Genomic DNA, 57,671 nt, shown 5'->3' on the forward strand with positions numbered 1-57,671 from the left:
TGGCGTTGCCCAGCTTGCGACGCTGGGCATCACCGACATGCGCGCCTGGATGGCCCACGAGCGCGGGCGCGGCGTATCGAGCCGCTCGATGGCGCGCGCGCTGTCAGCCGTCAAAAGCTTCACCCGCTGGCTCGCCGAGCGGGAGGGCTTTGACCCCACGGCAATCCTGTCCACCCGCGCGCCGAAATTTACCCGCAAACTACCGCGTCCCCTGTCGCAAGAGGCCGCGCGCGACCTGATTTCGACCGTGGAATTGCAAGCCAGCGCGCCATGGATTGCGGCGCGCGACGTGGCGGTCGTGACCCTGCTTTACGGCTGCGGATTGCGGATTTCCGAAGCGCTGTCGCTCAGCGGCGCGCAGGCCGAGCTTGGCGAGTCGCTGCGCATCACCGGCAAGGGCGGTAAAGAGCGGCTGGTGCCTGTTCTGCCCGCCGCCGCCCGCGCTGTTGCCGCCTATGTCCGCCTATGTCCGCACCCGCTTTCCCCCGACGCGCCGCTGTTTCGCGGGGTGCGCGGCGGCGCGCTGAACCCGCGCAGCATCGCCAAAGTGACCGAAGCGGCGCGCCTGCAACTTGGCCTGCCGTCCACCGTCACCCCCCATGCCATGCGCCACAGCTTTGCCACGCATTTGTTGAATGCAGGCGGGGACTTGCGCGCCATTCAGGAACTTCTGGGCCATGCGTCCCTGTCAACCACGCAGGCCTATACCGCCGTTGATACCGCCCGCCTTCTGGATGTCTACGCTGCCGCGCATCCACGCGCGCAATCACGCGCCCAGCCACGCGTGCAGCCACGCCGCTAAGGCCGATCACCGCTTGCTCACGCAATTGGTAATACCCTGTTAACACAGGTTAAGGCATGCTGGACCGCGAGAGGGGCCATATGACCCCTCGCACAGTCCACAGGAGCCCCTCATGCACAGAGACCCGCACCTCCCGATGCCCAACCGCGCGCCTGCGCCACGCCACCCCCCTGTCGAGCAAGACGACTTCCTCGCCCAACTCGACGCCGCCCTTGCGCGCTATGACAGCGACGGGGACGGGTTGCTAAGCGAGGCGCAATGGCGCTGTGTCGAGATCGCCTTTCAAAACGGCAGGTGACAGGCGCGCCTGCCGATCGCGCGCAGACATAAACGCGCAGACACAAAAAAGGGCGCCTTTCAGCGCCCCTTTCCCGGCCTCTCGCCTTTCCCGGCCTCTCGCCTAGCGATCAGGCAAGGGCTTCATCGCAGCGCCCGCAGACGCCTGCGTGGCTGTGGCTGCCGACATCGGGCAGGATTTTCCAGCAGCGCTGGCATTTGTCCCCTTCAGCCGTTTCAAACACGACAGCGACGCCCTCGACTTCGGGCAGGCGGAAGGCTTCGGCAGGGGCCGCGTCCCCCGTCAGCGCGACCGCCGATGTGATGCACAGATCGTCAAACGGCACCGAGGCCAAGGTTGCCAGCAGCGCCGCATCGCTCACATGGACCACGGGTGCGGCCTCCAGCGAAGCCCCGATCACCTTGTCGCGGCGCTGGATTTCCAGCGCGGCTGTGACCACGCGCCGCGCGCGGCGAATGCCCGCCCATTTCGCAGCGAGTGCTTCGTTTTTCCACGCCGCAGGGGTTGCGGGGAAATCGGTGAGGTGGACAGAGGCGTCCTCGGCGGGGAAGCGTTCCAGCCAGACTTCTTCCATCGTGAAGACAAGGATCGGCGCAAGCCAGCTGGTGAGGCGGTGGAACAGCAGGTCCAGAACCGTCAACGCCGCGCGCCGTTCCAGCGTATCGCCATCGCAGTACAGCGCATCCTTGCGCACATCGAAGTAGAAGGACGACAGATCGACCGTGGCAAAGTTGAAAATCGCCGTCCAGACGGAGGAGAATTCAAAGTTGCGATAGCCCGCCTGCACGGTCTCGTCGAGCTGCGCCAAGCGGTGCAGCACCCATTGCTCAAGCTCGGGCATGTCAGCCGCATCGACCCGCATCTCTTCGGTGAAATCGCCCAAAGAGCCAAGCATGTAGCGCATGGTGTTGCGCAAGCGGCGATAGCTGTCGGCCACCCCTTTGAGGATCTCCGGCCCGATCCGCTGGTCGGCGGTGTAATCGGCCTGCGCCACCCAAAGCCGCAAGATATCGGCCCCATATTGTTTGACGATGGTTTCGGGCACGATGGTGTTGCCAAGGGATTTGGACATTTTCATGCCCTTCTCATCCAGCGTAAACCCGTGTGTCACCACGTTTTTATAGGGCGCGCGCCCTTTGGTTCCACAGGCTTGCAACAGCGAGGAATGGAACCAGCCGCGGTGCTGGTCCGTGCCCTCGAGATAGACATCCGCGATCCCGTCGGGCGCGCCGTCTTCGCGGTCGCGCAGCACGAACGCATGGGTCGAGCCGGAGTCAAACCACACGTCGAGCACGTCGAACACCTGATCGTAGGCATCCGGATCGACGATCCCGTCGAGCATCTTTTCCTTGAAGCCCGCAGTGTACCAGACATCCGCGCCTTCCGCCTCGAAGGCGGCCTTGATACGGGCGTTCAATTCGGCGTTCTTCAGCAAGAAATCCGCATCGCTCGGCAGCAGACCCTTTTTGGTAAAGCAGGTCAGCGGCACGCCCCATGCGCGTTGGCGCGACAAAACCCAATCGGGACGCGATTCGATCATCGAATACAGACGGTTGCGCCCCGTGACCGGCGTCCATTTCACCAGCTCGTCGATCGAGGTCAGCGCCCGTTTGCGGATCGTATCGCCATAGGTGGACAGATCGTCCTCCAGCGGGCGATCCACGGCCGCAAACCACTGCGGCGTGTTGCGAAAGATGATGGGCGCTTTGGAGCGCCACGAATGGGGATAGCTGTGCTTGACTTGCCCGCGCGCGATGATGCCGCCCGCTTCGACCAGCTTGGCGATGACGGCGCTGTTCGCTTTGCCTTCTTTGCCCTTGTGATCGAACACGCGCTGCCCTGCAAAGAACGGCACATGCGCGAGAAATTCGCTTTCCTCGCCCACGTTGTGGGTCATGCGGTCGATCCAGTTGCGTTTGACGAAACACTCGTAGTCGTCGGCCCCGTGGCTCGGCGCGGTATGCACAAAGCCCGTGCCCGCATCGTCGGTCACATGGTCGCCGTCGATCATCGGCACGTCGTAGTCCCAGAACCCTTCCGCACCATCCAGCCCCGCAAAGGGGTGCTTGAGCGTCAGCGCCGCCAGTTCGTCGGCGCTAACGTCGCGCAGACGGGTGAATTCGGTAACGCGCGCCTTCCCAAGCGCCTCTTCGGCCAGCGTATCGGCAAAGATGTAGGTCTCGCCCGCCGCGGTCCAGCTTTCGTCCTGCGTGGCGTCCACGCGGAAAAGACCGTAGGAAATCTTGGGGTTATAAGCCACGGCCTTGTTCGAGGGGATCGTCCACGGGGTGGTGGTCCAGATCACCACGCGGGCCTGCGCCAGATCACCTTCAGCGCCGGATTGCGCCGCAAACGGCACCCAGATCGTGTGGGATTTGTGGTCGTGGTATTCGATTTCGGCCTCGGCGAGCGCGGTCTTTTCGACCGGCGACCACATGACGGGTTTGGACCCCTGATAGAGCGCGCCGTTCATCAGGAAGGTCATGAATTCCTCGGCGATCACCGCTTCGGCGTGGTAATCCATCGTCAGATAGGGGTTTTCCCAGTTGCCCGTGATCCCGAGGCGCTTGAATTCGCCGCGCTGGATGTCGACCCAGCCTTCGGCAAATTTACGGCATTCCTGACGGAAATCGATGACCGGAACCTCGTCCTTATCCTTGCCCTTGGCGCGGTATTGTTCCTCGATCTTCCACTCGATGGGCAGACCGTGGCAATCCCAACCGGGGATGTAGCGCGCATCAAAGCCCATCATCTGATGGCTGCGCACGACCATATCCTTGATCGTTTTGTTCAACGCGTGACCGATGTGCAAATGCCCGTTTGCATATGGGGGGCCATCGTGCAGAACGAAGGGCGTGCGCGTGCCCGCAGTGCTGCGCAGCTTGTTGTAAACGCCAAGCTTTTCCCACCGCGCCAGCCATTCCGGTTCGCGTTTGGGCAGGCCCGCGCGCATCGGAAAATCGGTCTGCGGCAGGTTGAGGGTGGTTTTGTAATCGGGGGTATCGGACGGGGCGGTGGTGTCGTTGGACATGTGGTTTTCCGGTCTGGGAGGGGTCATTCAGGAACGAGGGGCGGCGCGGTCTTCCATGCGCCTTGTCCCGGCAGCTCAGTATCAGAGCGCCGGGCTGCTAATTCGAATGATAATCGCAAAAGCACGGTCCATGCGCGCCTTATAGGCGCTGCGCGAAGGGCGGTAAACCCGCCAAAATAACGCCCCTTGCCCCGCCGCCGTCCCTTGCCGCCGTTCCCCGCGCAAGGCGCAAAAAAGGGACACGCAGCGCGCATCCCTTTTTCACAGTCTGGCAAGGCGGGCGGGCTTTGGACCCGGGACCGGTCAAACGGGCCGCTATCTGGCTGGTTATCTGGCGCGCACCCAGCGGGGCTGGCGAGAGGACGGGCGAGAGAGCGCGGGCGAAACGGCACGCAGGGCTTTGGTCAAAGCCGCAGCTGGCGGGCCGGGTGGTTAGTGTTTGGTCGGCTCGTCCGAAAAGTGGCCACACCAGTCGGTGTCGCTGACAACGGGCCAAACGCCGCGCTTTTCTTCTTCGGTCAGGAAAACGGGCGGGTTGAACCGGCACAGGCCAGCGTGGTCGATTTTCGCGGCGGCGGTTTCAAAGAAGGCGCAGGATTTGCAAGCGGTGGTCATAACATCTCTCCGGTTTGGGAAGGCCGAGTGTCTCGGGCATCTAGGTCGGTGGATGGCTGGGCGCATGCGCTTGGCTGTCTGCCTTTTACCCGTCAAGACATAGCGCGGCGCAGAGCAGAGTTCAAGAAATTTATGCAATTAAATCAGATACTTGACTATTTTACTCGTTAATAAAAACACTCAGGAATTGCCATGTTGCGCCGACAAAATCACTCGGATTTGATGCCTACTGCGCGGCGCGGTCGAACAGGCCGGTCATGGAGCGGCTCAAGATGCCCGAAACGCTGGGCTTTTTGGCCGCAACAAAGGGCAACGGGCGGCAGACCTCGATCGCGGCCACGCCAACGCGCGCGGTCAGCGCCCCGTTGATGGCGCCCTCGCCAAAGCGGCGGGACACTTTGGCCAGCATCGTCCCCCCCGCAACCGAGTGGATCAGATCGTCGCCCACGGCCACAGCCCCCGTCGCCACCAGATGCGTGAGCACGGATTTCGTCACCCGCCACGAGCCCAAAGTGCCCGAGCGACCGCCGTAGATTTCCGCGATTCGCCGGATCATGCGCAGGTTGGCGGTCAGCGCGGTGAACACATCCGCCAGAGCGATGGGCACAAGCGCGGTAACGGCGGCCACCTGGCGCGCCGCGCCTTCGACCTCGCGCGTCGCGGCGGCATCGAGGGGCGACAGCATCGTGTCCTCCGCAAGGCCAAGCAACCCGTCGGCATCAAACACCTCGGCCTCGCGTTCGCCAAACCGCGCAACGCCCCATTTAAGTGCCTCACGCCCGCCGTACATCGTCGTCAGCCGTTTGGTCACGGCGCGCGCCGCAGTCAGGTCGTGGGTCTGTGCGGCGGCAAGGGCTGCGCGATGCACCCCGTCCAGCCGCTTGAGCCGCGCGAAAGCCGCCAGTTCCTTTAGCGCAACCCCCAGACAAACCGCAACGAAGGCGGCGACCAGCGCCAGCGCGCCAAAGCCAAGCCAGCGGTTCTGCGCGATCAGCCCCAGCACGAATTCATAGGCCGCAATCCCCAGCACAAAGGTGAACAGCGCAAAGAACAACCGCCAGAACCAGCGCGCCAAAGCCGACGGCTTGCGGGCGGCCAGCACCGCCACGCGCGCCATCGCGGCCCTCTGGCCCAAAGGCGCGATATCGGGCACGGGGGCCGCAGTGGCAGGGGTTTCAAGCGGGGCTTCGTCCAGTTCGAACAGGCGGGGGCCGGATTTGGGCGCTTTTGGCGTCTCGTCGCTCACAATTTGTCTCCGATCAGGAATTGCGCCGCGCGGTCAAGGCGGATGTGTGGCGGCCCCTCCCCCGGCTTCAGGGTCAGCTTTGCAGGCTCGAAGCGCATGATTTCGTAATCTCCGTCCAGCCAGTCTTGTGCGCCGGCGCGCGCGGGCGAGAGAATATGCGCCGGATCGCTTGGCAACTCGCCGGCATAAAACGCCGCCTGTTTGCCGCTGGGCAAGCGCCCCGACACACAGTCGAGGTCCCTGCCCTCATGGGGCATTTGCGTTTCCACCGTGGCGCGGATCGCCGCCAGAGACATGGCTTGGGTTTTGGCCCCCGCAAAATCCGCGCGGTCGCGCGCATCGCGCAGCAACGCCTCCATGATGGCCGTCAATTTCGGATGCTGGGTGTGGTGGATGTGGTCGGCCTTGGTGGCGGCAAAGAGAATGCGCTCGACTTTCTTGCCGCTCAAAAGCTGGCTGAGGAAGCGATTGCGACCCGGACGAAAGGCCCCCAAAATATCGGCCATCACCTGGCGCAGGTCCTCGACCGCCTTTGGTCCGGCGTGGATCGCGCCCAAAGCATCCACCAGCACGACCTGACGGTCGATCCGCGCGAAATGGTCGCGAAAGAACGGTTTGACGACTTTGGTTTTATAAGCCTCGAAACGGCGTTCGAATTCGCGCGCAAGCGACCCGCGCGGGGCTTCGCCCGGTGGAAGCGGCGCAAAGGTCAGCGCGGGCGATCCGGCCATTTCGCCGGGCAAGAGGAACCGCCCCGGCGTGCAGTCGGAATACCCCGCTTCGCGCGCCCCGACCAGCGAGGCCGCGAAACTGTCGGCAAGGGATCTGGCCCGCGGCTCGTCGTGGCGCTCGGTGCCGTCGACGGTTTCGAGCGCCGACAAAAATTCCTGCGCATGGCCGCGCGATTTGGCCCGCGCGAGGGCATCTTGCGACCAGTCGGCGTAGGATTTATCCATCAGCGCCAGATCCAGCAGCCATTCCCCGGGATAATCCACGATATCCAGATGCACCCTGCGCGGACCGCTCACCGCCCCCAACAGCCCCGTGGGCTGGACGCGAAACGACAGGCGCAACTGGCTGACGGCGCGGGTGCTGTCGGGCCAATGCGGATCGGGGGCGCTCAAGGCCGCAAGGTGGGTTTCGAATTCGAAACGGGGCACCGTGTCGTCGGGTTGGGGTTGCAGATAGGCGGCCGTAATCGCTGCCGAAGGGCCGAATTGCGGCATGCGCCCGCGATCCAGCAGATTGGCGACAAGCGAGGTGATGAACACCGTCTTGCCCGCACGGCTCAGCCCTGTGACCCCGATGCGGATCACCGGTTCAAACAGCGCCTCGCGGGTGGTGTCCCCCACGGCTTCGACGCTGCGGGTAAGACGCTGTGCAATATCGTTGAGGATCAAAACCCTGTCCCTTTTTACCTGTTGCCTCCAACATAAGCAGCGCCGCGTGCGGTTGAAAGGGTGCTCCCCACTGGACGCGGCGCGCTGCTGTGGGCTATCTGCTGCCCATGCCCAGATATGCCCTCCTCATCGACTACAACGGCGCGCCGTTTTCCGGCTGGCAGCGCCAGAAATCCCACCCCTCCGTGCAGCAAGCCGTCGAGGAGGCCTTGCGCAGGCTTGACCCCGCGCTTGATCACATCGGCGCGGCGGGGCGCACCGATGCGGGCGTCCATGCGACAGGCCAGGTCGCGCATTGCGACCTGACGCGCGATTGGGACCCGTTTCGCCTGTCCGAGGCGCTGAATTACCACCTCAAGCCCGCGCCGGTAGCTATTCTGAAGGCCGCGCGCGTCGCCGACACATGGCACGCCCGCCATTCCGCCCATGAGCGGCGCTATCTGTTTCGCCTGATCGCGCGGCGCGCGCCTCTGGTGCATGATGCGGGGCTGGCGTGGCAGGTCACCCATCCGCTGGACGTGGCGGCGATGCAGGCAGGGGCGGATCGACTGTTGGGCTTGCATGATTTTACCACCTTCCGCTCGACCATGTGTCAGGCGGCCAGCCCCGTCAAAACGCTGGATGAATTTCGTGTAGAGGCGCATGACATCCCTTTTGGCACCGAAATCCGCTTTCACCTGCGCGCGCGCTCTTTCCTGCACAACCAGGTGCGCAGCTTTGTGGGCACGCTGGAACGGGTGGGATCGGGGGCATGGACGCCTGCGGATGTGACCACCGCGCTTCAGGCGCGCGACCGCGCCGCCTGCGGGCCCGTCTGCCCCCCCCAAGGGCTGTACCTTGCGGGCGTGGGATATGCCGACGACCCTTTCCTCTAAGGGCCGCGCAGCTTTGGCACAGCCGCAAAGGCTGTGTTGCCGCCCCGGGATCAATCAGGCGTCTTTTCCAAGTTTTTTGCATTTAATCCGACCGTGCCCGCAACGCGCCACGATGTTGCCCGATTTGCTGGCAACAACAGGATCAATCAAACACACGGAGAGACGACCATGACCTTTCATTCCATCAGCTTCGATCAGGTTGCCCTCGCTCTCATGACCTGCCTTGCAGTGCGCGAAGTGCTTTTGTACCTGCGCGAGCGGCGCGCCGAGCGCCTGCCCGCCGCGCCGACAAAAGCCCCGCAGACCAGCGCGCAACGCAGCCGCAAATAACGTGCCGCGCGGCGCGGTCGCGCTTTGCAAAAAACGCTTCGAAATCGAAAGAGCGTCATCTGTCTGTCACGCAGCGCCGCTATAGCTGCCTCAGGACATTTTAGACGGCTATTTCAGAACGCAGGGCGGCCCTCGGGTCGTCCTTTTTCTGTGCACGGCAGAGGGGGGCTTTCTCTGTGCACGGCAGAGGGGCTTCGGCCCTAGCCTTGAAAGCGTGCAGAGGTTTCCATTTCGGCGGCCAAAATCGTGCCCGTCAGGGTGATATGGGTGCGTAGCAACGACATCGCCCGCGTTTTGTCGCGATCCACCGCCGCCTGGCATATTTCGGTGTGCTCGCGTGCAGCCCCTTCGGCCCGCTGCGACGAGGTGTCCAGAATCCGGCGGTAGCGTTCGTTGAGATTGTGCAGCACTTCGCACATATGCAGCAAATGCGGCATGGCACAGCCCGCACCGAGCGCGATGTGGAACTTTGTATGTGCCTCTTCCCAGATGCGGATCGACTGGCGATCGCTTGCATCACGTTTCAACCGCGTCACACGGTGCAGCGCGGCCAAAGCCTCGCCTTCCCAATCGACGCCGGCGCGCTCGATCGAATGCCCCAAGGCCGCCGTTTCCAGATCGGCACGCAGCAGGGTCACCTCGCGCAGGTCATCTACAGAAATCGGGGTGATCGTGTAACCGCGCTGGTCCTCGAACTTCACCAAACCGTCCGGCACCAGACGGCTCACCGCCTCACGCATCGGTGACAGCGACACATCATACTGGCGGCGAAGCTGGTCAAGATTCACCTTCGATCCCGGCTTGAGATCCCCATCCAGAATCGCCTCGCGCAGCTCTGCGGCAAGGCGACTAGACAGGGTGGGCTTGCGGCCCTCCGAGGCAGGCTCTTGCATCACGCGCGGGGTCTCCATTGGGATCGGGTCCTGTTCGGTAAAATCTGCGCCCTTCTTGGCGGCACCTCGGCCATAAATCAAGCGGCGGCGGTGGCCTGCCCAAAAACCGCGCACCGCCCGCGTAAAAAACTGGCAACGGCCTGCGCGGCCTTAGCGCACACCAGCGCGCAAACAGTCGTGAATATGGATCGCCCCCGCAAGCACGCCCGCCGCATCCACCACCGGCAGCACGCTGACCTTGCGCGCATTCATCTGCGCCACCGCTTCTTCGATCAGCGCATCCGGCGCAATGGTGCGCGGAGAGGTCGATGCGATATCGCCCGCCGTTTTATCCATCAAGCCGCTGAGATTGCGCCGCAAATCCCCGTCGGTGACAATCCCCGTCAGGTGGTGATCTCCGTCCACGACCAGCGCAATGCCAAGCCCTTTGGCGGTCATTTCCACCAGAACCTCGCCCATGTTGTCCCCCTCGCGGACCACCGGAAGCGCCGCACCGCGGTGCATCAACGTGTCCACCGGCATCAATTGCACGCCCAGCGAGCCGCCCGGATGGTATTTGAAAAACGACCGTTCGTCGAATTTGCGCAGCTTCATCACGGCCACGGCCAACGCATCCCCCAAGACCAGCGTCAGGGTCGTCGAGGTGGTGGGCGCGCGGCCCAGCGAACAGGCTTCGGGCGCGTCGGGCAGGCGCAACACATGGTCGGCCTGCCGGCCCAAGGTCGAGTGTTCGTTTTTGGTGATCGCCACCATCGGCACGCCGTAGCGCCGCGTGTAGGCGATCATATCCCCCAGTTCGGCGCTTTCACCGGAGTTGGAAATCAACAGGCACAGATCATCAGGCGTGATCATCCCCATATCGCCATGGCTGGCTTCAGCGGGATGGACGAAACTTGCGGGCGTGCCGGTCGAGGCGAATGTGGCGGCAATCTTGCGCCCGATGTGGCCCGATTTGCCCATCCCCGCAACGATCACGCGGCCTTTGAGACCAAGGATCTGATCAACGACCACCGGAAAATCCGTGTCGAAATGATCCTTGAGCAGCTCCAGCGCCTCAAGTTCTTCCTGTACCACGCGCAGGGCCTCGACGGTTGCGGGCGGCAGGTTGCTTTGGTCATTGCGGGTCATGGTTGGAGCCTCACTTTCATCTGTCAACCGGCACGGCTGGCCTTGGCCACCTGTTCGGCCTGCTCTTCCAGCAGGGAGGGGTGGAAGAGGACGGTTTCAGGGTCTGCTTGCCCGATCTGATGGATCAGCATGGTTTCGGCATCCACATCGAACCAGTTCTCCCAAACCCGCAGCAGCGGCCCGAAATGGCCCAACGCCTTGATTGCGGCGACCTTTTGCGCGCGGGGCGCGGCCATGTGCAGCGCAACGGTCAACTGCAAGACCCCTGCAACGGTCGATTGGTCCTCGGCGTAGATCGGCACGGCCAGCACCAACGCCTCCCCTGCCGCACGGCCCAGCGTCAGCCGCGTCTGGTCCAGCGCCAGCCCGAGGGTGCCCACGGGTTCGCGCAGGGTCGCGTAGCTGACGCCAAGCGCGCGCGTGTCCCCGCGCGCATAGCGCACCCGCGTGATCTGCTGGCTGCGCTCGACACACAAATGGTCAGCGGCACTGACGCTTTCGATCAGCCGCGACACCGAGGCCAGCGCCTTGCGATCGCGCGTCGATAGTTGCGTTTCGGCCAGCTTCAGCGCGCCAAAGGCCTCCCGCACCACGGGCGCAAGCACGTCATCGGGGCGCGACGTGCCCACGGTGACGGTTTTGGCCTGATGGCGGATGGTATCGATCGGGCGCGATGTTTCCTCGAACACATGGCGGATGTCGCGCAGGGCCCGGGTCACCTGATCGGGGGCCGCATCTGCGGCAAGGCGCGCGCGCCACAGGGCGAGCTGGCCGATATCGGCGGCGCGCAACCCGCTGTCGAAATGGCTGGCGGCAACCTCTTGCATGATGGCGTCCAGACCGCCAAGCGCCGTTTCCAGCGCACCGGCCTCGCCCGCCTCGCAGGCGCCCAGCGCATTGAGCACCAGCCGCAGCTTCTGCGCCCCCTCGTCAATCGCGCGCGCAGCATGCAGGCCGAACAAATGCCCCGCCACAGCCGCCAGAATGAACCCGAGCGACGAGCCGGTTTTAGGCAGTGCCACCACACGCTCGGCATAGGCTTCAAAGGCCTCCGCCTCCGGCCCTTGGGCGGCAAAGACCAGGGGTTTGCCGTTATGGGCCCGAAACACCGCAACTTCCTTGACCAGATCGCCCAGCAGTTCGGGCTGGATGTCATTGGCAATCACCAGCGTCAGCGGCTCTGTCGACAAGTCGATGTGTTTTTTGTCTTCGGTGAAATCGACGGGGATGGATTTATAGCACAGCTCGGACAGCTTGATGCGGATTTCCATCGCCGCGATGTGGTTCACCCCCGACCCGACAACCGCCCAATAGCGGGATTTGGGGGCAAATTCATGCGCCGCCTCGATGATTTGCGCTTCATTTCCAAGGACTTGCGAAACTTTTTCGGGCAAATCCTCCAGATCGGCAATCTCGCGCTCGATTTCCGCACTGCTCATGGTGCCAAGGGCATTGGCCAAAAACAGCGAGGTCAGCTTGCCCGCCACAAGCTGGGCATAAAACGCCTTGGTCGAGGCAACGGACATTTCGATGTCGCGCCCGTCGGAGGTGTAAAATACCGAATTGGCTTTGCGCACAAGGTCCGAGCCGCGCCGGTTCACGATGCAATGCACGAAGGCGCCCCGCTCGATCGCAAGGTCCACAGCGCGGTTGGTGTCGGTCGTCGTGCCCGATTGCGACACGGCAATCACCAGCGCGTTTTTCATATCGAAGCGATCGATTTCCGCCGAAAGTTCGGAGCTGCGCAGCGCATGGACCGGCAAGGCGCGGTAGGGCCCCGAGGCCAGCGCATGTTCAACCAGATGGGCAATGCCTTCGGCGGCCACACCGGCGGTGCCCTGCCCGATCACATAGACACGGCTGACGGTGCCCCGGGCGAACTCGCGCAGCTGTGCCCAGATGTCATTGGCCAGCCCGTCGAAGCTGACGCGCCGCTCGACACGGCGATAGCGCCCGCGCAGGGTCTTGGCGACCGAGGCAGGGCCTTCGTTGATTTCCTTCTCGAAGAAGGTCGCATAATCGCCGCGAAAAATGTCGCGCGCGTAGATCTGGATATCGGCGTCTTTGGCCGCGACGGGCGCGCCATCCGCAACCGACACAAGATCAAAGCCCTCCGCCCCCGCCTGGACCCGCACCGCGACACCGCCCGCCAGCGAGCGCGCAATATCGAAAGATCGCCGCGTGAGCGACGCAAGCCCGTAGACTTCGGAGGCAAACATCCAGCCGTCCGCAACGCGCGCCAGATGCATCCCCTGCCCCGACCCTTTTTGGGCGATCATCACTTCGCCCGGATGGGTGGCATAGAGCGCGGCAATCGCCATCGACCCGTCAAGGCGGCGGATCGCCGAGCGGAAGGTGTCAAAGCTTGTGCCGCGCGCCGCCGTATCGGCAAAACGGCAGGCGATGGGAATGATTTTGGCGTCAGTGGTGATGTCGCTGGCCACGGCGCGCTGATGGGCCGTCAGGATCACATCGCCCAGCTCGTGGTGGTTGTCGACATCGCCGTTCAGCGCGCTCACCCATTGGCCCGCCGCCGCGTCGCCCTGCCGGTCGGAGGTCACGGAGGCATTGTGCGGGTGGCAATTGGCCACGGAAATCACCCCCGAGGAGGCCCAGCGCGTGTGCGACAGCACATCGAGCTGCGTGGCCACCGCGGCCGCTTTCCACAACAGCGCATCGCCTTTGATCGCCGCGCGCAAGGCCGCGCCATTGTCGCCCAGACGGCCGATCAGATTCGCGGTTTTGTAGGTAAAGCCCAAAACGATCCGCGCATCCGCCTCCCCCGCAAGCGAGATCGCCAGATGGCCGGCGGACAGATCGCCCAGACGCGCCGCAAAATCCGCCTCCGCGCCCAGCGCAGCCAGCAAGGATTTCGAGGCCAGCGCCGGCACGCTGAGTTGCAAATGGATGCCCGCGCTGTCGCGTCCGCGCACCTCAAGCCGGTCAATGGCGGTGATGACATGTTCTGCACCAAAGGCCACCGCAAAGGCCGCAGGCGCGCGCAGATCGCCCAGCAGATCGGTGATGCGCGCAATGGCCCCCAGCATTTCGCGCTCGACCTGCCACAAGACATCGCGCACCCGTTCGATCAACGGATCGACATCGGTGTTGCCCGCCGATGAAATCGCGACCAGCGCCGCCTCATGGGCGCCGAGGGCTTGGGCCATCGCCTCCACATCGGCGCGCAGCGCAGCCGCGCCATCGACGGCCATCGCCGTTCCGCACGACATCAGATCGGGAAACCGCGCCAGCAATCCGTCAAGCGCACGTCCCAGGGGGGCAGCACTTTCAAGGCCCAGCGGCAGGGCTGCGATCTCGCGCGCGGTTTCGCCCAACCAGTCAGAGGGGGCGCTTGCCCGCGCAAGGTCGCTCAAGACAAATCCAGCAATTCCGCACATGACACCACTCGCTTTTCTCTGTTGCCCTCGGCGGGGCCGTCTTTTGGGTAGCTATGCCCGCTTGGCAGGATTTTGTCCATCCGCAGCACGATCCGCTCCCGGCCTTGGAAACCTTTGACACAAAGCGTGACGTGACCCCGGGGGGCGCGCGCGGCGCAAAAGCAAACGGGCGGACCCCGCAAGGCCCGCCCGTTCACATGGTTGCAAAAGTCCCTCAGGCGCGCGCTTTATGCGCCTTGCGGGCCTTCTTGTCCGACAGGTGTCGCACCAGCACATAAAAGGACGGCACCATGAACACCCCGATAAAGGTCGCGGTGAACATGCCCCCCAGCACCCCGATGCCGATGGCATTTTGCGCCGCAGCCCCCGCGCCGGAGGCCGTGGCCAGCGGCAAAACGCCCAGCATGAAGGCCAGCGAGGTCATGAGGATGGGACGCAGACGCAGCTTGGCCGCTTCGACGGTCGCCGCGATCAACTCCTTGCCTTCGGCTTCGAGGTCCTTGGCGAATTCCACAATCAGGATGGCGTTTTTTGCCGCCAGACCGATGGTCGTCAAAATCCCGACCTTGAAGTAGACATCGTTGGACTGGCCAAAGGCCCAAGCCGCCGCCAAAGCCCCCAGAACCCCGACCGGCACGGCCAGCATGACCGAGAAGGGCACCGACCAGCTTTCATAAAGCGCCGCGAGGAACAGGAAGACCACCAGCACCGACAGCGCGTACAGATAGGGCGCCTGATCGCCGGATTGGCGTTCCTGATAGCTCAGGCCGGTCCAGGCCACACCGTAGCCGCCAGACAGGTTGGCCGTCAGTTCCTCCATCGCGTCCATCGCCGCCCCCGAAGAGGCCGTGTCGGAATTGGAACCGGAAATCGACAGCGCGTCGGTGCCGCCATAGCGCGCAAGGCTCGGCTCGACCGACACCCATTGCGTGGTCATGAAAGCCGAAAACGGCACCATTTCACCGCCCGAATTGAGGGCATACCATTTGTCGATGTCTTCGGGCTGCATGCGATAGGGCGCATCCGCCTGCACGATCACCGGACGCAGGGAGGTGCCCAGAATGAAATCATTCACAGACCTGCCCGAGAAGATGGTCGAGAGCATCGAATTCACGCTCGACACCGTGACACCCAGACTTTCGGCTTTTTGCTGATCGATGTCGATCTGCAGGGCCGATTGCGCTTCGGTGCCGCTGGCGCGCATATTGGTCAGGCGGCTGTCGGCGGTGGCTTGGGCCACCAGCGTGTCGGCGGCTTCGATCAGCGCCTGTGTGCCGTTGCCGGCCTGATCGACAAGGTACATCTCAAATCCCGAGGAGTTGCCCAGCCCCGGAATCGAGGGCGGCTGCATGAAGAACACCTGACCGGCGCGCAGGTTGCCGAATTTCATATTCGCGCGCAGGGCAATGGCGGCAGCAGTTTGATCGGTACCGGTTCGCTCCTCGAAATCCTTGAGCTTGATGAACAGCATCGCGGCGTTCTGCCCCGACCCGCCAAACCCGAAGCCCAGGGCGGCAAAGGTCGCCTCGACGCCCTCGCTTTCCTCGTTGAGCAGATAGTCTTCGATATCCTCGACAACGGCGAGGGTCTGGGCCGCGGTCGAGCCTTCGGTCAGATTCACCATCGTCATCAAAACGCCCTGGTCTTCGGCAGGCAGGAAGGAGGACGGCAACCGACCGTAGATCCCCCAAGCCGCGACACCGATCCCCGCCAGCACCACAAGCGCCAGAAAGGGTTTCCAGAGGAATTTCGTCACCAGAGCGCCGTAGCCCTCGACCATGCGGTCGAAATTGCGGTTGAACCAGCGTGCCGGAGCAATCGCCGGCCCGTGTTTTTGGCGCAGCAGCGAAGCGCAAAGCGCGGGCGTCAGGATCAGCGCCACGATCACCGATAGCACCATCGCCGAGATGATCGTCACCGAGAACTGGCGATAGATCACCCCCGTCGAGCCGCCAAAGAACGCCATCGGCAGAAACACCGCCGACAGCACCAGCGCGATCCCGATCAGCGCGCCCTGGATCTGGCCCATGGATTTGCGGGTGGCATCGCGCGGGCTAAGGCCCTCCTCTTCCATCACCCGTTCGACGTTCTCGACCACGACAATGGCGTCATCCACCAAAAGGCCGATCGCCAACACCATCGCAAACATCGTCAGCGTGTTGATCGAATAGCCAAAGGCGGCAAGGATTGCGAAGGCCCCGAGCAAGACCACCGGAACGGCGATAATCGGGATCAGGGTGGCACGGAATTTCTGCAAAAAGATCAAAATGACGAGGAACACCAGAACGATGGCCTCGATCAGCGTGTGTTCCACTTTTTGGATCGACAGCTCCACAAAGGGCGCCGTGTCATAGGCATATTCGATCTGCACACCCTCGGGCAAAGCCCCCGACAGGTTGGCCAGCGTCGCGCGCACGGCCGCAGCGGTTTCTACGGCATTGGCACCGGTTGCAAGGTTCACACCGAAACCGGCGGCGTTTTTCCCGTCAAAGCGCGAATCCGACCCGTAGCTTTCCTGTCCGATTTCCACGCGCGCCACATCGCCCAAATAGACGGTCGACCCGCCCTCTTCGGATTTCAGCAGGATGGATTCGAATTCCTCCACGGTCGTCAACTGGCTTTGCGCCGTGATCGAGGCCGTGAACTGCTGGCCCTGCGTTGTGGGCTGGTCCCCCAGCGACCCGACCGACACGGTCGAGTTCTGGTTGCTCACGGCGGTGGTCACATCGGTGGGCGTCAGTTGATATTGCGCCAGTTTGAGCGGATCGAGCCAGATCCGCATCGCATATCCCGAGCCAAAGGAATTGATCCCCCCCACGCCCGTGGTGCGCTGCACCGGTCCGCTGATGGTTTCGTCCAGAATATCGCCCAGTTGCAGCGTCGAATAGGTGCCATCGGTGGACACGATCGCCCCCACCAGCAGGATCGAGGAGGAAGAGCGCGTGACCGTCACACCGGCGGTCTGCACCGTATCGGGCAACTGGCCTTCGACGTTGGAAATCTTGGTTTGCACCGCGTTTTGCGCATCCACGCCCGAAACGCTTTCGTCAAAGGTCAGCGTCAGCGATGCCGAGCCTTCGCGCGAGGAGCTGACCATGTAGAGCATCCCGTCCACATCGGTCATGGCATCTTCGAGAACCGTCGTCACCGAGTTCTGCACGGCACTTGCGGTCGCGCCCGAATAGCTGGCCGAGACGCGAATGGTCGTGGGCGCAATGTCGGGATATTGCGAGACCGGCAACTGGGTGATCGAAAACGCCCCCGCAAGCATGGTCACGATGGCGATCACCCACGCAAAGATGGGTCTGTCGATGAAAAAATTGATCATGCGCGCTTACTCTGTTGCCGGCGGGGTTTGTGCGGCATCAGCCGATGTGTCGCTTGGTGCATCGCTGACCACGCCCTGATCGTCGATGACAACCGGCACGGTCGTCACCTCGGTGCCCGCGGTCATGTTGCGCAGGCCGTCCACCACAAGGCTTTGGCCCTCGGTGACGCCATCGGTCACGATCCACGCGTTTTTGTAGCTCCCGTTCGAGGTCAGCGTGACCTGCACCGTTTTGCCGTCCTCGACGACAAAGGCGGTCAGCGACCCGTCCGACCCGCGCGATGTTGCGCGCTGGGGTACCAGAATGGCCTGCGTCGTGCCCAGCGTCAGATCCACCCGCAAGAACATGCCCGGCATGATCACCCGCTCGCCATTGTCAAAGCTGAGGCGGAAATCGACGCTGCCGGTGGTGGTGGACACCGTATTTCCGGGGCTGACAAGCGTGCCCTTGCCCGAATAGCTTTGCCCGCTTTCCAGCGTGAGCGCGATGTCGAGCGCCTCGCCGCGTTCCAGAATCCCCGTTTCGACCTGATTGCGCACCCGCAACAGACGCGCGCTGCTTTCGGCCACATCGACATAGATCGGGTCCATCCGCGTCACGGTGGTCAGCGCCGATGTCTGGTTGGCCGTCACCAGCGCGCCAATCGACACATCCGCCACTTCGACCACGCCTGCAATCGGGCTGGTGATCACGGTGCGTTCGACATTCAGCCTGGCGGTTTTCAACGCTGCCTGCGCCGAACTGAGCGTTGCCTGCGCCTGCAGCAGCGTCACATTGGCCGTGTCGATCTGCTCCTGCGTTACCGCAAGATTTGCCAGTTTGGCATAGCGATCCGCGACGGCCTGCGCGGCGGTGACACTGGCCTCGGCCCCTGCAACATCGGCCTGCGCGGCAGAGAGCGCGGCATCGTAGGTGTCACTGTCGAGGTGGAACAACACGTCGCCCACCGCCACACTCTGGCCTGCGGTGTAGTTGATTTCGGCCACAGTGCCCTCGACGCGGGGCCGGATGTCGGTTTGCTCATAGGCAACCGCGCGCCCGGGAAGCGTAATCACATAGGGCACGGCCTCGCTTTGCAGGGTGACGATGCCGACTTCGGTCGGTCCGGCGGAAGGCATGCCCTGCGCCAAGGCCACCTGCGGCGCAACGACGGCGCCCGTGGCGAACACAGTGCCACCAAGCGCGATCGCAAGGGTCAAAGCCGATGCCCGCAGGGGGCTGTTTGCGCGACGATGCGAAACGATGGGGCGAAGCAGGCGACACGGCACGCTATAAATTCCTCTCAAAGTCAAAACCTATCAAATCCTTTAGAAATCACGCGTCCAAAGATCACGCGACGTGATGAAAACGAAACAAAGATGCGCAGGCTGTCGCCCCGGGGAGGAGGCGACAAATTGCGTGGCTTGTACCCTTTACGACGGATGTAAGCTTTTCCGTCACGAGTCACGGCTTTGTGTTTGATATTCTTGCGCAAACCGGCATCCCGCCCAGCGCATAGCTGCCCGCTTTCGGCTGCGCCGCGCGTCAGCGTTTTTTGACAAACTCGGTCAGAATCACGATCCGCTGGCCTTCGACACGCCCCTCGATCTGGCTGGCCGTATCCGCCAAAAGCGAAATGCGCGTCACGGCGGTGCCACGTTTGGCCGTAAAGCCCCCGCCTTTGACGACCAGATCCTTGATCAAGACCACCGTATCGCCCGCCGCCAGAACATCGCCATTGCTGTCACGGTGGATCACGTCCGATCCGCCCGACTGCGCCCAGTCCAGCACCTCGGGCTCGAGGTAGAGCATCTCGAGGGCATCCGCTGCAAAGGCCTGATCGCGCAACCGGTTGAGCATCCGCCAGCACAGAACCTGAACGGCAGGCTCTTGTGACCACATCGCCGTGCTTAGACAGTGCCAGTGATCTGTCGGGACATCATGGCCCTTGATCCCCTCGGCGCAGGTCTTGCACAGGGGCACGCTGTCACTGCGCGGCGCCACATCCACCCGTGCCACATCCCGCCCTGAGTCACAAAAAGCACAGATCATGGCGCATCCTTTGCGGCAAAAAAGAGTGTAAATCCGTGCGTTGCATGCCATCCCGACGCCCCGCAGGCAAGGGGACACCCCGCCAGATACCCCGCCAGACACCGCGCCAAAGGTCGCATGCGCGCGCCGCCGTGCCCACAGGCGCATCCCCATCACGTCAAATCACAACCGCGACTTTCCGCCGAGCGGCTGAAACAATCGCGCTTTGGGCATGTTTTCGCCCGCAAGCCCTTTCCTTTCAGGCAAACTCGGGCACATTATCACGAAAAGTCATGCCGTTTTCAAAGCGCGCAAAATGAGACGCCAGATCGAGGTCCGAGTTGCACAATTCAAACAAACCGCCTGTCGCTGACAGTTTCCCGCCTTCGACGAACGCGCCGCGCGGCGCTCAGGCGCTGCGCCGCGGGGTCTCCTGTGTGGCGCTGGCTCTGGTGGCGGCGGCGGGTTTGGCGACAAGCCAGCCCGCGCAGGCGCTCGACATCCGCTGGAGCGATGCGCAAAACGGCGATCTCGACAAGGACCTGCTGAAAACGCTCAAGGGCGTCTCGCTGACGGAAACCGCGCAGGCCGAGGATGAAACCGACAGCCAGTCGATCATCTCGGCGGCACAATCGGACTATCGCCAGGTGGTCGGCGTGCTCTATCGCGACGGCTACTACGGCCCGAACGTGCATATTTACATCGACGGTGTCGAAGCGTCCCAACGCCAGCTGATCAACCCGCCCGCCACCGTGGAAAATGTCCTCTTTGTCATCGACACCGGCCCGCAATTTTCTTTCGGACAGGCCGAGGTCGGCCCGCTGGCAACCCTCAACAAACGCGAAGTGGCCGAAGCCAATACCGTGCCCGAGGCCTTTGCGACGGGCGAAGTGGCCAAATCCGCGCTGGTGGGCAAGGCCAAGGACGCCGCGATCGAAGGCTGGCGGCAGGATGGCTACCCGATGGCCGCCCTCAGCCGCTCGGATGTGGTCGCCAACCACCCGAGCGAAACGCTGAATGTCGCCCTCGGGATCACCCCCGGCCCCAAAGCAACCATGGGCGCCTTGACCTTTTCGGGCGAGACCAGAGTGCGCCCCGAACGGATGGTCGCCATCGCAGGCTACCCCACGGGCAAGGAATACGACCCCGACCTGATGACACTGGTCACCACACGCCTGCAACGCACGGGCACCTTCACCTCCGTCTCGCTGAGCGAAGCCGACCGCGTGAACCCCGATGGCACCTATGATGCCACGGTCGCCACCGTGGACTACAAGCCCCGCCGCTTCGGCTTTGGCGCGGAGCTGTCCTCGGTCGATGGGCTGACCATCAGCTCCTATTGGTATCACCGCAACATCACCGGCGCGGCGGATCGTTTGCGCTTTGACGCCGAAGTGGCGGGCATCGGCTCCCCGTCGGGCGAGGATTACACGCTGTCGACCACCTACCGCCGCCCCGCGACCTTCTGGACGGACACCACGCTGGTGGCCACCGCAACGGCGTCGCGGCTGGACGAGCCGGACTATCTGTCAAAACTGGTCGAGGGCCAGATCGGCCTTGAGGCCATCGTCAGCCCGACCTTCAACGCCACGGCCAGCATCGGCTATCGCTATTCCGAAGATACCGACGATCTGGGCACGCGCGAATTCCACCACATCATTTTTCCCATCGAAATCGAAGGCGACTACCGCCGCCCCAACAGCCTCAACCCCGTGTCGGGCAACTACTATACCGCCGACATTACCCCCTATATCGGTGTGCAAGGCTCGACCTCGGGCGCACGGTTCTACGGCGATGCGCGGCGCTACTTCAGCCTTGGGGCGCAGGACCGCATCGTGCTGGCGGGGCGTGTGATGGCCGGCTCGATTGTCGGCTCCGATCTGGACACCACGCCTGCGGATCTGCTGTTTTACTCGGGCGGCGGGGGCACTGTGCGCGGACAACCCTACCAATCGCTCGGCGTGACGACAGAGGACGGCGCGGATGTTGGCGGGCTGGGCTACCTTGGCCTCAACGCCGAAGTGCGCGGCAAGATCACCGATAAAATTCAGCTTGTCGGCTTTTACGACTACGGCACCGTTGGCACCTCTTCTGTGCCCGGTCAGGACGCGAAATCCCAAGCGGGTGCAGGGCTTGGCCTGCGCTACAACACCGGCGTCGGCCCGATCCGGCTGGACGTCGCCACCCCTGTGTCGGGCGAGACCGGCGATGGCATTCAGGTTTACATCGGAATCGGACAAGCATTTTGAGACAGCTTATTTTGAAACGCTCGACGTTTTTCGCAGCCCTTGTGGCCTTGCCGCTTGCCACCCTGCCCCTCACCCTGCCCCTCTGGGCCCAAGACACGGCGCAAGACACGGCGACCGCCGCGCAGGACGATCCCACCGGCATGGCCCAGGCCCCGCGCAGCGAGGATGAAATCGCCGCCGACGCCGAGGCCGCCGACCCGCGTCAGGAAGCCCAGGACAAATCGCGCATCGTCAGCTTCCTTGAGGAAAAACTGTCGGGAAAAGGCCGTGACATCCGCATTTCGGGCTTCAAAGGGCTGCTGTCGTCCACGGCGACGCTCGAAAGCCTGACGATTGCCGATGGTCAAGGCACCTGGCTGACGCTGTCGGGTGTGACCCTCGATTGGGACCGCTCGGCGCTGTTGCTGCGCGGGCGTCTGGATGTTCAAAGCCTGACGGCGGATGAAATCATTCTGGCGCGCAAACCCGTGGCCGCCCTCACCGATGCGGTGCCCGACGCCAAAGCCACCCCCTTTGCGCTGCCTGACCTGCCCGTCTCGGTCTCCATCGACGAGCTCACGGCTGCAAAAGTGACACTGGGGCCGACCATTCTGGACACGCCCGAGGATATCGTCGTCGCGCTCACCGGCAATGCCCAGCTTGCGGATGGCGCGGGCACAGCGCAATTGGCTATCAACCGCATCGACGGCACCGTTGGCAGCTTCCAGCTGGCCGCAAGCTATGACGACGCGACCACTGTGGCCGATATCAACCTGACCGTCACCGAGGAAAGCGGCGGCGTGATTGCCAGCCTGGCAAACCTGCCCGACAGCCCCTCCGTCGATCTGACGCTCACCGGCTCCGGCCCGATTGACGCCTTCACCGCCGATCTGGACCTGTCCACCAACGGGGCGCCCCGCCTGCAAGGGGCTGTCACCCTTGGCGCGCAGCCCTACACCGGCGACGATGTGACGGTGGCTGCGGGGGACCCCGCTCCGATGACCCGCACCTTCACTGTCGATCTTGGCGGCGATGTCACCGCCCTGTTCCTCACCCAGTATCAGGACTTTTTCGGCCCCGATGTGGCGCTGACCACCACGGGGTCCCTGTATCCCAACGGCGCGCTGGACCTGAGCGCGCTGTCGCTGGATGCGCGCGCGATCACGCTTGAGGGCACCCTGTCGCTGGGGGCTGACAAATTCCCCACGGCCTTCGATCTGGACGGTCGCATTTCCAGCCCGGACGGCAGCCCTGTGTTGCTGCCGCTCTCGGGCGAGCCGGTGCGCGTGCAAAACGTCGATCTGCGCGCGCTGTTCGAGGCGGGTGCCAGCGAAGACTGGAACGCCGATATCACCGTCCAGGGGTTCGAGCGCGGCGCCTATTCTGCAGCGGGCGCAACCCTGACGGGGCGCGGCACGATTGCGCGCAACGGCGATGTGGCCACGCAGGCCGACGGGCTGACGGCCGATGTCAGCTTTGATCTCGAGAGTTTGAAAACCGGCGATAGCGATCTGGACACCGCCCTTGGCGAGACCCTTAAAGGCACCGCAGACATCGCCTGGGAGCGCGGCGCGCCAACCGACGTGAAATCCCTGCAAGTGAGCGCAGGCAATGTGCGCCTGACCGCCTCGGCCACCATCGGCGGTCTGGAAAACGGCTATCCGGTGTCAGGCAACGCAACCCTGAGCGCGCCGGATCTGACCCGTTTTGCCGCCGTGGCCGACCGCCCGCTCGCAGGGGCGGTCACCCTCGCGCTCGAAGGGGACGCCGCGCTGCTGGGCGGCGCGTTCGACCTCAAAGCGACGGGCACCGGCACCGATCTTCGGACCGGTATCGACCAGGCTGACAACGTGCTTGAGGGCGAAGCCGCGTTTACGGTGGATGCCAAGCGCGACGAAACCGGCACCACGCTGCGCCAGTTCGACGTGACCACCCCCGCCCTGACCATTTCGGCCAATGGCGATGTGGATGGCGACAATATCGACGTGGCGCTGGACGCGCGCCTCGATGATGCCGCGCGCCTGTCGGACCAGTTGCAAGGGCCTTTGACGCTGACCGGCACGGCAGCGCGCAAGGATGCCGGCCCCTATGAGGTCGATCTGAGCGCCGCTGGCCCATATGACGCGCAGGCCAGCGTGATCGGCTCGGTCTCGCAGGAGGCCATCGACGTGACGATCGACGCCGCAATGCCCGACGTGTCCAAAGTCTATCCCAGTGCCGCCGGGCCGCTCGATGTCAACGGCACCATCAAACGCGCCAGCGCCACCGACCCGATGGATATCGACGTGACCGCGTCGGGTCCCTACAATGCCACCGCCTCGGTGATCGGGGCCGTGTCCAGCGACAAGATCGATGTGCAGATCGCCGCCGCCCTGCCCGACGCTTCGCGCATCGTGGCCCAGACCACCGGCCCCTTTGCCCTGAACGGCAGCGTGAAACGCGAAGGCGCTGGCCCGATTGAAATCAACATGGACGCCAATGGCCCCTACGCGGCGACAACGACGGTGTCGGGGCAAATCGACGGTGGGGATTTCAACCTCGATGTCGATGCGCGCCTGCCCGAACTGGCCCGCGTCGTGCCCGCCGTGTCCGGACCGCTGGGCGTGAGCGGCAATGTCAGCCGCACAGGGGGCGGTGCCTTTGGTGTCAACGTCGATCTGACCGGCCCCGCAGGCACCAAAGCCAAAGTCGCGGGGACCCTGGGGGCGGATGTGTCCAGCGCGGACCTTGCGATCACCGGCACAGCCCCGCTGGGTCTGGCCAACCGCTACACCGATACGGTGTCGGTGACCGGCGCGGCCGCGTTCAACCTGCGCCTCGACGGCCCCTTGGCCCTGTCGTCGCTTGCAGGGACGGTAAACTCGTCGGATGCGCGCGTCACCCTGCCCGCGATGGGCTACGGGTTCAATTTTCCCAGTGCCCAGATCACCCTGTCGGGCGGGCGCTCTACCCTCAATGTCACCGCGCGCTCGGATGACGGGGGGCGGTTCGAAGTCACCGGCCCGTTGAGCCTGTCCAACGGGTTTGACAGCGATCTGACGATCCGGCTGGTGCGCCTGCGTGTCCAGTCCGAAGACCTCTATGTGACCCGCATCAACGGCACGCTGCGCCTTGTGGGGCCATTGACGGGACAACCCCTGCTCTCGGGGGGGCTGACGCTTGAGGAAACCGAAGTAAATATTTCCGCGCCGGTGGGCGGGGGCACCGTGTCCATTCCCGACGTGGTGCACGCGGGCGAAACCAGTGCCGTGGACAGCACCCTCGCGCGCGCCGGACTGGTCGAGACCGACAAGACCTCTGGGGCGACCACCACCACCAGCAGCGCTGGCGGCATTGCCCTGAGGGTGCGGGTCTCGGCGCCCAACCAGATTTTCGTGCGCGGGCGCGGGCTGGACGCGGAACTGGGCGGCTCGCTACAGGTGACGGGCACCACGGCCAACATCGTGCCCGTGGGCCAGTTCAACCTCGTGCGGGGGCGGCTCGACATTCTGGGGAACCGTCTGGACCTGCAAACGGGGAACCTCGTGCTTCAGGGCAACCTTGACCCCACGATCTACCTGCAAGCCACGACAACCACCGAGGATGCCACGATCACCGTAACGGTGTCGGGGTCTGTGTCCGATCCCGAGATCGATTTCTCCTCCTCGCCCGACCTGCCCGATGACGAAATTCTCGCACGGCTGATCTTTGGTCAGGCCCTGTCGGATATTTCACCGCTGCAAGCGCTGCAGCTTGCCCAGGCTGTGGCAACGCTGACCGGAAACGGGGGCGGTTTGATGAATTCGATCCGCGAGCAGTTCGACCTCGACGATCTGGATGTCTCGACCACGGATGACGGCACGCTGGCGGTGTCGGCGGGCAAATACCTGACCGACAACGTCTACACCGACGTGCAGCTCGACGCCGAGGGCAACACCCAGATCAACCTCAACCTCGACGTGACCAAGGATGTCACCGTCAAGGGCGGCGTAAAGGACAGCGGCGAGACCTCTCTGGGGGTGTTCTTCGAACAGGACTACTGAGGCAAAGCCCCCCTATGCAGCCCTCCGGCCCGCCGCGAAAGCGCAGGCCGGGGGGATTACCGGAGGAAGCGCAGGCCGGGGCCTCAGTCTGAAACGGCCTCGACCGCCTCTTGCGCCCCGTCCTGCTCTGCAGGCTCTTGGGTGCCGCGCGCCGGAGTGGCGTCAAACGCGTCAAGAACATCGCGCGCCAGCCCCAGCGCCACAGCGAGATCGCCCAAAATCTGTTCCGAGGCAAAAACCGCCTGCAAACGGCGCAACGCGGCCACCGCGTCGCCGGCGTCAAGTTGGCGCAGTTGCTGTTCGGCCCCCTCAAGGTCGCCCATGCGGCGCAAAGCGGCGGCGGCGATCACCCGCCCCCGCTCATCGCGCGCCGACAGCATCAGTTGCGCCTGTTCGAGCGCCTGCGCATCCTCCCCGCGGCGAAAGGCGTCCAGCGCCAGCGGGATGCGATACCATCCCGGCGGGCTGGCACTGAGCGCCATGGCCTGGTTTACAAGGTCGATCCCCGCCTGCCAATCGCCGCGCTCGGCCAGATACCAGCCACTCACAACGATCATATCGGGGGTTGCGGGATTGAGGCGCATCGCGGTGGTGTAGGACCGCAGCGCCTCGTCCTCGCGCCCCAGCGCCATCAGGATCGACCCGCGATATTCTTCGGCCACGGCGTCTGACGGGTCAAGCCAGACCGCACGGTCCGCCGCCGCCAAAGCATCCGCCAACAAGCCGTCGTCCCGCGTCGCGCCGCTGCGGGTCCAGTCCAGAAACCGCATCATCGACCACGAGGCCCAAATGCGCGCCTCCTGCGGCGTTTCGCGCAAAAAACGGTTCAGGCAAAAGCGGACCCGTGCAGCCTGTGCGGCCTCTTTGGTTTCATCAAAGGCGTGCCAGCGCAGGGTGCAGGTATAGGCCGTTTCCACCGCGGCCTGCGGCGTGCCTGCCGCCTCGCGCGCCTGTGCACGGCGCAACACGTCGCGCGCAACAAACCCCGTGGGGGCGGCAATGGCGACGGCGCTGCGCCGCACAATCGTCTCCAGGCGCGCTTGCCAGATGTCGCGTGCCACCGGCGGGCCGAAGTCGCGCCCGAAACTTTCCTCGACAAACACCGGCAAGGATTCGCGCCCCGACCAGATCACGACACCTTCCAGCGTCGAGGTCAGCGTCAGATCCAGCGCCAGCCCGCCCCCCGTGCGGCGCAAAACCGGCGTCAGAACGTAATCGGCAATCGGGGTCAGGGCGAAACCGAAACTGGGCGCGCGGTCCTGCACGCGCAGCGTGCGAAACGCCGACAGCGCGCGCACCAGATCGGCGTGCAACAACCCGCCAAGACCGTCGCGCAGGTCTTCGGGCAGGGCTGCGGGCAAATCATTGCGCAAGGCCTCGACACGCACCACGGGCATATCCAGGGGTTTGGACTGCGCCCGCGCGCTGGACAGCGGCTCGGAAAACTGTTGCGACATTTGCCATAAAATCCCCGCGATCGCGCCGACCAGAACCGCAGTGGCCACGATCACCGTCAGCACCGGCCAGAGTTTGCGCGCCGACTGGTCCACCGGAAGGCGCGCCTGCGCAGCGCGTGCGGCGCTCAAGGCGTCGCGCTGCGCAGGCGAGGCCACGCGCGCATCGGGGGCAGGCCAGCGGTAGCCCACAAGCGGGCCATCTGTGGCAGGCTGCGCAGGCGCCACCTGCGCCTGCGTGCTACCTGTCGTCGCGCGACGGGCAAACACCAAAGTGTTCTGGCCCACCGGAATGCGCATCGACAGGGCTGCATCGGCCCCCTGCCCGTCGAAATAGGCGTCCAGTAATTTGCGCAGCCGCCCGATTTCAACACGCACGATACTGTCGGTGGATGGGTCGAAATCCCTGCTGCGCCCCAGCACATCAACCGCGATTGCATAGGCTTTGACGGGCGTGCCGGTGACCTCGCAGCGCACCAGATAGCGGAGTAATTTATTCGCCCGTGAGCCGACGCGCAGCACCCCCAATCGCTGCATGCGTACGATTTCGCGTCCTGCGGCGATGCCCGTCGCCTTGGAATTGCCCAGTCCTTCCATAACACGGCCCTTGTGGCCTGCCTCTCCTGTCTTTGTTCGCCCGCCCCTGCGGAGTGGGGGGGCTGTTGCGGTCTGTGCGATCCCGACTGCCTCACTGCAGCGTCACCGAAAATCCGTTGCCTGTCTGTGACACCCGTCAACCGTGTCGGGACTACGTGAAACGACACAGCGCAGCACAGCGCCTCTAAACCTGAGGTTGAATATAGCTCAATTCGCTATATGCTAAAGTGCAATTGCGATATTTACATTTGCGCAGGATCAGGACCAGCACGCTTTGCGCGGGATCAAACGCCCGCCACAAGGCCGATTTCAGACGCACAGATGCCAGTGACGTTTGGCCGTCTTTTTGAAATCCACGGCCAACAGGGCGTGACAAAGCGTTGTTTTCCTTGCCACAGTTGACATTGTACCCGTACGTACTGCCGAAAAGTTTTCCAAAGCGCTATGAGTACGGCCAAAGAAAACGTTTTTTTAGGGTTTGCTTCGATGAGCACTTCTGATGACGATCCGACCCCGGTCGTCACACGCGATCTAACAACACGACAGCGCGAGCGCGTCGCGGCCTCTCTCTATGAGGCAGCCGATCGTGTCGTGGAGGCCGTGCAATTGTCACAGCGCGCCTGCACCATGCCCCCCGCCGAGGCCAGTGCCAAGCTCGATCAGGCGCGCGGCAATGCGCAGGCTCTCGCGCGCGTCGCCCCGCCCCAAGCGCAGGCTCTGCTGTTTCGCCACGGTTGGATGTTCGACGTTCTGGCGGATCTTCACGCCTATGCCGAGGATCAGGGCATGACCCGCGTCGGCGCGGAAATGGCGCGCACCCTCAAGACCCTGTCTGTGGAATTGCGCGCCCTGGAAAGCGAGATGATGGCGGGCGAGCCGCTGGTGCCCTGCCCCCAGTTCAGCGCCAGCAAACATACAGGCGACGCCGCAAATACCCCCCTGCGCCTGACCCCCGCCAAGTCGCGCTGCACTCACGACGGGTGACGCGCAAGCCGTCCGTTTTTCTTGACGAAATCCACAATTTCAGAGGCTGGACGTGCGCCCGCAAGCCGTGCGACTTCGCGCCCGTTTTGAAACAGGATCAACAGGGGGATGCCGCGAATGGCGAATTTGGCGGATACCTCACTGTAGGCTTGCGTGTCGATTTTTGCAAAGCGCGCATGGCCCTTGAACAGGCTTGCCGCTTTGGAAAATTCCGGGGCCATCTGGCGGCACGGCCCACACCAGGGCGCCCAGAAATCGACCACTACGGGCACATCGTCCATGGCTTTGACCTTGCCCAAGGTGATCGGGTCCAATTCTGCCACTTTGCCCGACATCAACGGATCGCCGCAGGTGCCACATTTGGGCCCTGCGCTCAGACGCTCGACGGGCAGGCGATTGCCCTGCCCGCAGGTCATGCAGGCCAGTTTCACCGCTGATTTGTCCAAAGTTCCGGCCATCTTCGCCTCCATATTCACATCAAGGCATATATCGGTTGCGCGCGGCACAAACACAAGGCCCCGCAACAGAGCTGTCGCGGGGCGTTTTATGTCTAGTCAGCCTCGATGTAGTGTTCGGGCGGGGGGCATTGGCAGATCAGGTTGCGGTCCCCAAAGGCATTGTCCACCCGTCCCACGGGCGGCCAGTATTTGTCGACCGTGAAGGCCCCCGGCGGGAAACAGCCCTGCTGGCGCGAATAGGGGCGATCCCAGTCCGCCGTCAGGTCGAGCACCGTGTGGGGGGCGTTTTTCAACGGGTTGTTGTCGCGCGGCATCTCGCCCGCTTCAATCGCCACCATTTCGGCATGGATCGACAGCATCGCCTCGCAAAAGCGGTCAAGCTCGGCTTTGACTTCGGATTCCGTCGGCTCGATCATCAGCGTCCCCGCGACGGGAAAGCTCATCGTCGGGGCATGGAACCCGCTATCCACCAGCCGTTTGGCCAGATCGTCAATGGTGGTATCGGTGCGCTCGCACAATGCGCGCGGGTCGATGATGCACTCATGCGCAACGCGTCCCTGTTTGCCCTTGTAAAGCACGTCAAACGCCCCTTCGAGCCGCTTGGCAATGTAGTTGGCGTTCAGGATGGCCACTTTCGTGGCCTGCGTCAGGCCCGCCCCGCCCATGAGCCGGCAATAGGCCCATGAAATGGGCAGGATGGAAGCCGAGCCATAGGGTGCCGCGGACACGGGGCCTTCTTCGCCCCCCAGCTCGGGGTGACCGGGAAGAAAGCGCTCAAGGTGCTTTTTCACGCCGATCGGCCCCATGCCGGGACCGCCGCCGCCATGCGGAATGCAAAAGGTCTTGTGCAGGTTGAGGTGGCTCACGTCCGACCCGATTTCACCGGGCTTGGCAATGCCCACCATCGCGTTCAGGTTCGCACCGTCCAGATAGACCTGACCGCCGAACTCATGGGTGATGTTGCAGACTTCCTTGACCGACTCCTCGAAGACCCCGTGGGTCGAGGGATAGGTGATCATGCAGGCCGCCAGCCTTTCGCCCGCCGCCTGCGCCTTGGCACGAAAATCATCCAGGTCGATGTCGCCATTGGCGCGGGCTTTGACCACCACCACCTTCATGCCGCACATCTGCGCCGTCGCCGGGTTGGTGCCATGGGCTGAAACGGGGATCAGACAGACATCGCGCGCGCCCTGCCCGTTGGCCCGGTGATAGGCCTTGATCGTCATCAGACCCGCATATTCACCCTGCGCGCCGGAATTGGGCTGCATCGACATGGCGTCATAGCCGGTGATCTCGCACAGCTTGGCCGCGAGGTCCTCGATCATTTCCGCATAGCCCTCGGATTGATCCTTGGGCGCAAAGGGGTGGATGGCGTTGAATTCGGGCCAGGTGATGGGCATCATTTCAACGGCGGCGTTGAGCTTCATCGTGCAAGACCCCAAGGGGATCATCGCGCGATCCAGCGCCAGATCACGATCCGCCAGACGGCGCATGTAGCGCATCATTTCGCCCTCGGCGCGGTTCATGCCGAAAATCGGATGGGTCAGATAGGCGCTTTCGCGCACCAGCGTCTCGGGAAAGCCCAAGCCCGCCCAACCGCCTGTCACCGTGGCGTCATGGCCAAAAGCGCGCCAGACTTTGGTGATCACCTCCGCGTCGGTCATTTCATCGACGGAAATCGCGATCCGGTCGCTGCCCACAGGGCGCAGGTTGATGCCCTCGGCCACCGCAGAGCGCAAGATCACCCCCTGCATCGCCCCGACCTTGACCGTGATCGTATCGAAAAACGCATCCGGTTCCACGTCAAAGCCCGAGGCTTTCAGCCCCCCCGCCAGGGTGACGGCGCTGGTGTGAATGCGCTCGCCAATCGCGCGCAGACCCTGAGGGCCGTGGAACACCGCATAGAACGAGGCCATAACCGCCAGCAGCGCCTGCGCCGTACAGACGTTCGAGGTCGCTTTTTCACGGCGGATGTGTTGCTCGCGGGTTTGCAGGGACAACCGGTAAGCGCGGTTGCCGCGCGCATCGACCGATACGCCGACAATCCGGCCCGGCATCGCGCGTTTCATCGCGTCGCGGCAAGACATAAAGGCCGCATGCGGCCCGCCAAAGCCCATCGGCACGCCAAAGCGCTGCGCCGATCCCACGGCGATATCCGCGCCCATCGCGCCGGGATCCTTGAGCATGGTCAGCGCCATCAGGTCGCTCGCCATGATGGCAACTGCCTTGGCTTCATGCAGCGCCGCGATCGGGGCGGAAAAATCCTGCACATCGCCAAAGGTGCCCGGATACTGGAAAATCGCGCCAAAGACCTTTTCGGCCTCCAGCGTTGCGGGATCGGCGATGATCAACTCGATATCCAGCGGTGCCGCGCGGGTTTTCATCACCGCAATGTTTTGCGGGTGGCAGTTTTCATCGATGAAAAACGCCCGCGCCTTGGATTTGGACACGCGCTGGGCCATGGTCATCGCTTCTGCGCAGGCCGTGGCCTCATCCAGCAGCGAGGCATTGGCGACCGGCAGGCCGGTCATATCCGACACCATCGTCTGGAAATTCAAAAGCGCCTCAAGCCGCCCTTGGGCGATTTCGGGCTGATAGGGGGTATAGGCCGTGTACCACGCGGGGTTTTCGAGAATGTTGCGCTGGATGGCGGGCGGCGTCGCCGTGCCGTAATAGCCCTGCCCGATCAGCGAGACCATTACGCGGTTCTTGCCGGCAACTTTGCGCATATGCCCCAGCACCTCGTGCTCGGTCATCGGCCCCCAGCTGAGCGGCGTGTTCTGGCGGATGCCCAGCGGCACCGTCTCGTCGATCAGCGCATCCAGAGACCGCGCGCCCACCACCTCCAACATGGCCGCCATTTCATCCGGCGAGGGGCCGATGTGGCGGCGGTTGGCAAAATCATAAGGGTTATAGGTGGTGGGCGTATAGGTCATGCCGGATCAGCCTGCGTGTCTATGTGGTGAAAAGGGGGACCGTGCCGCCAAAGGGCCGCACGATCCAAACGGGTATCGCAGCGCCACAGGCGGCGCTGACAGGGCCTTAGCCGACGAATTTGTTGTACTGGCTTTCGGTCATGAAATCGTCGAGCACGGACATGTCCTCGATCTTCATCTTGAAGAACCAGGCCTCCCCGAGCGGATCGTCATTCACGGCCGAGGGGTTTTCCACCAGCGGGCTGTTCACCTCGACAATTTCGCCGTCCAGCGGCGCAAGAATGTCGGAGGCCGCTTTGACGCTCTCGATCACAACGACTTCGTCGTCCTTTGAGACGGTCGTGCCCTCATCGGGGAGTTCGACGAACACAATGTCGCCCAGCTGGGTGGCGGCGTGTTCGGTGATCCCGACCACAACCAGATCGTCTTCGACGCGGAGCCACTCATGTTCTTCGGTAAAATGCATAGCGTTATCCTGCTGTTAGCGCTTGTAGGTAGAGGGTCGAAAGGGCATGGGCGCGACCACGACGGCCAGGCGCTTGCCCCGCAATTCGGCGAAAACCTGCGTGCCATCGGCACTGAGGGCCTCAGGCAGATAGCCCATGGCCACCGGCGCCCCCACCGTGGGGCCAAAGCCGCCCGAGGTGATGGTGCCGATCTGCGTGTCGCTGTCGGCGCTGGCAAACAAGGGCGTGCCCTCGCGCATCGGCGCGCGGCCCTGCGGCAGCAAACCGACGCGCAGCCGCTCGGGGCCGCGCTCGAGTTCGGGCAGGATCACATCGGCGCCCAAAAAACCACCCGCGCGCGCGCCTGCCGTGCGGCGGACCTTCTGGATCGCCCAGGCGATATTGCCCTGCGCCGGTGTTGTCGTGGTGTCCAGATCATGGCCATAGAGACACAGCCCCGCCTCAAGGCGCAGGCTATCGCGCGCCCCAAGACCGATGGGGGCGACCTCGTCCATCTCGCACAGGCTGCGCGCAAAGGCGATGGCGTGATGGGCGGGCACGGAAATCTCGAACCCGTCTTCGCCGGTATAGCCCGAACGCGACACCCAATAGTCGATGCCACCGACGGTAAAGCGCAGGCTATCCATGAATTTCATCGCTGCCACTTCGGGAACCAAGCGCGCCAGCGCCTGTTCGGCCAGCGGCCCCTGCAAGGCCAAAAGCGCGCGCTCGTGCAACACTTCGACGTTCACATCGTCGGGCAACTCCGCCATCAAATGGGCGATATCGGCCTCCTTGCAGGCCGCATTGACCACCAGAAACAGGCAATCCCCCGCATGGGCAATCATCAGATCGTCGGAAATCCCGCCCGAAACCGTGGTAAAGACACCGTAGCGCTGGCGGGTGGGTTTGAGACCCAGCACATCCACCGGCACCAGCGCCTCAAGCGATTGCGCCACATAATCCACACCGCGCGCCGAGCGCAGGATCACCTGGCCCATGTGGCTGACATCGAACAAACCGGCAGCACTGCGCGTATGCAGATGTTCCTTCAAGACGCCCATCGGATATTGCACGGGCATCTCATAGCCTGCGAATGGCACCATTTTTGCGCCCAGATCACGATGGAATTGCGCCAACGGCGTCTGTTTGAGATCGCTGGGATGCGCTCCGGTCATCGATCGTCCTTCCCCGCCGGAACACGCACACGCCGGGCCTTGCCCGTGACGCGATACGCCCGACACCTGTCCACGGGGTGATCCCCCGCCAGATGCCCCCTCTGTCCTTGCGCCTGAGATCGTTATCCCTTCGGCGGGCGCCATGATGCGCCTCTCTCCAGAGTTCTTGGTGCCGCGAAGGTCCATTTGCCTGAGAGTTTACCGGGGCGGTTGCTCCTTCGGCACTGGTGACCAGTTCTCCCAACGCGGGCTGTCTTTTTCCATAGCCAGCCCCGTTGATTCCGGCAAGAGCACGAATGCACCTGAGCGCAGGGAAATCCGGCAACAGAGTATTTTTCCAGCAAAAAGCCCGAGGGCGGCGTGCGACCTCGGGCTTCGTTGGAACGGTTAGAAGGCTTAGAGCTTGGGCTGCTTTTGCAACAGCGGCAGAACGGCCGACATGTCAGGACCGTGATCCATGCCTGTCAGCGCGCGGCGCAACGGCATGAACAGGCCACGCCCCTTGCGCCCCGTTTCGCTTTTAACGTCGGCCGTCCACGTACCCCAGCTGTCTTTGTCGAAGGGGAAGGCCGGCATCAGACCAAACGCGGTCTTGATGAAATCGGCGTCTTCCTCGGCAATGACCGGGGTCGCGCCATTGGCAAAAAGATCCCACCAGTCGCGCATGTCGGATTTCACGGTAATATTGTCGCGCACGACCATCCAGAAATCCTCGCCCTGTGCGTCGGGCACGCCCAGAGCGGCGACATCGGCCGCGACATCGGCAAAGGGTTTGGACTGGTTGATGCGCGCGGTCAGCGGCTTGAGGTCTTCGGCGTCGAATTTGGTCGGCGCTGCGCCGAAATGCGACAGATCGAACCCTTCGATCAGCTCGGCCATCGTGCTGCGCAGCTCGACCGGCTGCGACGAGCCAAGGCGCGCCATCAACGACAAAAGCGCCATCGGCTCGATCCCCGCCGCGCGCAAATCGCGCAGCGCCAAAGTGCCCAGACGTTTGGACAGGGCCTCGCCCTGCGGGCCGGTGAGAAGCGAGTGGTGGGCAAAGCTTGGCACCGTGCCGCCCAGCGCCTCGATGATCTGGATCTGGGTCGCGGTGTTGGTCACGTGATCGGACCCGCGCACCACATGGGTGATGCCGAAATCCACGTCATCACAGACCGAAGCCAGCGTATAGAGGAACTGCCCGTCGGCACGGATCAGCACCGGATCGGACACAGAGGCCGCGTCGATGGAGATATCGCCAAGGATGCCATCCACCCAGGTGATCCGTTCCTGATCCAGCTTGAAACGCCAGTGTCCCGCCCCACGCTCGGCGCGCAGTTTGGCCTTTTGCGCGTCATCAAGCGCAAGGCCCGCGCGGTCGTAGACGGGCGGCTTGCCCATGTTGAGCTGTTTCTTGCGTTTGAGGTCCAGCTCGGTCGGCGTTTCGAAACACTCGTAAAAGCGTCCCTTGTCGCGCAGGTCTTGCGCGGCCTGCTCATAGCGCTCGAGCCGCGAGGATTGCGTTTCCAGGCGGTCCCAGGTCAGGCCCAGCCATTCGAGGTCCTCTTTGATCCCGTCGACATATTCCTGTTTGGAACGTTCGGGGTCGGTATCATCCATGCGCAGGATGAATTCGCCGCCCGACTTGCGCGCGATCAGGTAGTTGAACAAGGCGGTGCGCAGGTTGCCGATGTGGATAAAGCCGGTGGGCGAGGGCGCGAAACGGGTAACGGTCATGAGCTGGTCTCCTGTTGCGCTTCCTCTTTCACAACGGCCCGCAATTGTCCATATCAGGGAGACGTGCGCCCCGCTGCGCGCGCATTTACGAAAGGTTTGGCCCGTGCCCGCACCCACTGACCCCCAGCCCGCGTCCCCCTCCGGCTCGACGTCGCGTGTCACCGACCGCATCGCGCCGGATCTGGCGACCATCGAAACCATCGCGCGCGAAACCATCGCCGCCCTGCCCGCCGCTTTCGTCGATGCCGCCGCAGCCTTGGCCGTGCATGTGATGGATTTCGCACCCGACGACCTGTTGGGCGAAATCGGGATAGAGGATGCCTTCGAATTGACCGGCCTCTACACCGGCATTCCCATGACGGAAAAATCGGTGATGGATCAGGCCCTGTCGCCCGATGCCATCTGGCTGTTTCGCCGCCCCATTCTGGATGAGTGGTGCGCGCGCGGCAACATCGGGCTGACCGCCCTGGTCGCCCATGTCACCGTGCATGAGGTCGCGCATCACTTTGGCTGGTCCGATGACGACATTGCCGCCATCGACCGCTGGTGGGAATAAGCGCCCTCAGGCGACGGCGGCCTGCTCTTGGGCCTGCAGTGACAGACGCACCATTGTCTGGTTCAACAGGATATAGGCGATTTCGCCAAAGGTGGCCGGTCCCGTGAAGGTGCCGGTCTTTTTGCCCTCCAGCTCGCCGTAAAGGAAATTGAGGATACAATTGCACGACAGCTCGTTGGCGCCATCGCCGCTGGCACGTTTGGCAAAGGCCTCCGCATAGGCGCCCGGCGAGCGCGCAAGGCGATATTCGACCCCCGCGACGACCGGCGCGTAAAACGACACGCCGGATGTATCAACCGATTGAAAAGACACGTTGATCATCGCACCGGCGTAATTGGCGACCAGCGGGAGCTGGATGTCGATTCCCTGCTCCTCGACATAGGCTGCAAAATCAACGTCCCGCCCGTTCACCAGCGCACGTGTTGCGGAAAACCCGTCGTCGTGGAACACCAGTACATCGGCATCTTCATCCTGTTCAAAGAGGTTCAGGATATCGAGATCCGCGTATTGGTCCTGCCCCAGTTCGACGTGCAAAACTACCGCCCCCTCGCTATGCGCGGTGCCTGTCGCCCCGTCATAGACCAGCGGTTTCTCAGTCTCGGGTCCGTCGATATGCTTGCCGGTGATCCAGCCCATCAGCGGCTGGTCAAACACGCCCGCATAGCTGCTGGCGTGCAGTGCAAAATCGAAATGCGCCTGAGAAAAGGCCGGAATGAGGATCATCGACAGCCCGTTGTCAAAGCGGTTCATCGTCAGATTGCGCAGATCCTCCCCCGCATAGAGCACCGCACGCGCGGCCGTCGCATCTTCGATCTGGGTTACGAAAATATTGTCGTGGTCAACGCATCCGCCCTCTTGGGTGACGAAATAGACGGTCGTGCCGCCGATCCACTGGCCCTTGGGCAACTGCGAGAGCGCCGCGCGCGACCCCGCAAGCAACAACACCGCGCCGCTTTGGATCAGATCCGTGACCTGTGCCACACTCATGAGACTGTTTTTCATTCCATTTACTCCTGCACGCTTAACACTCTGCCCGCGCTACACTCTGCCCGCGCTACACTCTGCCCGCTTTACGTTCTGCCCGCTTTACGTTCTGCCCGCGGCCTATCGGCACCGCGCGCTTCGAGCGGCGTTAGAAATGCGCTAGATCCTTCAGCGCAAAGGCATTTTTTTCGAAATAGGCCCGCAGCTCGTTGATTTTCGCCATCATCTCAGCGGGAGCGCCTTTGACTTCTCGTCGCAAGCGCGTGACCAGAATTTTGGTCGCCAGCGACGCCGCCGACAGATCTTTTTCAGAAGTCAGAACCCGTGTCCAACAGGGGTCATTCGCGGTTGGCACCATGATGCGCTCCTCGACAAGCCAAACAAAGATGCGCCTGTTTTACGGGTGATTCCCTAAGGCACCGTTTACGGCGTCATGCTCTGGACAAAAACAACGCCCTCACGCTTGCGTGACATCGCTCGTTGCTGCACCCCGCTGTGCTACCTTTGGACAAAGCAACTGATCTGGAGACTTCCATGCGCGACGCCACCAAGACCTCTCGCCGTGCCGTTTTGGCCGGTTCGGCGGCCCTGCCCTTTGCGGCAGCCGCCACCCTACGCCCCGCCGCAGCCCAAGAGGCCATTGCTGCCGCCCCCGACGCCCCCAAAGTGCCGACTGTTCCCACCCATCGCAGCATCAAGCTGGGCGATTTCGAAGTGACCGCCCTGCTGGCGGGCACCAACACCCGCACGCAACCGCATGAGATTTTCGGGGCGAACGCCAGCGACGAAACCTTTGCAGCGGTCGCTGAGGCGAACTTTATTCCCGCTGACAAGGCCCAGTTTTTCTACACGCCAACGCTGGTAAAAACCGCCACGGACCTCGTGCTGTTTGACACGGGCTTCTCGGGCGAAGGGCTGGTGAGCGCGCTCACCAGTGCCGGCTACAGCGCCGATGATGTCACCCAAGTCGTGATTACCCACATGCACGGTGACCACATCGGCGGGCTGATGACGGCGGGCAGCGCGACCTTCGCCAATGCCGCCTATACGACCGGCGCCACGGAGTTCGACCATTGGGCGGCGGCGGGAAATGACGGGTTCGAGGCCAATGTGCGCCCGCTGGCAGATCGTTTCTCCATGATCAACGAGGGCGACAGCCCCGTGTCGGGCATCACGGCCGTGAATGCTTTTGGCCATACGCCGGGCATGTTTGCCTATATGCTCGAAAGCAACGGCGCGCAGATGCTGCTGGGGGCAGATTTTGCCAACCACTACGTGTTTTCGCTGGCCTATCCTGATTGGGAAGTGTCCTTTGACACCGACAAGGCGCAGGCTGCAGCGACCCGCAAGCGCCTTTTGGACATGCTTGCGACCGATCGCCTGCCCTTCCTGGGGTATCACATGCCCTTCCCCGCGATGGGCTATGTCGCCAAGGGTGGCCTGCGCGAGGACGCCAGCTATTCCTATGTGCCTGCGTCCTACCAGTTCCTCCTCGACAGCTAAACATCCGGCTACACCGACAAAAAGGCCCACAAAAAGGCCCGCAAAAAAGCCCCGTGCAGAGCGCTGCGCGGGGCCTTTTACGTTCAAACTGGCGGGCTGTGCGCCTCTGTGGCTTTAGCCAAGCAGTTTTTTGGAAATCTCGACCAGACGCGTGGCTTGGTGCGCAACGGCGGCCTTGCCTTTGTCGTCGAATTTACCGGCAATGGCGGAGTAGCCGTAGGGGTTGCCACCGGCTTCAGCGATCGAGCCGTCGGTGAACCCGGGAGCGACAATGATCGAGCCCCAGTGCATGAAGGTGGTGTAGAGCGACTGCAACGTCGTTTCCATCCCGCCGTGCATGTTGCCCGTCGAGGTGCTTGCGGTCACGGCTTTGTTGGCCAAAGCGCCCGTGTACCAAACACCGCCCAGCGTGTCGATGAAGGCGCGCAGCTGGCTGGCGACCACCCCGAAACGGGTGGGGGCGGCAAAGAAATAGGCATCCGCCCATTCCATATCCGCAGGGGTTGCGGCCGGAATGTCGGAGGTTTTTTCCGCCTGGGCTTTCCATGCGTCCTGCCCTTCGACGACCTCGGCGGGGGCGGTTTCAGCGACGCGCAGCAGGCGCACTTCTGCGCCAGCGGCCTCGGCAGCGCGTTGGGCTTCGAGAGCGACGGCGTGGTTGGTGCCGTAGGTGGAGTAGAAAATGATCGCGACTTTGGGTTGTGCCATGGGAGGGCTCCTTTCGAGCGAATGGACAAAATCTGCGGCTCAGGTGAGGTTGCAGGGCCGCTTGCCCCTGACCTAGCGCCTGTGCGGCGGCATCGCCACTCGCAGAATGCGCACGCATGCTGCGCGGCTGCGCACAGCCACCCCTCAGGCGTGTTGCGTGGCGCTCTGGGCCGTGGCCAGCGCCAGACCGTCCACCACCGCTGTCATCACCTCGGAAAATTCGTGCTGCGCGTCGGGCAGAACCGCGCGCACGGCCTCGGGCACCACCGACATCAAGGAAGAGCCGCCCACAAACACCACCGAGCCAACCGCCTCGGGCGCAAGGCTTGCGCGGGTCAGCGTTTCGCGCACGGCCTCGACCAGATCGGCGCGATGCGCGGCCAGCGCCCCCTCCAGCCCCGCGCGATCCACATCGGCGGCCAGTCGTTTTTCAACCACCGAGAGGTCGATTTTCCCCTGCCCTGCCTTGTTCACCGCGATTTTGCCGCGCTCGACCGCAAAGGCGATTTCATGGCCCAGCTCGGCCTCGATCACCTCGACCAGACGGCCCAGTTTTTCCGGCTCGACCGCGAGGCTTTCGAGGTCTTCGACCAGCCGCATCGTTTCGCGCGTGTAAAGAAAGGGGATCTTTTCCCAGGTCGCAAGGTCGTTGAACAGGGTGTTGGGGATCGGCAGCAGGCCTTTGCCCATCTCGCGGCGCACCTGCCCGCCGTAGCCCAAAAGCGGCATGGCATGGCGCAGGCTGACCGCGTGATCGAAATTGGTGCCCCCCAGCCGGATACCGTGCGACGACAGAATATCGGCGCGCCCCTGCGTGGAGCGGAACAGCGAAAAATCCGACGTGCCGCCGCCGATGTCGACGATCAGCCCGATTTGGCCCGCCTCGCTCAACCCATGCGCGGCCAGTGCCGCGGCTTCGGGTTCGGGCAGAAACGCGACATGGGTAAAACCGGCGGCGAGATAGGCGTCGCGCAGATCAATTTCGGCCTGCGCATCCATCGCCGCGTCGCGCGAGTGAAAATGCACAGGACGCCCCGACAGCGCGCGGGTGACAGGCTGGCCGAACTGGTCCTCTGCGGCCTTGCGCAGCCGTTCCAGAAACAGCGTGATGATATCGAGCAGCGTGCGCCGCTTGCCCGCGATCAGGCGGGTTTCGCGCAGCAAAGGCGTGCCCAGCACCGATTTGAGCGCACGCATGTAGCGCCCCTCGTCGCCCGCGATCAGCGCGGCCTGCGCGGCGCGCCCGATCTTCATCCCGCCGCGGTTGTCGAAAAACACGGCCGTGGGCAGCGTGTCCTCGCCCCCCTCGACCAACAGCCGGTAGGGGGCGCCGTTCACCAAGACCGCCGCGGCCGAGTTGGAGGTGCCAAAATCAATACCCAAAGTGATCTCGTACATGGCGCGCGCTCCGCTGGTCGATGGACTGAAAGACGCGGCTTTTAGATCATGCCCGCGTGCCGTTCAAGGCCACAATCAAGTGGTGTCGCGCCAGCGGTTGGCGATGGGATAGCGGCGATCCAGCCAGAAGGCCCGCGGGGTCAGCCGCGCGCCCGGTGCGGATTGAAAGCGTTTGTATTCCGAAATGTAGAGCAGATGTTCGACCCGTTTGACCGTGTCGCGCTCAAAGCCCGCCGCGACAAGTTCCGCGACCGATTCCTCGCGATCCACGAGGCCTTCGAGGATGGCATCCAGCACCTCATAGGGCGGCAGGCTGTCGTCGTCGCGCTGGTCGGGGCGCAGCTCTGCCGAGGGCGGTTTGTCGATGATCGAAACGGGGATGACTTCGCCTGCCGGGGCCAGCATCCAGGGACGGTGGTTGGCGTTACGCCAGCGGCACTGTTCGAACACGCGGGTTTTGTAGAGGTCTTTGATCGGGTTGTAGCCGCCGTTCATGTCGCCATAAATCGTGCAATAGCCCACGGCCATTTCCGATTTATTGCCCGTGGTCAGCAACATTTCCCCGAATTTGTTCGACATCGCCATCAGGAGCAGCCCACGCAGGCGGCTTTGGATGTTTTCCTCGGTGGTATCGGCGGCGCGGCCTGCAAAGAGGTCGGCCAGCGTGTCCGTGATCGCGTCGCGACCTGCGGAAATCGGCACAAAGTCATAGGGGCAGCCCAGGCGTTGGGCGCAGTCCTTGGCATCGTCCAGCGACCCTTGGGAGGTATATTCCGAGGGCAGCATCACGCAGCGCACGTTCTGGGGGCCGATCGCATCGGCGGCAATCGTGGCGACAATCGCGCTGTCGATCCCGCCCGACAGGCCCAACAGCACCTTTTTGAACCCCGATTTGCGCAGGTAATCGCGCAAGGCCAGCACCATCGCGTGATAGTCCTGTTCGTAGTCCACCGGGGTCGCGGTGATCGCGCCTGCGCTGGCTTCCCAGCCCTCCTCTTTGACGATGAAGTCAACATGGCGGACCTCTTCCTCGAAGGTCTTGAACTGATGGGCAATTTTGCCGTGACGGTTGAGCACGAAAGACCCGCCGTCGAAAATCTGGTCGTCCTGCCCCCCCACCATATTGAGATAGACCATCGGCAGACCCGTCTCCACCACCCGCCCCACCATCAGCCCGAGGCGGCGGTCGTGTTTGGCGCGATAATAGGGCGAACCATTGGGCACCAACAGGATTTCAGCGCCCGATTCAACCAGCGTTTCGGGCACTTCGACGTGCCATGCGTCCTCGCAGATCGGAGTTCCGATGCGCAGCGGGCCGATGCGATAGGGGCCGGTGATATCACCGCTGTCAAAGAGGCGCACCTCGTCAAACACGGTTTCATTCGGCAGATTATGTTTCAAAACAACCACCTGCACGCGCCCCTCGGCCAGCACCCAATAGCCGTTATACAGCTTGTCCCCATAGGCATAGGGCGCGCCGACACCGATGGCGGGGCCGTCTGCTGTCAGCGGGGCCAAGGCCTCGACGGCCTGCATGCAGGCGGTGGTAAAGGCGGGTTTCATCACCAGATCCTGGGTCTGATAGCCCGCAATGAACATTTCCGGCAGGGCCAGCATATCCGCGCCTGCGCTCTTGGCCTCGGCGTAGACGGCACGCAGGCGGTCGGCATTCTCGCCAATCGCCCCGACGGTCGGGTTGAGCTGGGCGAGGGTCAGGCGAAACGTGGCGGCACTGTCGGGCATGGTCGGTCCTTGGGAGGGTGGCAGGCAGGGTGGTGAGCAAGGTGTCAGGTGAGGCGGGCGGTCATCTTGGCCAAAGGTGTAGCCCGCGACATGCCCGAGGGAAAGGGCAAGGGAAAGCCGATCCGCCGCAAAAGCGCGCGAATCCATTTGCCACTCATTGGCCCTCCCCCTAACCTGCGGACGAAATAACACGCCAGCCCGCCTGCGTTGTGCGCCTGCCTGCGTTGGGCGATTGTGCACCGACGCCCATCGCCGCCAGTGCCCCGTGTTTGCCCGCCCTCGTTTCTGACCGCCCCGGTCAGTGCCTTCGCGCGCTTTAACGGCGCAAAGACAACCGAAAAGAGCCCCCGTGACCCGCACTGTGACCCGCACTTTCGTGACCCGCTTTCTGCCCGCTCTGCCCGCAGCCTCTCTGACCGCCGTCTCTTTGCCCGCTGTCTTGGGCCTCACAACCGCGCTGGCCTTTGGCCCGCTGGCCGCCCTTGCCCAGGACACCAGCGCCACCACCAAGCAATATGACGAGGGTGGCATCTATGAGGGCGCATTCACCAACGGGGTGCAAAACGGCATCGGCACCTACCGCCTGCCAGACGGATTCGAGTATACCGGTGAATGGGTGATGGGCGTGATCGAAGGCCAAGGCATAGCCAAATACCCCAATTTCTCGGTCTATGAGGGGCATTTTTCCGCCGGAAAACCCGATGGCACCGGCAAGATCACCTATCCCGATGGCGGCACCTATGAAGGCGACTGGGTGGCGGGCACCATCACGGGTGAAGGCCGTGCGACCTATGCGGGCGGTGTGACCTATGAGGGCAGCTTCAAGGACGGGTTGCACGATGGCGTGGGCCGCATGACCGGCCCCGACGGCTATGTCTACGAAGGTGATTGGGTGGCGGGTGCCAAAGAAGGCACGGGCAAGGTCACGCATACTGACGGCTCGACCTATGTCGGCGCCATGGCCGCCAATGCGCGCAACGGTGCGGGCGTGTTGACCTTTCCCAACGGCTACTCCCTTGATTGTACGTGGGTTGATAACCTCTGCGAGGGCACGGGCACGCTTACCCAACCGGGCGGCGACACCTATGTCGGGGATCTGGTGGGGGGCAAGCGCGAGGGCACGGGAACCGTCACCTACGCCAATGGCGACAGCTACGAGGGCCAGTTCGTGGCCGACAAACGCCAAGGCAGCGGCACCTTCACCGGCACCGACGGTTATGAATATGTCGGGGATTGGGTCGAGGGCCGCATCGAGGGCAAGGGCCGTGTGACCTATCCTGATGGCTCGGTCTATGAGGGCGATTTTCTGGACGACCTCCCCCACGGCACGGGCACCATCACCTATACCGGCGGCACGACCTATACGGGCGCGTGGCAATATGGCGTGATCGAGGGCACGGGCGTGCTGACCTATGCCAACGGGCTGGTCTACGAGGGCGCGTTCCACAACGCCAAAAACGAGGGCAAGGGTCGCATGACCTACACCGACGGCTTTGTCTACGATGGCGACTGGGTCGCAGGCGAGCGCGAAGGCCAAGGGGTTGCCACCTACGCCGATGGCACCCGCTACGAGGGCGGCTTTGTGGCCGGAAAGCGCGAGGGTATGGGCACGCTCACGATGCCCTCGGGCTTTACCTACGAGGGCGAATGGAAAGCGGGCGAAATCGAGGGCACGGGGGTGGCGACCTATGCCAATGGCGACCGCTACGAGGGCAATTTCGCCGCTGGAAAACGTCAAGGCGCTGGCGTGATTCTCTATGCCAGCGGCCAGACCGCTTCGGGGCGCTGGGAGGACGGGGAGCTGGTGGAACCGACCCCCCAAGAGGACAGCAGCCAAGAGGACAGCGGCCAAGAGGACAGCGGCCAAGATAGCACCGCGCAATCCCAAAGCGATGCGGGGGCGGGCGAATAGCCTTTTACCACGCCACCTCGCGACCGCTCCAGTCGAAAAACAGGCCGCTGTCGGTCGAGGCGCGCGCCTCGAGCACCGCGCAAAGATGCTCTGCCGCCCCCTGAGGCGTCTGTTTTTCACGTTTGAAATCCCGGGTAAATTCGGTTGCCACCGTTCCGGGATGATAGGCGATAAGGCAGGCGTTGGGGTGGCTGCGCGCCAATTCGATTGCAGCCGTGTGGACCAGTTGGTTGAGGGCGGCTTTGGCGGCGCGATAGGCGTACCAGCCCCCCATGCGGTTATCCCCGATGGAGCCGACCCGCGCTGACAGCACCGCGACTTTCGCGTCGCCCTTGCGCGCCAACAGGCGCGGCAGGTGGCGCAACACCAGCGCCGGACCAATGGCATTCACCGCAAACTGATCCGCAAGCGCCTCTGCCGTAACCTCGCGCAGGGATTTTTCAGGCGCCCGCCCGGCTCCGGCCAATTGCCCCGTCGCCACGACAAGCCGATCAAAGGTCCCCTCAACGGCGCGCATCCCCTGCTCGACGCTATCCGCGTCCCGCAAATCGAATCCGGTCTCGCGCCGCGATAGTGCGACGACCTCAACCCCTTGGGAGCGGTATCGCGCCGTGACAGCCCGCCCGATTCCCCCAGTTGCGCCGATGACCAAAGCCCGCATGACATCCTCACTTTCTGTCAGGGGGCTACGCGCCGGGGCGCATTTTGGTTCACTTTGAGCTTTTCATTATGACGCGGCGGGCTATAGTCCGCCCCATGACAATGATGACCGCACCCCGATCCTGTGCTGCCTTGCCCGCCTCCGGCGTGGCCCTTTGTCGTGCTCCCCTTGTGGGCCTGCTTCTTCTTAGCTGCCTCTGAGCGTGCCTTGCGGCGCGTCGCTCGGAGGTGGAGTTAGCGCTGCAAATCACCCCACAAGCTAAGACCAGATATAGAGAATTCCTGACATGACCCAGACCGACAAAGACCGCGTGCTGATTTTTGACACCACTCTGCGCGATGGTGAACAATCCCCCGGCGCCACAATGAGCCACAACGAAAAGATGGAAATTGCCACGCTGCTCGACGAGATGGGCGTGGACATCATCGAAGCGGGGTTTCCCATCGCCTCCATCGGCGATTTCGAAGCGGTGAGCGAGATTGCCAAACTGGCAAAAACCGCGACGATCTGCGGTCTGGCGCGGGCGAATATCGGTGATATCGACCGCTGCTGGGAAGCGGTAAAACACGCAAAATCCCCGCGTATTCATACGTTTATCGGCACATCGCCGCTGCACCGTGCGATCCCCAACCTCGACATGGACCAGATGGCCGAGCGCATCCACGACACGGTGACCCACGCGCGCAACCTGTGCGACAACGTGCAATGGTCGCCGATGGATGCGACCCGCACCGAGCATGATTACCTGTGCCGCGTGGTGGAAATCGCCATCAAGGCCGGTGCCACCACGATCAACATCCCCGATACCGTGGGCTACACCATCCCGCGCGAGAGCGCCGAGCTGATCGAGATGCTGCGCAACCGCGTGCCCGGTGCCGACGACATCATTTTCGCCACCCATTGCCATAACGACCTCGGGATGGCGACCGCCAATGCGCTGGCCGCCGTCGAAGCCGGTGCGCGCCAGATCGAGTGCACCATCAACGGTTTGGGGGAACGCGCGGGCAACACCGCCCTTGAAGAAGTCGTCATGGCGCTGAAAATCCGCCACGATCGCATGCCCTTTGGCACCAAAATCGACACGACGAAAATCATGAACATCTCGCGCCGTGTTGCGCAGGTGGCAGGCTTTCCGGTGCAATATAACAAGGCCATCGTCGGCAAGAACGCCTTTGCCCATGAAAGCGGCATCCACCAGGACGGGATGCTGAAAAACGCCGAGACCTTTGAAATCATGCGCCCGCAAGATGTCGGTCTCTCGGGCACCTCCCTGCCCTTGGGCAAACATTCGGGGCGTGCGGCGCTGCGCGCCAAGCTTGACGAATTGGGATTTGCGCTGGCCGATAACCAGCTCAAGGATGTGTTCGTGCGCTTCAAAGAGCTGGCGGACCGCAAGAAAGAAGTGTTCGACGAAGACCTGATGGCGCTGTTGCGCGATAGCGGCGCGGCCGAGCAAAACGAACGCATCAAGGTCAAGCACCTGCGCGTGGTCTGTGGCACGCAATCCCCGCAAACCGCTGATATCACGCTGGAAGTGGACGGTGTCGACCATCCGATGACCTGCGAGGGGGACGGGCCCGTCGATGCGACCTTCAAGGCGATCAAGGCGATTTTCCCCACCACCGCGCGTCTGCAGCTCTATCAGGTGCATGCGGTGACCGAAGGCACCGATGCGCAGGCGACCGTTTCGGTGCGCCTTGAAGAGGACGGCAAAATCGTCACCGGCCAGTCCTCGGACACCGATACGGTCGTGGCCTCGGCCAAAGCCTATGTGAACGCGATGAACCGCCTTCTGGTGCGGCGCGAAAAATCCGCCCCCGATGCGGATGTCAAAACGGTGAAATACACCGACGCAGGCTAAGCACGCGCACCACAAAGCGCAGGCAGGTCACGCGATAAAAGGGGGCATCCTTGGGGGTGCCCTTTTCGCTGTGGGCCTGCCCCTGCCCGCGGCCAGAATGCTGCAGATGCACGGGGCTGTGATCGCAACCAAGCGGCAAGCCGCCCAGCCACGTGAATCGCGCCCTTTCCTCATTGCGCAGGGGTGCCTATAAGACTGCGGACCGCGAGCGGGAAACCGACTCATGCGGCGTGCGTACTGGGGACTTGGGAACACAAAATTATGGCGGGCTTTGGCAGCATTTTTTCGTCCGATATGGCGATCGACTTGGGCACAGCGAACACGTTGGTCTACGTGAAGGGCAAAGGGGTCATCCTCAACGAGCCCTCCGTGGTGGCCTACCACGTCAAAGATGGCAAGAAGCAGGTGCTGGCTGTGGGCGAAGATGCCAAGCTGATGCTGGGCCGCACCCCCGGTTCGATCGAGGCGATCCGCCCGATGCGCGACGGGGTGATTGCCGATTTCGACACCGCCGAAGAGATGATCAAGCACTTTATCCGCAAGGTTCACAAGCGCACGACATTTTCCAAACCCAAGATCATCGTCTGCGTGCCCCATGGCGCAACGCCCGTTGAAAAACGCGCGATCCGCCAGTCGGTTCTGTCGGCAGGCGCGCGGCGTGCAGGGTTGATTGCCGAACCGATTGCGGCGGCCATCGGCGCGGGCATGCCGATCACCGATCCCACCGGCAACATGGTTGTCGATATCGGTGGGGGCACCACCGAAGTGGCGGTTCTGAGCTTGGGCGACATCGTTTATGCGCGCTCGGTGCGCGTGGGCGGCGACCGTATGGACGAGGCGATCATTTCCTACCTGCGCCGCCAGCAGAACCTGTTGATCGGTGAGGCGACATCCGAGCGCATCAAAACCACCATCGGCACGGCGCGCATGCCCGACGACGGGCGCGGCGCCTCGCTGACCATTCGCGGCCGTGACCTGCTCAACGGTGTGCCCAAGGAAATCGAAATCAATCAGGCCATGGTGGCCGAAGCCTTGGCCGAACCTGTGCAGCAGATCTGCGAGGCGGTGATGGCGGCGCTGGAAACCACGCCGCCCGATCTTGCGGCGGATATCGTGGATCGCGGCGTGATGCTGACCGGCGGCGGGGCGCTTTTGGGCGAATTGGATCTGGCGCTGCGCGAACAGACCGGCCTTGCGATTTCGGTGGCCGATGAGTCACTCAATTGTGTGGCGCTCGGGACCGGCAAAGCGCTGGAATATGAAAAGCAACTGCGTCATGTCATCGATTACGACAGCTAGGATCAGAGTTTTCACATTCTGATGTATGATGTGTCGGCCCGCGCTTCTGGAAAAAGGAAGCGGCGGGCTGGCGTTTTTTGACCATGTGACACGTTTTCGCGGAGATGCCTGTGGCCCGAGACCGCACCACATCCGAGATTTACACCCGCCCGTTGCGCAATGTGCTCATCGGCGGTCTGGTGCTGTTTTTACTGGCGATTTTCATCTTTTGGCGCATCGACAGCCCGCGGGTCGAACGGGTGCGCGCCCAGATCGTTGACCGGGTTGTGCCCTCGTTTTCCTGGGCGCTGTATCCGGTGACCAAAGCGGCGGCGATGGTGGAAAATTTCCAAAGCTACAACCGGCTCTACGAGCAGAATCAGGAATTGCGCCGCGAATTGCGCCAGATGCAGGCCTGGAAAGAGGCGGCTGTGCAGCTGGAACAGCAAAATGCCAAGCTGCGCACGTTGAACTCCGTGCAACTCGACCCGAAACTGACGGCGGTGTCTGGCGTGGTCATGGCCGATAGCGGATCCCCGTTTCGCCAATCGGTTTTGCTTAACGTCGGGCGGCGCGACGGCATCATGGATGGCTGGGCGACGATCGACGGCGTTGGCCTGGTGGGCCGGATTTCCGGTGTCGCAGACAGCACCAGCCGCGTGATTTTGCTGACCGACAGCAACTCGCGCCTGCCGGTGACGATCCAGCCGTCAGGGCAACGCGCGGTGTTGCAGGGTGACAATTCCGCCACGCCGCCGCTGCAATACATCGAAACGCCCGAATTGGTCCGCCCCGGTGATCGCGTCGTTTCCTCGGGCGATGGCGGCGTGTTTCCTGCCGGTGTTCTTGTCGGGCAGGTCGCCCTCGGGCCGGACCGGCGGTTGCGGGTGTTGCTCGCGGCCGATTACGAGCGGCTGGATTTCCTGCGTGTCCTGCGCTCGCACCCCTCCGAAACCATCACCGACCCCGGAAGTCTGATCCTGCCCAACGCGGTCCCGCTCGAAAGCGGCCCGCAGCTCCCCACAGCCGACGCCACTGCGCAGGGAGAGAGCAATGGTTGATCCGCTCACCATCGCGCGCCTGCTGCATCGCGCGGCCTATATCCTGCTGTCGCTGCTGGCGGTGTTTTTCTACATCCTGCCCCTCGATGTGGGCACGGGGCGCTGGCCCGGCCCCGACCTTCTGGTCGCGCTCACCTTTGCATGGGGCGTGCGCCGCCCCGACTATGTGCCTGCCCTTCTGGTGGCCGCCGTCATGTTGATGGCCGATCTGATTTTTCTGCGCCCGCCCGGGCTTTGGGCCGCGCTTACGGTGCTTGGCCTCGAATTCCTGCGCCGCCGCACGGCACAAAATCAGGAAATGTCCTTTGCGCTGGAATGGATGCTGGTCACGGGCACGCTGGCGCTGATGGTGCTGGCAAACCGTCTTTTGCTCGGGTTGACGATGACGCCGCAGACCTCGCTCGGACTGACGCTGTTGCAATTATTTTCCACCGTGATGGCCTATCCGGTCATCGCCTTTGTGTCCGCAAGTTTCGGACGCATCACCCGCCCCGAGGGCGACGAACCCGCGAGGGTCCTGCGATGAGAAGATCTGCTGGCGACACCGCACTTTCGGCGCGCAAGATCACCCGCCGCTCGCTGTTTCTGGGCGCAAGCCAGCTTGCCTTCATGGGCGTGCTGGGTCTTCGGATGCGCTACATGCAGGTCGATCAGGCGGATGAATTCCGCCTGCTTGCCGACGAGAACCGCATCCGCATCCATCTGCTGCCCCCCGCGCGCGGGATGATTTACGACCGGCTGGGCACGGCCATCGCCGAGAACGAACAGACCTTTCGCATCGTGATCCGCCGCGAGGACAGCGCCGATCTGGACCAGTCGCTGGCCGCGCTCGAACGCCTCATCGGTCTGAGCGCCGAAGATCAGGCCCGCGTGCGCAAGGAACTCAAGGAAGCCAACCCCTCGGCGCCCGTGACCATTGCCGACCGGATGGATTGGGACAGCTTCACGCTGGTCGCCGCCAACGGTCCTGCTTTGCCCGGCGTGACGCCGGATGTGGGATTGTCGCGCAATTACCCCCTCAAGGGCGATTTTGCCCATGTGCTGGGCTACGTCGGCCCCGTGTCGGAACGCGACCTTGCCAAGCTCGAAGATCCCGACGAATTGCTCACGATTCCCAAGTTCCAGATTGGCAAAACCGGCGTCGAAAACAAGCTTGAAGACGTTTTGCGCGGTCAGGCGGGCACCTTGAGCGTCGAGCAGAACGCCTATGGGCGCATCATCCGCGAATTGGGCCGCAAGGAAGGCACCCAAGGCGCGGCGGTCCAGTTGACCGTCGATCACCGCCTGCAAAATTTCACCCATGCGATTCTGGCGGGCGAAAGCGCGGCCGCCGTGGTGATCGACGTGGAAACGGGCGATGTGATGGCCGCCGCCTCCGCGCCCTCCTTTGACCCCAACCTCTTTGTGCGCGGCATCAGCTACGCCGCCTATGACTCGTTGCTCAACAACGACCACCGCCCCCTGCCCGCCAAGACCGTGCAAGGCGCCTACCCCCCCGGCTCGACCTTCAAACTGGTCACGGCCATGGCCGCGCTCTCGGCGGGCGTCATCGGCGCCGAGGATACGGTCTATTGCCGCGGCTACACCGAAGTGGGTGGGCGCCGCTTTCACTGCTGGAAACGGTCGGGGCACGGGGCGGTCGATCTGGTCGGCTCGCTGAAATATTCCTGCGACTGCTACTACTACGAACTGGCCCAGCGCGCGGGCATCGAGGCCATTTCCGACATGGGCCGCAAACTGGGGCTCGGGGAGGCCTTTGACCTGCCGATGTCCGCCGTCAGCTCGGGTCTGTTGCCGACAAAGGAATGGAAACTGGCCAATCGCGGCACGGATTGGGTGGTCGGCGACAGTTTGAACGCCTCCATCGGTCAGGGCTTTGTCCTCACCACGCCGATGCAACTGGCGACGATGGCGGCACGTGTTGCCACCGGGCGCATGATCAGCCCGCGACTGGTGCGCTCCATCGACGGGGTCGAGCAACCGCTGCTTGACGGCGCGCCGCTTGATGTGGATCAAAACCTGCTGCGTCAGGTGCGCAAGGGCATGTATGCCGTGTCAAACGATCCGCGCGGCGGCACTGCCTATCGCTCGCGCATTGCCGATGACACGATGAAAATCGCAGGAAAAACAGGTACATCACAGGTGCGCAACGCCGTAGTGAACAACAACAACGTGCCTTGGGAGCAACGGGACCACGCCCTGTTCGTCGCCTTTGCGCCCTACGACAACCCGCGCTATGCGGTCTCGGTCGTCGTCGAACACGGTGGCGGCGGCTCGACCGTGGCCGCCCCGATTGCGCGCGATATCATGCTTTTTGCCCTGCACGGCGGCCTGCCCCCGCTGGAGGCCTACCCGTCGGATCAGCGTGGCGCAGCCCAGGCCCGCTTTGATGCGCTCGACCTGCGCGACACTCTGGCCGCGACCAAACCCCAGAGCCGCGCATGAGCTATCTCGAACACAACCTCAAAACCGTCCCCACAGGCCTGCGCAAGATCCTCTATTTCAACTGGGGTCTGGCGCTGTTGCTGACGGCTGTCGCCTCGGTCGGCTTCATCATGCTCTATTCGGTCGCCGGTGGCACGCTCATGCCGTGGTCCGAGCCGCAGATGAAACGCTTTGCGGTCGGTTTCGTGTTGATGTTTTTTGTCGGGATGGTGCCCATCTGGTTTTGGCGCAATATCGCAGGATTGGCCTATATCGCCACCTTCATCCTGCTGCTGGTGGTCGAGTTTTTCGGGGACGTCGGCATGGGCGCGCAGCGCTGGATCGACCTTGGGTTCATGCGCCTGCAACCCTCGGAACTGATGAAAATCAACGTGGTGATGCTGATCGCGGCCTATTACGACTGGCTGGACATCAAAAAAGTGTCGCGCCCGCTGTGGGTTTTGATCCCCGTTGTCATCATCCTGCTGCCCACGGCCCTGGTCCTCAAACAACCCGATCTGGGCACGGCGATTTTGCTGCTGACCGGCGGGGCGATCGTGATGTTTTGCGCAGGCGTCCACTGGGCCTATTTCGCCGCCGTCATTGCCTCCGGCGTGGGGCTGGTGAGCGCGGTCTTTGCCTCGCGCGGCACAACATGGCAACTGATCAAAGACTACCAGTTCCGCCGCATCGACACCTTCCTCGACCCCTCCATGGACCCCCATGACGCGGGCTACCACATCACCCAATCGAAAATCGCCCTCGGCTCTGGCGGCTGGTCGGGCAAAGGCTTTATGCAAGGGACGCAATCGCGCCTCAGCTTCCTGCCCGAAAAACACACCGATTTCATTTTCACCACCCTCGCCGAAGAGTTCGGCTTTATCGGCTGCATCACGCTGCTGGTACTCTACGGGCTGATCATCCTGTTCTGCATCTCCTCGGCCATCGACAACAAAAACCGCTTTGGCGCGCTCGTGACCTTGGGCATTGCCTCGACGTTTTTCCTGTTTTACGCGGTGAACATGGCAATGGTCATGGGGCTGGCACCGGTTGTCGGCGTGCCCCTCCCCCTCGTCAGCTACGGCGGATCGGCGATGCTCGTGCTCATGGTGGCCTTCGGGGTCGTTCAATCCGCACATATCCACAAACCCCGAGGCCGCTAACCCATGCTCACCCTTTTGCTATCGACTCCCCCCGAATATACGGCCGATTACATGGAATGGCTGCCCAAACGGCTCAAGAGCCTGGGGATCGAGGCAGAGCTCTCCACCGATCTGCCGCCCGAAACCGTCGATTACGTGGTCTACGGGCCCAATGACAGGCTGACCGATTTCAGCCAGTTTCCCAAACTCAAAGCCGTGTTCAGCCTCTGGGCGGGCGTCGAAAAAGTCGTGGGAAACCCCACGATCACCGTGCCGCTGACGCGTATGGTCGATCCGGGACTGACCGAAGGGATGGTGGAATTCGTCACCGGCCATGTGCTGCGCCACCACCTCGGCATGGACGCCCATATCACCGCGACGGAGCCCCATTGGAACCAGAAAGCCCCGCCGCTGGCCCGCCAGCGCAAAGTCTGCATGCTCGGGATCGGCGCTTTGGGCGCGGCCTGCGCACAAAAAATCGCAAGCTTCGGCTTTGACGTGCATGGTTGGAGCCGCAGCCCCAAAACCATCGACGGCCTCACCTGTCACGCGGGCGCTGCGGGTCTGGACGCGGCGCTTCGAAATGCCGATATCGTCGTCACACTGCTGCCCAACACAGCAGATACCGAAAACACCCTGAACGCCCGCACCCTGTCCCTGACAGCCAAAGGCGCCGTGATCATCAATCCCGGACGTGGCCCGCTGATCGACGATAAAGCCCTGCTTGCGGCTCTTGATTCCGGCCAGATCAGCCACGCGACGCTGGATGTGTTTCGCGTTGAACCGCTGCCAGCCAGCGACCCCTACTGGGCGCACCCCAAGGTCACCGTCACCCCCCATGTCGCCGCTCTCACCCGCCCGGCCTCAGCCAGCGGCGTCGTGGCCGAAAACATCCGCCGCGCCGAGGCGGGCGAGGCGCTGCTCAACCTTGTGGACCGCGCTCTGGGCTACTGAGCGGGCGCGCCTGCGGCTTCTTTCGGATAAAAATACCCAAATCACTTCAGTTTGGGCGGGCGCGCGGGGTCCATTCCGGGCGCTGCCGGTCCGCTGGGCTCTGCCTCGGGCACCGGAAGATCGAACCGCAACCCGTGGCGCGCAAGGGGCGCACAGAGCGGGTCGGTGGGGCGGAAAAACGCCACATCCAACACCCCGGCCTCGACTCCCGAAAAGATCAGCGCCTCATGCACCAGACGCGCCAGCGCCCCCTCCGACCCCGGAACGTGATCGACAAAGGCCAGAAGATGGCTCTGCGCCCCCGTGTCATAGCGCACCCCCGCAAGATAGGCGGCGCGCGCCAGCCCCCCCGCAATGGCAAGCTTCGTGTCCAGCGCCACAATCAGGCTTTCGGGCAGGCCGCGCGGCGGCATGATTTCCTCGGGCGCGCCCAGCGCCTCCTCCGGCTCGGCCCCCAGCGTTGCGTGCAGCCAGTCAACGGCCTCTGCGGGCAAGAGGATCTGGCTCGGGGCAACATTCAGGTTTACCCCCACCCCCACGCCCTTGCCCGCCAGCATCTGGGCCACAACCCGCCCCGACAGCGCCGCATAGGGCGCGATGCCCCCCGCAAACTCCGCCAGACGGGTTTCCCGGTCGAAAATCAACACGAACTGCGCACCGTCACTGTCAAAGAGGCGCGGGGACAGGCTCTCGCCGCCGCTGTGCTCGGCTTCCAGCAGGACAAACATTTCGCCATCCGCAAGCCGCTCGTAAAACCGCAAGCGCGCGGCGTCATCGTCGGGGGCGGCCTCCATCGCGGCATGGGCAAGGTCGAGCGGGGTCATGTCAGCAGTCATAGCACGTCTGTTACCTGTTGGCGCAGCGCAGGCAGGATCTCTGCCTCGAACCACGGATTTTTCTTGAGCCAACCCGTATTGCGCCAGGACGGGTGAGGCAAGGGATAGCACCGCGTTTGCGGCCCGAAGTGGCGCGCCGCGCTCCCTGCGCCCTGTCGCACCACCTGCGCAAGCGGCGCGGATTTGGCGCCCAGCCTGCGCAGATGGTAGCGTGCCGCGTAAAGCCCCACGGGGATCACAAGGCGCACCTGCGACAAGGCGGCCATGACCTCGTCATGCCATGTCGCCGCGCAGAGCGGCGGGGGCGGCAGATCGGACCCTTTTGCGTCATATCCGGGAAAACAAAACGCCATCGGCACGATTGCGATACGGGATTGGTCGTAAAACACGGCCTCCTCAAGGCCAAGCCACTGGCGCAGCCGGTCCCCCGAAGCATCCACAAAGGGCCGCCCCGAGGCATGGGCCTGCACCCGCGCTCCGGGCGCCTGCCCGGCGATCAAAATGCGCGCCCGGGCCGAAAACCACGGCACGGGGCGGGGATGATGCGCGGTGGCGGTCAGGGCAAAGCGCCCCTGACACAGGGTGCACTGCGCAATCCGCGCCGCAAGCGCGGCCGCAGAGGGAACGGATGCAGCAGGATCGGGCGAATTCTCCATCATCGCGCAATCCTACGACGCCGCGTCGAAATGCACAAATATCCCGCCCCACGAAACTGTGGGCGCAAACACCGCCCGTTTGCCTGCTCAAATGCTTGCCCCCCCTGCCCCCATCCAGTACATCCTCCTGCAAAACAAGGGGATTCACTAAAATCCCCGTTAAACTGCGGAAAGCGGAAACTTTCCGACGCACAGGAGATCCTCCCCGATCTCCACCACAAGAGGGACCGGAGGCCTGCCATGTACAAGGTGTGGAATTTCATCACCAACTACTCACTGCTTTTGATCATCGGCGCACTGCTTGCGCTGGTCTGGGCAAATACCGACATTCACAGCTACCACCACTTTGTGGAATACCCGCTGATTTTCAACGACTGGGTCGGCATGCCCATCGGCAATTGGGTCCATGAAATGGGCGAGGAAGCCGCCTCGCATTACGAGGTCGGCGACTACAGCCGCGTGCTGACCATCCACTATCTGTTCAACGATGTGCTCATGGCCTTCTTCTTTGCGATTGCCGCAAAAGAAGTCTGGGAAGCCGTCATTCTCAAGAACGGTTCGCTGCGCGGCAAAAAAGCCGCCACGCCCCTGATCGCCACTTTTGGCGGCATGGCCGGTCCGATTGCCGTCTACCTTGGCCTCGCGGCCTTCCTTGGCTCGGATGTGTTTGATGCGGTCAGCCGTGGCTGGGCGATCCCCACCGCCACCGACATCGCGTTTTCCTACCTCGTGGGCCGCGTGATTTTCGGCGCAGGCCACCCCGCGATCCGCTTTTTGCTGTTGCTGGCAATTGCCGATGATGCTGCGGGCCTTGTGATCCTTGCGATCTTCTACCCCTCGAGTGAACTGGCCCCCGAATGGCTGCTGCTCTCGGTTGCTGCGGCTGTGATCGTCTTTGCGCTGTTCAACTACCTGCCGCGCAAGATGGATGTGGGCAAGGAACTGCGCCCCAATTCCACTTGGGTGCGTGAAAAGCTGAGCGTCTTTCCCTATCTGATCGCTGCCTGCTTCTCGTGGTACGGTTTCCAACAGGCGGGCATCCACCCCGCGCTCGGCCTGTTGCCGATCGTGCCGACCCTGCCCCACGCAGACCGTGCCTTCGGGTTCTTTGCCGAGGCCGAAACCCACCTGCACGACCTGCTCAACACCGCCGAGCACCTGCTCAAGCATCCCGTCGAGATCATCCTGTTCTTCTTCGGTCTGCTCAACGCGGGCGTCGAGTTCAATTCCATCGGCTCGCCCACCTGGCTGGTGCTCGCCGGTCTGCTGATCGGCAAGCCGCTGGGCATCGTGATCATGGGGGTTATCGCGGCCTATGGCCTCAAGCTGGGCCTGCCCAAGGGCATGCGCACCATCGACCTCTTTGTCATCGGCTGCGTGTCGGCCATCGGCTTTACCGTGTCGCTGTTCATCGCCTCGGTTGCGTTTGACAGCACGACGATGCTCAACGGCGCCAAGGTGCAGGATGCGGCCAAAATGGGCGCGCTGTTCTCCTTTGCGGCGGCAATTGTTGCAATCATCGCGGGCAAGCTGTGCCGCGTCGAGAAACAAAACGCTTAACTTGGCGTAGATTTCCGGCCATTGTTTCGACAGTGGCCGGAAAGACCGGATTTTTCCCCACAGACAGTCACAGTACCGCCAGTACGGCGCCTCAGGATGGCAATTGCCGCCCTCCGCTGCCATAATCTGGCCCAGAAGACGGACTATAGCATTCCGTTAACTAAAGTCCGTTAAGGATGATAATGGCAACCAGAGGCAGTGCCGGAGCGTATCATGCTCGAATTCGATAACGTGAGTAAGTCCTTTTGGACAGGACGACAGCGCAAGGTCATTCTTGATCAGGCGTCGTTTCGCGTTGAATTGGGCAACTCGCTGGGCATTCTGGCCCCCAACGGCACGGGCAAGACCACGATCATCAACATGATGTCAGGGCTTGAAAAACCCGACGAGGGCGAAATCCGGCGCAGTTGCCGCGTGTCCTTTCCGCTGGGCTTCATGGGCGGACTTGTGTCAAAACACACTGCGCGCGAGAATGTGCGCTTTATTGCCAAGCTGTACGGCCTCGACCCCGATTATGTCGAAGCCTTTTGCCGCTGGCTCTGCGGGATCGACGAGTATTTCGAGATGCCTGTGGGGACATTCAGCGCGGGCATGAAATCACGTTTGTCGTTTTCCCTGCTGCTGGCGCTGGATTTCGACATCTACCTGATTGACGAGGGCATGCCCTCGACCACGGATGTCACATTCAACCGCAAAGCGGGCGGTATCCTGCGCGACCGGTTGGAAAAAGCGACGGTCATCGTCGTGTCACACCAGGCCAAGACCCTGGAAAAATTCTGTCGCTCTGCGGCGGTTCTGCGCAATGGCAGGCTGCATATGTTCGACACGCTGGAAGAGGCGAAGGCGCTGTATGACTACGAAACCTAAAGCCATGAAATTCCGCATCAAACGGAGCACGGGCGACTTGCCCGAGCCTGTTGACGGGGGCAAATCAGCCGCAAAACCGACCCAGCCCGAGGCCGCAAACAGCCCCGCGGCTTCGGTCAACCCCAGCCCTGTAAAAGCCACGCTCAAGCCTGTGGCAAAACCCGCGACACCAAAAGCCGCCAATGCGCCC

At 63.1% G+C, this 57,671-nt stretch carries 44 protein-coding genes and 1 riboswitch (2 of these 45 only partly in view); of the genes, 20 read left to right on the forward strand and 24 right to left on the reverse strand.

Annotation, left to right across the window (positions count from 1 at the left end; genetic code table 11):
• Positions 1-802 carry the 3' portion of a tyrosine recombinase XerC gene (locus AQS8620_RS05505; RefSeq protein ID WP_085835842.1) on the forward strand. The gene continues 158 nt to the left of window position 1, outside the view, so only the last 802 of its 960 coding nucleotides appear in the window; the start codon falls outside the window, past its left edge; it ends in the stop codon at positions 800-802.
• Between the two features lie 112 nt (positions 803-914).
• Complete coding sequence (locus AQS8620_RS16830; RefSeq protein ID WP_143267428.1) at positions 915-1,100, forward strand: hypothetical protein; 186 nt, start codon at positions 915-917, stop codon at positions 1,098-1,100.
• Positions 1,101-1,209: 109 nt separating this feature from the next.
• Here AQS8620_RS16830 and ileS read toward each other — a convergent pair whose 3' ends face one another.
• The 4 genes from ileS to AQS8620_RS05525 all read right to left on the reverse strand — a co-directional run bounded on the left by ileS (position 1,210) and on the right by AQS8620_RS05525 (position 7,392).
• On the reverse strand, positions 1,210-4,131 hold the full coding sequence (gene ileS / locus AQS8620_RS05510) for an isoleucine--tRNA ligase (RefSeq protein WP_085835843.1): 2,922 nt from the start codon (positions 4,129-4,131) through the stop codon (positions 1,210-1,212).
• A gap of 432 nt (positions 4,132-4,563) precedes the next feature.
• Entirely contained in the window at positions 4,564-4,746 is a 183-nt protein-coding gene (locus tag AQS8620_RS05515) for a hypothetical protein (protein WP_085835844.1), read from the reverse strand.
• A gap of 226 nt (positions 4,747-4,972) precedes the next feature.
• Positions 4,973-5,992, reverse strand: a complete 1,020-nt coding sequence (locus AQS8620_RS05520; RefSeq protein ID WP_085835845.1) for a YcjF family protein — start codon at positions 5,990-5,992, stop codon at positions 4,973-4,975.
• Complete coding sequence (locus AQS8620_RS05525; RefSeq protein WP_085835846.1) at positions 5,989-7,392, reverse strand: YcjX family GTP-binding protein; 1,404 nt, start codon at positions 7,390-7,392, stop codon at positions 5,989-5,991. The genes AQS8620_RS05520 and AQS8620_RS05525 overlap by 4 nt, the downstream gene beginning before the upstream one ends.
• Positions 7,393-7,499: 107 nt before the next feature.
• On the opposite strand from AQS8620_RS05525, the gene truA reads away from it, so the two are divergent.
• Both truA and AQS8620_RS17010 read left to right on the forward strand, forming a co-directional pair.
• Positions 7,500-8,267: a tRNA pseudouridine(38-40) synthase TruA gene (truA, locus tag AQS8620_RS05530; RefSeq protein ID WP_085835905.1), complete on the forward strand. Its 768-nt coding sequence runs from the start codon at positions 7,500-7,502 to the stop codon at positions 8,265-8,267.
• Positions 8,268-8,435: 168 nt separating this feature from the next.
• Positions 8,436-8,597 carry a hypothetical protein gene (locus AQS8620_RS17010; protein ID WP_159453200.1) on the forward strand — a complete coding sequence of 54 codons (162 nt, stop codon included), beginning with the start codon at positions 8,436-8,438 and terminating at the stop codon, positions 8,595-8,597.
• Between the two features lie 200 nt (positions 8,598-8,797).
• Here AQS8620_RS17010 and AQS8620_RS05540 read toward each other — a convergent pair whose 3' ends face one another.
• The 6 genes from AQS8620_RS05540 to AQS8620_RS05565 form a co-directional block, all read right to left on the reverse strand.
• On the reverse strand, positions 8,798-9,508 hold the full coding sequence (locus AQS8620_RS05540; protein WP_085835906.1) for a GntR family transcriptional regulator: 711 nt from the start codon (positions 9,506-9,508) through the stop codon (positions 8,798-8,800).
• A gap of 132 nt (positions 9,509-9,640) precedes the next feature.
• Positions 9,641-10,618, reverse strand: coding sequence for a KpsF/GutQ family sugar-phosphate isomerase (locus AQS8620_RS05545; RefSeq protein ID WP_085835848.1), 978 nt, complete (start codon positions 10,616-10,618; stop codon positions 9,641-9,643).
• Positions 10,619-10,641: 23 nt separating this feature from the next.
• Positions 10,642-13,992: an SIS domain-containing protein gene (locus AQS8620_RS05550; protein ID WP_143267429.1), complete on the reverse strand. Its 3,351-nt coding sequence runs from the start codon at positions 13,990-13,992 to the stop codon at positions 10,642-10,644.
• A 238-nt stretch (positions 13,993-14,230) separates the two neighbouring features.
• On the reverse strand, positions 14,231-17,344 hold the full coding sequence (locus AQS8620_RS05555) for an efflux RND transporter permease subunit (RefSeq protein WP_085835850.1): 3,114 nt from the start codon (positions 17,342-17,344) through the stop codon (positions 14,231-14,233).
• A gap of 6 nt (positions 17,345-17,350) precedes the next feature.
• Complete coding sequence (locus AQS8620_RS05560; RefSeq protein WP_234990376.1) at positions 17,351-18,544, reverse strand: efflux RND transporter periplasmic adaptor subunit; 1,194 nt, start codon at positions 18,542-18,544, stop codon at positions 17,351-17,353.
• 325 nt (positions 18,545-18,869) lie between these two features.
• Positions 18,870-19,376: an alkylphosphonate utilization protein gene (locus AQS8620_RS05565; RefSeq protein ID WP_143267430.1), complete on the reverse strand. Its 507-nt coding sequence runs from the start codon at positions 19,374-19,376 to the stop codon at positions 18,870-18,872.
• Positions 19,377-19,696: 320 nt separating this feature from the next.
• Here AQS8620_RS05565 and AQS8620_RS05570 point away from each other — a divergent pair, with 320 nt between their 5' ends.
• Both AQS8620_RS05570 and AQS8620_RS05575 read left to right on the forward strand, forming a co-directional pair.
• Complete coding sequence (locus AQS8620_RS05570) at positions 19,697-21,604, forward strand: autotransporter assembly complex protein TamA (protein WP_143267431.1); 1,908 nt, start codon at positions 19,697-19,699, stop codon at positions 21,602-21,604.
• On the forward strand, positions 21,601-25,605 hold the full coding sequence (locus tag AQS8620_RS05575; RefSeq protein WP_143267432.1) for a translocation/assembly module TamB domain-containing protein: 4,005 nt from the start codon (positions 21,601-21,603) through the stop codon (positions 25,603-25,605). Before AQS8620_RS05570 ends, AQS8620_RS05575 begins: the two co-directional genes overlap by 4 nt.
• A gap of 83 nt (positions 25,606-25,688) precedes the next feature.
• Here AQS8620_RS05575 and AQS8620_RS05580 read toward each other — a convergent pair whose 3' ends face one another.
• The gene (locus tag AQS8620_RS05580; protein WP_085835853.1) at positions 25,689-27,656 is read right to left on the reverse strand and encodes a tetratricopeptide repeat protein; all 1,968 of its coding nucleotides are present in this window, start codon (positions 27,654-27,656) and stop codon (positions 25,689-25,691) included.
• Positions 27,657-28,142: 486 nt separating this feature from the next.
• Here AQS8620_RS05580 and AQS8620_RS05585 point away from each other — a divergent pair, with 486 nt between their 5' ends.
• The gene (locus AQS8620_RS05585; RefSeq protein ID WP_143267433.1) at positions 28,143-28,640 is read left to right on the forward strand and encodes a hypothetical protein; all 498 of its coding nucleotides are present in this window, start codon (positions 28,143-28,145) and stop codon (positions 28,638-28,640) included.
• Here AQS8620_RS05585 and trxC read toward each other — a convergent pair.
• The 5 genes from trxC to gltX all read right to left on the reverse strand — a co-directional run bounded on the left by trxC (position 28,628) and on the right by gltX (position 35,377).
• Positions 28,628-29,098 carry a thioredoxin TrxC gene (gene trxC, locus AQS8620_RS05590; protein ID WP_085835909.1) on the reverse strand — a complete coding sequence of 157 codons (471 nt, stop codon included), beginning with the start codon at positions 29,096-29,098 and terminating at the stop codon, positions 28,628-28,630. The two genes, AQS8620_RS05585 and trxC, sit on opposite strands and share 13 nt — an antisense overlap.
• A gap of 92 nt (positions 29,099-29,190) precedes the next feature.
• Positions 29,191-32,034, reverse strand: a complete 2,844-nt coding sequence (gene gcvP / locus AQS8620_RS05595; RefSeq protein ID WP_085835855.1) for an aminomethyl-transferring glycine dehydrogenase — start codon at positions 32,032-32,034, stop codon at positions 29,191-29,193.
• Positions 32,035-32,140: 106 nt separating this feature from the next.
• Positions 32,141-32,500 carry a glycine cleavage system protein GcvH gene (gene gcvH, locus AQS8620_RS05600; protein WP_085835856.1) on the reverse strand — a complete coding sequence of 120 codons (360 nt, stop codon included), beginning with the start codon at positions 32,498-32,500 and terminating at the stop codon, positions 32,141-32,143.
• Positions 32,501-32,515: 15 nt separating this feature from the next.
• Positions 32,516-33,658, reverse strand: a complete 1,143-nt coding sequence (gene gcvT / locus AQS8620_RS05605; protein WP_085835857.1) for a glycine cleavage system aminomethyltransferase GcvT — start codon at positions 33,656-33,658, stop codon at positions 32,516-32,518.
• Positions 33,659-33,826: 168 nt separating this feature from the next.
• Positions 33,827-33,911: riboswitch (glycine riboswitch) on the reverse strand.
• 143 nt (positions 33,912-34,054) lie between these two features.
• The gene (gltX, locus tag AQS8620_RS05610; RefSeq protein WP_085835858.1) at positions 34,055-35,377 is read right to left on the reverse strand and encodes a glutamate--tRNA ligase; all 1,323 of its coding nucleotides are present in this window, start codon (positions 35,375-35,377) and stop codon (positions 34,055-34,057) included.
• Between the two features lie 103 nt (positions 35,378-35,480).
• On the opposite strand from gltX, the gene AQS8620_RS05615 reads away from it, so the two are divergent.
• A complete protein-coding gene (locus AQS8620_RS05615; RefSeq protein ID WP_370737879.1) occupies positions 35,481-35,933 on the forward strand; it encodes a metallopeptidase family protein in 453 nt (150 codons plus the stop codon).
• A gap of 6 nt (positions 35,934-35,939) precedes the next feature.
• Here the strand turns inward: AQS8620_RS05615 and AQS8620_RS05620 are convergent, their stop codons facing one another.
• Together AQS8620_RS05620 and AQS8620_RS05625 are read right to left on the reverse strand one after the other, a co-directional pair.
• A complete protein-coding gene (locus tag AQS8620_RS05620) occupies positions 35,940-36,935 on the reverse strand; it encodes a DUF6976 family protein (protein WP_085835860.1) in 996 nt (331 codons plus the stop codon).
• 130 nt (positions 36,936-37,065) lie between these two features.
• On the reverse strand, positions 37,066-37,275 hold the full coding sequence (locus AQS8620_RS05625) for a hypothetical protein (RefSeq protein ID WP_085835861.1): 210 nt from the start codon (positions 37,273-37,275) through the stop codon (positions 37,066-37,068).
• A 176-nt stretch (positions 37,276-37,451) separates the two neighbouring features.
• Here AQS8620_RS05625 and AQS8620_RS05630 point away from each other — a divergent pair, with 176 nt between their 5' ends.
• Entirely contained in the window at positions 37,452-38,420 is a 969-nt protein-coding gene (locus AQS8620_RS05630; protein WP_085835862.1) for an MBL fold metallo-hydrolase, read from the forward strand.
• A gap of 114 nt (positions 38,421-38,534) precedes the next feature.
• Here AQS8620_RS05630 and AQS8620_RS05635 read toward each other — a convergent pair whose 3' ends face one another.
• The 3 genes from AQS8620_RS05635 to AQS8620_RS05645 all read right to left on the reverse strand — a co-directional run bounded on the left by AQS8620_RS05635 (position 38,535) and on the right by AQS8620_RS05645 (position 42,269).
• Positions 38,535-39,128: an NAD(P)H-dependent oxidoreductase gene (locus AQS8620_RS05635; protein WP_085835863.1), complete on the reverse strand. Its 594-nt coding sequence runs from the start codon at positions 39,126-39,128 to the stop codon at positions 38,535-38,537.
• Positions 39,129-39,272: 144 nt separating this feature from the next.
• A complete protein-coding gene (locus AQS8620_RS05640; protein WP_085835864.1) occupies positions 39,273-40,526 on the reverse strand; it encodes an Hsp70 family protein in 1,254 nt (417 codons plus the stop codon).
• A gap of 75 nt (positions 40,527-40,601) precedes the next feature.
• On the reverse strand, positions 40,602-42,269 hold the full coding sequence (locus AQS8620_RS05645; protein ID WP_085835865.1) for an NAD+ synthase: 1,668 nt from the start codon (positions 42,267-42,269) through the stop codon (positions 40,602-40,604).
• 427 nt (positions 42,270-42,696) lie between these two features.
• Here AQS8620_RS05645 and AQS8620_RS05650 point away from each other — a divergent pair, with 427 nt between their 5' ends.
• Positions 42,697-44,181: an MORN repeat-containing protein gene (locus AQS8620_RS05650; protein ID WP_442319877.1), complete on the forward strand. Its 1,485-nt coding sequence runs from the start codon at positions 42,697-42,699 to the stop codon at positions 44,179-44,181.
• A 4-nt stretch (positions 44,182-44,185) separates the two neighbouring features.
• Here the strand turns inward: AQS8620_RS05650 and AQS8620_RS05655 are convergent, their stop codons facing one another.
• Positions 44,186-44,842 carry an SDR family NAD(P)-dependent oxidoreductase gene (locus AQS8620_RS05655; protein ID WP_085835866.1) on the reverse strand — a complete coding sequence of 219 codons (657 nt, stop codon included), beginning with the start codon at positions 44,840-44,842 and terminating at the stop codon, positions 44,186-44,188.
• Positions 44,843-45,128: 286 nt separating this feature from the next.
• On the opposite strand from AQS8620_RS05655, the gene AQS8620_RS05660 reads away from it, so the two are divergent.
• The 7 genes from AQS8620_RS05660 (at position 45,129) to AQS8620_RS05690 (ending at position 53,562) form a co-directional block, all read left to right on the forward strand.
• Positions 45,129-46,703, forward strand: a complete 1,575-nt coding sequence (locus AQS8620_RS05660) for a 2-isopropylmalate synthase (RefSeq protein ID WP_085835867.1) — start codon at positions 45,129-45,131, stop codon at positions 46,701-46,703.
• Positions 46,704-46,964: 261 nt separating this feature from the next.
• Entirely contained in the window at positions 46,965-48,002 is a 1,038-nt protein-coding gene (locus AQS8620_RS05665) for a rod shape-determining protein (RefSeq protein ID WP_085835868.1), read from the forward strand.
• Between the two features lie 110 nt (positions 48,003-48,112).
• Positions 48,113-49,042, forward strand: a complete 930-nt coding sequence (gene mreC, locus AQS8620_RS05670) for a rod shape-determining protein MreC (protein WP_085835911.1) — start codon at positions 48,113-48,115, stop codon at positions 49,040-49,042.
• The gene (locus AQS8620_RS05675; RefSeq protein WP_085835869.1) at positions 49,035-49,568 is read left to right on the forward strand and encodes a rod shape-determining protein MreD; all 534 of its coding nucleotides are present in this window, start codon (positions 49,035-49,037) and stop codon (positions 49,566-49,568) included. Before mreC ends, AQS8620_RS05675 begins: the two co-directional genes overlap by 8 nt.
• Positions 49,565-51,487, forward strand: coding sequence for a penicillin-binding protein 2 (mrdA, locus tag AQS8620_RS05680; protein ID WP_085835870.1), 1,923 nt, complete (start codon positions 49,565-49,567; stop codon positions 51,485-51,487). Before AQS8620_RS05675 ends, mrdA begins: the two co-directional genes overlap by 4 nt.
• Positions 51,484-52,629, forward strand: a complete 1,146-nt coding sequence (gene rodA / locus AQS8620_RS05685; protein WP_085835871.1) for a rod shape-determining protein RodA — start codon at positions 51,484-51,486, stop codon at positions 52,627-52,629. Before mrdA ends, rodA begins: the two co-directional genes overlap by 4 nt.
• A 3-nt stretch (positions 52,630-52,632) precedes the next feature.
• Positions 52,633-53,562, forward strand: a complete 930-nt coding sequence (locus AQS8620_RS05690; protein ID WP_085835872.1) for a 2-hydroxyacid dehydrogenase — start codon at positions 52,633-52,635, stop codon at positions 53,560-53,562.
• Between the two features lie 41 nt (positions 53,563-53,603).
• On the opposite strand, the gene AQS8620_RS05695 is transcribed toward AQS8620_RS05690, so the two are convergent.
• Together AQS8620_RS05695 and AQS8620_RS05700 are read right to left on the reverse strand one after the other, a co-directional pair.
• A complete protein-coding gene (locus AQS8620_RS05695) occupies positions 53,604-54,398 on the reverse strand; it encodes an SseB family protein (RefSeq protein WP_200809598.1) in 795 nt (264 codons plus the stop codon).
• Positions 54,395-55,054 carry a uracil-DNA glycosylase family protein gene (locus AQS8620_RS05700; RefSeq protein WP_085835913.1) on the reverse strand — a complete coding sequence of 220 codons (660 nt, stop codon included), beginning with the start codon at positions 55,052-55,054 and terminating at the stop codon, positions 54,395-54,397. Before AQS8620_RS05700 ends, AQS8620_RS05695 begins: the two co-directional genes overlap by 4 nt.
• Before the next feature lie 240 nt (positions 55,055-55,294).
• Here AQS8620_RS05700 and AQS8620_RS05705 point away from each other — a divergent pair, with 240 nt between their 5' ends.
• The 3 genes from AQS8620_RS05705 to AQS8620_RS05715 all read left to right on the forward strand — a co-directional run.
• Positions 55,295-56,614 carry a Na+/H+ antiporter NhaA gene (locus tag AQS8620_RS05705; RefSeq protein WP_085835873.1) on the forward strand — a complete coding sequence of 440 codons (1,320 nt, stop codon included), beginning with the start codon at positions 55,295-55,297 and terminating at the stop codon, positions 56,612-56,614.
• A gap of 213 nt (positions 56,615-56,827) precedes the next feature.
• Positions 56,828-57,481 (forward strand): ABC transporter ATP-binding protein, encoded by a 654-nt coding sequence (locus tag AQS8620_RS05710; protein ID WP_085835874.1) that lies wholly within the window; start codon positions 56,828-56,830, stop codon positions 57,479-57,481.
• Positions 57,465-57,671, forward strand: the 5' portion of a protein-coding gene (locus tag AQS8620_RS05715; RefSeq protein WP_143267434.1) for a KpsE/RkpR family capsule polysaccharide export protein. The gene runs 1,881 nt beyond the window's last position; 207 of the gene's 2,088 nt are visible here — the first part of the coding sequence; its start codon is at positions 57,465-57,467; its stop codon lies beyond the right edge, outside the window. The genes AQS8620_RS05710 and AQS8620_RS05715 overlap by 17 nt, the downstream gene beginning before the upstream one ends.

It is taken from the genome of Aquimixticola soesokkakensis, from assembly GCF_900172375.1.
Classification (GTDB): Bacteria; Pseudomonadota; Alphaproteobacteria; order Rhodobacterales; family Rhodobacteraceae; genus Aquimixticola; species Aquimixticola soesokkakensis.

What these genes read in the sequence shown, in the direction of transcription:
- AQS8620_RS16830 (WP_143267428.1), top strand. Translation starts at nt 915, where the DNA reads ATGCACAGAGACCCGCACCTCCCGATGCCCAACCGCGCGCCTGCGCCA.
- ileS (WP_085835843.1), bottom strand. Translation starts at nt 4,131, where the DNA reads ATGTCCAACGACACCACCGCCCCGTCCGATACCCCCGATTACAAAACC.
- AQS8620_RS05515 (WP_085835844.1), bottom strand. Translation starts at nt 4,746, where the DNA reads ATGACCACCGCTTGCAAATCCTGCGCCTTCTTTGAAACCGCCGCCGCG.
- truA (WP_085835905.1), top strand. Translation starts at nt 7,500, where the DNA reads ATGCCCAGATATGCCCTCCTCATCGACTACAACGGCGCGCCGTTTTCC.
- AQS8620_RS17010 (WP_159453200.1), top strand. Translation starts at nt 8,436, where the DNA reads ATGACCTTTCATTCCATCAGCTTCGATCAGGTTGCCCTCGCTCTCATG.
- AQS8620_RS05540 (WP_085835906.1), bottom strand. Translation starts at nt 9,508, where the DNA reads ATGGAGACCCCGCGCGTGATGCAAGAGCCTGCCTCGGAGGGCCGCAAG.
- AQS8620_RS05545 (WP_085835848.1), bottom strand. Translation starts at nt 10,618, where the DNA reads ATGACCCGCAATGACCAAAGCAACCTGCCGCCCGCAACCGTCGAGGCC.
- AQS8620_RS05555 (WP_085835850.1), bottom strand. Translation starts at nt 17,344, where the DNA reads ATGATCAATTTTTTCATCGACAGACCCATCTTTGCGTGGGTGATCGCC.
- AQS8620_RS05565 (WP_143267430.1), bottom strand. Translation starts at nt 19,376, where the DNA reads ATGATCTGTGCTTTTTGTGACTCAGGGCGGGATGTGGCACGGGTGGAT.
- AQS8620_RS05580 (WP_085835853.1), bottom strand. Translation starts at nt 27,656, where the DNA reads ATGGAAGGACTGGGCAATTCCAAGGCGACGGGCATCGCCGCAGGACGC.
- AQS8620_RS05585 (WP_143267433.1), top strand. Translation starts at nt 28,143, where the DNA reads ATGAGCACTTCTGATGACGATCCGACCCCGGTCGTCACACGCGATCTA.
- trxC (WP_085835909.1), bottom strand. Translation starts at nt 29,098, where the DNA reads ATGGCCGGAACTTTGGACAAATCAGCGGTGAAACTGGCCTGCATGACC.
- gcvP (WP_085835855.1), bottom strand. Translation starts at nt 32,034, where the DNA reads ATGACCTATACGCCCACCACCTATAACCCTTATGATTTTGCCAACCGC.
- gcvH (WP_085835856.1), bottom strand. Translation starts at nt 32,500, where the DNA reads ATGCATTTTACCGAAGAACATGAGTGGCTCCGCGTCGAAGACGATCTG.
- gcvT (WP_085835857.1), bottom strand. Translation starts at nt 33,658, where the DNA reads ATGACCGGAGCGCATCCCAGCGATCTCAAACAGACGCCGTTGGCGCAA.
- gltX (WP_085835858.1), bottom strand. Translation starts at nt 35,377, where the DNA reads ATGACCGTTACCCGTTTCGCGCCCTCGCCCACCGGCTTTATCCACATC.
- AQS8620_RS05620 (WP_085835860.1), bottom strand. Translation starts at nt 36,935, where the DNA reads ATGAAAAACAGTCTCATGAGTGTGGCACAGGTCACGGATCTGATCCAA.
- AQS8620_RS05625 (WP_085835861.1), bottom strand. Translation starts at nt 37,275, where the DNA reads ATGGTGCCAACCGCGAATGACCCCTGTTGGACACGGGTTCTGACTTCT.
- AQS8620_RS05630 (WP_085835862.1), top strand. Translation starts at nt 37,452, where the DNA reads ATGCGCGACGCCACCAAGACCTCTCGCCGTGCCGTTTTGGCCGGTTCG.
- AQS8620_RS05635 (WP_085835863.1), bottom strand. Translation starts at nt 39,128, where the DNA reads ATGGCACAACCCAAAGTCGCGATCATTTTCTACTCCACCTACGGCACC.
- AQS8620_RS05640 (WP_085835864.1), bottom strand. Translation starts at nt 40,526, where the DNA reads ATGTACGAGATCACTTTGGGTATTGATTTTGGCACCTCCAACTCGGCC.
- AQS8620_RS05645 (WP_085835865.1), bottom strand. Translation starts at nt 42,269, where the DNA reads ATGCCCGACAGTGCCGCCACGTTTCGCCTGACCCTCGCCCAGCTCAAC.
- AQS8620_RS05655 (WP_085835866.1), bottom strand. Translation starts at nt 44,842, where the DNA reads ATGCGGGCTTTGGTCATCGGCGCAACTGGGGGAATCGGGCGGGCTGTC.
- AQS8620_RS05660 (WP_085835867.1), top strand. Translation starts at nt 45,129, where the DNA reads ATGACCCAGACCGACAAAGACCGCGTGCTGATTTTTGACACCACTCTG.
- AQS8620_RS05665 (WP_085835868.1), top strand. Translation starts at nt 46,965, where the DNA reads ATGGCGGGCTTTGGCAGCATTTTTTCGTCCGATATGGCGATCGACTTG.
- AQS8620_RS05675 (WP_085835869.1), top strand. Translation starts at nt 49,035, where the DNA reads ATGGTTGATCCGCTCACCATCGCGCGCCTGCTGCATCGCGCGGCCTAT.
- mrdA (WP_085835870.1), top strand. Translation starts at nt 49,565, where the DNA reads ATGAGAAGATCTGCTGGCGACACCGCACTTTCGGCGCGCAAGATCACC.
- rodA (WP_085835871.1), top strand. Translation starts at nt 51,484, where the DNA reads ATGAGCTATCTCGAACACAACCTCAAAACCGTCCCCACAGGCCTGCGC.
- AQS8620_RS05690 (WP_085835872.1), top strand. Translation starts at nt 52,633, where the DNA reads ATGCTCACCCTTTTGCTATCGACTCCCCCCGAATATACGGCCGATTAC.
- AQS8620_RS05695 (WP_200809598.1), bottom strand. Translation starts at nt 54,398, where the DNA reads ATGACTGCTGACATGACCCCGCTCGACCTTGCCCATGCCGCGATGGAG.
- AQS8620_RS05700 (WP_085835913.1), bottom strand. Translation starts at nt 55,054, where the DNA reads ATGGAGAATTCGCCCGATCCTGCTGCATCCGTTCCCTCTGCGGCCGCG.
- AQS8620_RS05705 (WP_085835873.1), top strand. Translation starts at nt 55,295, where the DNA reads ATGTACAAGGTGTGGAATTTCATCACCAACTACTCACTGCTTTTGATC.
- AQS8620_RS05710 (WP_085835874.1), top strand. Translation starts at nt 56,828, where the DNA reads ATGCTCGAATTCGATAACGTGAGTAAGTCCTTTTGGACAGGACGACAG.